This is a genomic window from Acidiphilium multivorum AIU301 (assembly GCF_000202835.1).
GTDB classification, from domain to species: Bacteria; Pseudomonadota; Alphaproteobacteria; order Acetobacterales; family Acetobacteraceae; genus Acidiphilium; species Acidiphilium multivorum.
Genome location: NC_015186.1, coordinates 3673139 through 3729193, shown reverse-complemented (window position 1 = coordinate 3729193; position 56055 = coordinate 3673139). Strand labels below are relative to the sequence as shown.

The 56055-nt window shown below is 65.6% G+C and carries 58 protein-coding genes (2 of these 58 only partly in view); 27 read left to right on the top strand and 31 right to left on the bottom strand.

What is annotated here, in order from left to right; all coding sequences use genetic code 11:
- A protein-coding gene (locus ACMV_RS17045; protein WP_013641192.1) for a dipeptidase crosses the window boundary here: on the bottom strand, positions 1 to 1002 show its 5' portion. The gene continues 48 nt to the left of window position 1, outside the view; only the first 1002 of its 1050 coding nucleotides appear in the window; its start codon is at positions 1000 to 1002; its stop codon lies off the left edge, out of view.
- 48 nt (positions 1003 to 1050) lie between these two features.
- Complete coding sequence (locus tag ACMV_RS17040) at positions 1051 to 1563, bottom strand: zinc-ribbon domain-containing protein (RefSeq protein WP_231844447.1); 513 nt, start codon at positions 1561 to 1563, stop codon at positions 1051 to 1053.
- An 85-nt stretch (positions 1564 to 1648) separates the two neighbouring features.
- Here ACMV_RS17040 and ftsE point away from each other — a divergent pair, with 85 nt between their 5' ends.
- From ftsE to ACMV_RS17010, 6 genes are all read left to right on the top strand, one after another.
- Positions 1649 to 2320, top strand: coding sequence for a cell division ATP-binding protein FtsE (ftsE, locus tag ACMV_RS17035; RefSeq protein ID WP_007422379.1), 672 nt, complete (start codon positions 1649 to 1651; stop codon positions 2318 to 2320).
- A 12-nt stretch (positions 2321 to 2332) separates the two neighbouring features.
- Positions 2333 to 3259, top strand: coding sequence for a cell division protein FtsX (locus ACMV_RS17030; RefSeq protein WP_012040528.1), 927 nt, complete (start codon positions 2333 to 2335; stop codon positions 3257 to 3259).
- Complete coding sequence (locus tag ACMV_RS17025) at positions 3256 to 3912, top strand: YdcF family protein (protein WP_013641190.1); 657 nt, start codon at positions 3256 to 3258, stop codon at positions 3910 to 3912. The genes ACMV_RS17030 and ACMV_RS17025 overlap by 4 nt, the downstream gene beginning before the upstream one ends.
- A complete protein-coding gene (locus tag ACMV_RS17020) occupies positions 3912 to 4610 on the top strand; it encodes a lysophospholipid acyltransferase family protein (protein ID WP_007422376.1) in 699 nt (232 codons plus the stop codon). Before ACMV_RS17025 ends, ACMV_RS17020 begins: the two co-directional genes overlap by 1 nt.
- A gap of 249 nt (positions 4611 to 4859) precedes the next feature.
- Positions 4860 to 5453 (top strand): DedA family protein, encoded by a 594-nt coding sequence (locus ACMV_RS17015; protein ID WP_007422375.1) that lies wholly within the window; start codon positions 4860 to 4862, stop codon positions 5451 to 5453.
- Positions 5450 to 6559, top strand: a complete 1110-nt coding sequence (locus tag ACMV_RS17010; protein WP_007422374.1) for an ATP-grasp domain-containing protein — start codon at positions 5450 to 5452, stop codon at positions 6557 to 6559. Before ACMV_RS17015 ends, ACMV_RS17010 begins: the two co-directional genes overlap by 4 nt.
- 13 nt (positions 6560 to 6572) lie before the next feature.
- Here ACMV_RS17010 and ACMV_RS17005 read toward each other — a convergent pair whose 3' ends face one another.
- The 5 genes from ACMV_RS17005 to ACMV_RS16985 are packed head-to-tail and all read right to left on the bottom strand — an operon-like array spanning position 6573 to position 12360.
- Positions 6573 to 8111, bottom strand: coding sequence for a class I SAM-dependent methyltransferase (locus ACMV_RS17005; RefSeq protein WP_007422373.1), 1539 nt, complete (start codon positions 8109 to 8111; stop codon positions 6573 to 6575).
- Positions 8108 to 9169: a type VI secretion system baseplate subunit TssG gene (tssG, locus tag ACMV_RS17000; protein ID WP_007422372.1), complete on the bottom strand. Its 1062-nt coding sequence runs from the start codon at positions 9167 to 9169 to the stop codon at positions 8108 to 8110. Before tssG ends, ACMV_RS17005 begins: the two co-directional genes overlap by 4 nt.
- Positions 9170 to 9213: 44 nt before the next feature.
- Entirely contained in the window at positions 9214 to 11031 is a 1818-nt protein-coding gene (tssF, locus tag ACMV_RS16995) for a type VI secretion system baseplate subunit TssF (RefSeq protein WP_013641189.1), read from the bottom strand.
- Positions 11024 to 11545, bottom strand: a complete 522-nt coding sequence (gene tssE, locus ACMV_RS16990) for a type VI secretion system baseplate subunit TssE (RefSeq protein WP_007422370.1) — start codon at positions 11543 to 11545, stop codon at positions 11024 to 11026. The genes tssF and tssE overlap by 8 nt, the downstream gene beginning before the upstream one ends.
- A complete protein-coding gene (locus tag ACMV_RS16985; RefSeq protein ID WP_012040524.1) occupies positions 11545 to 12360 on the bottom strand; it encodes a type VI secretion system accessory protein TagJ in 816 nt (271 codons plus the stop codon). The genes tssE and ACMV_RS16985 overlap by 1 nt, the downstream gene beginning before the upstream one ends.
- Before the next feature lie 255 nt (positions 12361 to 12615).
- Here ACMV_RS16985 and tssB point away from each other — a divergent pair, with 255 nt between their 5' ends.
- Genes tssB through tssC (ACMV_RS16970) form a run of 3 tightly spaced genes read left to right on the top strand, consistent with a single transcriptional unit; the run spans position 12616 to position 16205 of the window.
- The gene (tssB, locus tag ACMV_RS16980) at positions 12616 to 13194 is read left to right on the top strand and encodes a type VI secretion system contractile sheath small subunit (RefSeq protein ID WP_419465249.1); all 579 of its coding nucleotides are present in this window, start codon (positions 12616 to 12618) and stop codon (positions 13192 to 13194) included.
- A gap of 3 nt (positions 13195 to 13197) precedes the next feature.
- The gene (tssC, locus tag ACMV_RS16975; RefSeq protein ID WP_007422367.1) at positions 13198 to 14691 is read left to right on the top strand and encodes a type VI secretion system contractile sheath large subunit; all 1494 of its coding nucleotides are present in this window, start codon (positions 13198 to 13200) and stop codon (positions 14689 to 14691) included.
- Between the two features lie 20 nt (positions 14692 to 14711).
- Complete coding sequence (gene tssC / locus ACMV_RS16970; RefSeq protein WP_013641188.1) at positions 14712 to 16205, top strand: type VI secretion system contractile sheath large subunit; 1494 nt, start codon at positions 14712 to 14714, stop codon at positions 16203 to 16205.
- Positions 16206 to 16226: 21 nt separating this feature from the next.
- Here tssC (ACMV_RS16970) and tssA read toward each other — a convergent pair whose 3' ends face one another.
- Complete coding sequence (tssA, locus tag ACMV_RS16965; protein WP_013641187.1) at positions 16227 to 17345, bottom strand: type VI secretion system protein TssA; 1119 nt, start codon at positions 17343 to 17345, stop codon at positions 16227 to 16229.
- 153 nt (positions 17346 to 17498) lie between these two features.
- Between tssA and tssH the strand changes: the two genes are divergently transcribed.
- From tssH to ACMV_RS16950, 3 genes are all read left to right on the top strand, one after another.
- Positions 17499 to 20147 carry a type VI secretion system ATPase TssH gene (tssH, locus tag ACMV_RS16960; protein WP_013641186.1) on the top strand — a complete coding sequence of 883 codons (2649 nt, stop codon included), beginning with the start codon at positions 17499 to 17501 and terminating at the stop codon, positions 20145 to 20147.
- A gap of 29 nt (positions 20148 to 20176) precedes the next feature.
- A complete protein-coding gene (locus ACMV_RS16955) occupies positions 20177 to 20662 on the top strand; it encodes an Hcp family type VI secretion system effector (protein ID WP_007422517.1) in 486 nt (161 codons plus the stop codon).
- Between the two features lie 797 nt (positions 20663 to 21459).
- Positions 21460 to 22401: a LysR family transcriptional regulator gene (locus ACMV_RS16950; RefSeq protein ID WP_013641185.1), complete on the top strand. Its 942-nt coding sequence runs from the start codon at positions 21460 to 21462 to the stop codon at positions 22399 to 22401.
- A 38-nt stretch (positions 22402 to 22439) separates the two neighbouring features.
- On the opposite strand, the gene ACMV_RS20070 is transcribed toward ACMV_RS16950, so the two are convergent.
- Both ACMV_RS20070 and ACMV_RS16945 read right to left on the bottom strand, forming a co-directional pair.
- The gene (locus tag ACMV_RS20070) at positions 22440 to 22733 is read right to left on the bottom strand and encodes a hypothetical protein (RefSeq protein ID WP_231844446.1); all 294 of its coding nucleotides are present in this window, start codon (positions 22731 to 22733) and stop codon (positions 22440 to 22442) included.
- A gap of 60 nt (positions 22734 to 22793) precedes the next feature.
- Positions 22794 to 23381 carry a regulatory protein RecX gene (locus ACMV_RS16945; protein ID WP_007422514.1) on the bottom strand — a complete coding sequence of 196 codons (588 nt, stop codon included), beginning with the start codon at positions 23379 to 23381 and terminating at the stop codon, positions 22794 to 22796.
- A 96-nt stretch (positions 23382 to 23477) separates the two neighbouring features.
- On the opposite strand from ACMV_RS16945, the gene ACMV_RS16940 reads away from it, so the two are divergent.
- Together ACMV_RS16940 and ACMV_RS16935 are read left to right on the top strand one after the other, a co-directional pair.
- Complete coding sequence (locus ACMV_RS16940) at positions 23478 to 24461, top strand: malate dehydrogenase (protein WP_007422513.1); 984 nt, start codon at positions 23478 to 23480, stop codon at positions 24459 to 24461.
- A 21-nt stretch (positions 24462 to 24482) separates the two neighbouring features.
- A complete protein-coding gene (locus tag ACMV_RS16935; RefSeq protein WP_007422512.1) occupies positions 24483 to 25010 on the top strand; it encodes a GrpB family protein in 528 nt (175 codons plus the stop codon).
- Positions 25011 to 25518: 508 nt separating this feature from the next.
- Here ACMV_RS16935 and ACMV_RS16930 read toward each other — a convergent pair.
- The 3 genes from ACMV_RS16930 to ACMV_RS16920 are packed head-to-tail and all read right to left on the bottom strand — an operon-like array spanning position 25519 to position 28344.
- Positions 25519 to 26280 carry an NAD kinase gene (locus ACMV_RS16930; protein ID WP_013641183.1) on the bottom strand — a complete coding sequence of 254 codons (762 nt, stop codon included), beginning with the start codon at positions 26278 to 26280 and terminating at the stop codon, positions 25519 to 25521.
- Positions 26277 to 27131, bottom strand: coding sequence for a carbon-nitrogen hydrolase family protein (locus tag ACMV_RS16925; protein WP_013641182.1), 855 nt, complete (start codon positions 27129 to 27131; stop codon positions 26277 to 26279). Before ACMV_RS16925 ends, ACMV_RS16930 begins: the two co-directional genes overlap by 4 nt.
- 37 nt (positions 27132 to 27168) lie before the next feature.
- Positions 27169 to 28344, bottom strand: coding sequence for an aminotransferase (locus tag ACMV_RS16920; protein ID WP_007422509.1), 1176 nt, complete (start codon positions 28342 to 28344; stop codon positions 27169 to 27171).
- A 281-nt stretch (positions 28345 to 28625) separates the two neighbouring features.
- Between ACMV_RS16920 and ACMV_RS16915 the strand changes: the two genes are divergently transcribed.
- The 8 genes from ACMV_RS16915 to ACMV_RS21855 all read left to right on the top strand — a co-directional run bounded on the left by ACMV_RS16915 (position 28626) and on the right by ACMV_RS21855 (position 35985).
- Positions 28626 to 28964 carry a P-II family nitrogen regulator gene (locus tag ACMV_RS16915; protein ID WP_012040513.1) on the top strand — a complete coding sequence of 113 codons (339 nt, stop codon included), beginning with the start codon at positions 28626 to 28628 and terminating at the stop codon, positions 28962 to 28964.
- Between the two features lie 82 nt (positions 28965 to 29046).
- Entirely contained in the window at positions 29047 to 30480 is a 1434-nt protein-coding gene (gene glnA / locus ACMV_RS16910) for a type I glutamate--ammonia ligase (protein WP_007422507.1), read from the top strand.
- Positions 30481 to 30639: 159 nt separating this feature from the next.
- On the top strand, positions 30640 to 31572 hold the full coding sequence (locus tag ACMV_RS16905; RefSeq protein ID WP_013641180.1) for an adenylate/guanylate cyclase domain-containing protein: 933 nt from the start codon (positions 30640 to 30642) through the stop codon (positions 31570 to 31572).
- A 34-nt stretch (positions 31573 to 31606) separates the two neighbouring features.
- Positions 31607 to 32785: an acetate/propionate family kinase gene (locus ACMV_RS16900; RefSeq protein WP_013641179.1), complete on the top strand. Its 1179-nt coding sequence runs from the start codon at positions 31607 to 31609 to the stop codon at positions 32783 to 32785.
- A 149-nt stretch (positions 32786 to 32934) separates the two neighbouring features.
- A complete protein-coding gene (locus ACMV_RS16895; RefSeq protein WP_013641178.1) occupies positions 32935 to 34911 on the top strand; it encodes a phospholipase C in 1977 nt (658 codons plus the stop codon).
- A 145-nt stretch (positions 34912 to 35056) separates the two neighbouring features.
- On the top strand, positions 35057 to 35446 hold the full coding sequence (locus ACMV_RS16890) for a DUF302 domain-containing protein (RefSeq protein ID WP_013641177.1): 390 nt from the start codon (positions 35057 to 35059) through the stop codon (positions 35444 to 35446).
- Between the two features lie 54 nt (positions 35447 to 35500).
- Positions 35501 to 35872 carry a TSUP family transporter gene (locus ACMV_RS16885; RefSeq protein WP_013641176.1) on the top strand — a complete coding sequence of 124 codons (372 nt, stop codon included), beginning with the start codon at positions 35501 to 35503 and terminating at the stop codon, positions 35870 to 35872.
- Positions 35863 to 35985 (top strand): hypothetical protein, encoded by a 123-nt coding sequence (locus tag ACMV_RS21855; RefSeq protein ID WP_256379466.1) that lies wholly within the window; start codon positions 35863 to 35865, stop codon positions 35983 to 35985. The genes ACMV_RS16885 and ACMV_RS21855 overlap by 10 nt, the downstream gene beginning before the upstream one ends.
- A gap of 28 nt (positions 35986 to 36013) precedes the next feature.
- Here ACMV_RS21855 and ACMV_RS16880 read toward each other — a convergent pair whose 3' ends face one another.
- From ACMV_RS16880 to soxC, 11 genes are all read right to left on the bottom strand, one after another.
- Entirely contained in the window at positions 36014 to 37513 is a 1500-nt protein-coding gene (locus tag ACMV_RS16880; protein ID WP_013641175.1) for a tetratricopeptide repeat protein, read from the bottom strand.
- 51 nt (positions 37514 to 37564) lie between these two features.
- A complete protein-coding gene (locus ACMV_RS16875; RefSeq protein ID WP_041665163.1) occupies positions 37565 to 38350 on the bottom strand; it encodes a sulfite exporter TauE/SafE family protein in 786 nt (261 codons plus the stop codon).
- A gap of 99 nt (positions 38351 to 38449) precedes the next feature.
- Positions 38450 to 38887, bottom strand: coding sequence for a DsrE family protein (locus ACMV_RS16870; RefSeq protein WP_007422499.1), 438 nt, complete (start codon positions 38885 to 38887; stop codon positions 38450 to 38452).
- Positions 38884 to 40620 carry a thiosulfohydrolase SoxB gene (soxB, locus tag ACMV_RS16865; RefSeq protein ID WP_013641173.1) on the bottom strand — a complete coding sequence of 579 codons (1737 nt, stop codon included), beginning with the start codon at positions 40618 to 40620 and terminating at the stop codon, positions 38884 to 38886. Before soxB ends, ACMV_RS16870 begins: the two co-directional genes overlap by 4 nt.
- A gap of 24 nt (positions 40621 to 40644) precedes the next feature.
- Positions 40645 to 40947 (bottom strand): hypothetical protein, encoded by a 303-nt coding sequence (locus tag ACMV_RS16860; protein ID WP_013641172.1) that lies wholly within the window; start codon positions 40945 to 40947, stop codon positions 40645 to 40647.
- A complete protein-coding gene (gene soxA / locus ACMV_RS16855) occupies positions 40944 to 41777 on the bottom strand; it encodes a sulfur oxidation c-type cytochrome SoxA (protein WP_035185207.1) in 834 nt (277 codons plus the stop codon). Before soxA ends, ACMV_RS16860 begins: the two co-directional genes overlap by 4 nt.
- A 60-nt stretch (positions 41778 to 41837) precedes the next feature.
- Entirely contained in the window at positions 41838 to 42149 is a 312-nt protein-coding gene (gene soxZ / locus ACMV_RS16850; protein WP_035185371.1) for a thiosulfate oxidation carrier complex protein SoxZ, read from the bottom strand.
- A gap of 11 nt (positions 42150 to 42160) precedes the next feature.
- A complete protein-coding gene (soxY, locus tag ACMV_RS16845) occupies positions 42161 to 42652 on the bottom strand; it encodes a thiosulfate oxidation carrier protein SoxY (RefSeq protein WP_231844445.1) in 492 nt (163 codons plus the stop codon).
- A gap of 50 nt (positions 42653 to 42702) precedes the next feature.
- Positions 42703 to 43047 (bottom strand): sulfur oxidation c-type cytochrome SoxX, encoded by a 345-nt coding sequence (gene soxX, locus ACMV_RS16840; RefSeq protein ID WP_007422494.1) that lies wholly within the window; start codon positions 43045 to 43047, stop codon positions 42703 to 42705.
- Positions 43048 to 43057: 10 nt separating this feature from the next.
- Positions 43058 to 43837, bottom strand: a complete 780-nt coding sequence (locus ACMV_RS16835; RefSeq protein WP_007422493.1) for a c-type cytochrome — start codon at positions 43835 to 43837, stop codon at positions 43058 to 43060.
- Positions 43821 to 44912 carry a sulfite dehydrogenase gene (gene soxC, locus ACMV_RS16830; protein WP_013641170.1) on the bottom strand — a complete coding sequence of 364 codons (1092 nt, stop codon included), beginning with the start codon at positions 44910 to 44912 and terminating at the stop codon, positions 43821 to 43823. Before soxC ends, ACMV_RS16835 begins: the two co-directional genes overlap by 17 nt.
- Here soxC and ACMV_RS16825 point away from each other — a divergent pair.
- From ACMV_RS16825 to ACMV_RS16815, 3 genes are all read left to right on the top strand, one after another.
- Positions 44911 to 46299: an IS4 family transposase gene (locus ACMV_RS16825; RefSeq protein ID WP_013639304.1), complete on the top strand. Its 1389-nt coding sequence runs from the start codon at positions 44911 to 44913 to the stop codon at positions 46297 to 46299. The genes soxC and ACMV_RS16825 overlap by 2 nt on opposite strands.
- Before the next feature lie 340 nt (positions 46300 to 46639).
- Positions 46640 to 47233, top strand: a complete 594-nt coding sequence (locus ACMV_RS16820; protein ID WP_007422490.1) for a methyltransferase family protein — start codon at positions 46640 to 46642, stop codon at positions 47231 to 47233.
- Positions 47234 to 47292: 59 nt separating this feature from the next.
- Positions 47293 to 48072, top strand: coding sequence for a class II aldolase/adducin family protein (locus ACMV_RS16815; RefSeq protein WP_012040500.1), 780 nt, complete (start codon positions 47293 to 47295; stop codon positions 48070 to 48072).
- Here the strand turns inward: ACMV_RS16815 and ACMV_RS16810 are convergent.
- On the bottom strand, positions 48060 to 48539 hold the full coding sequence (locus tag ACMV_RS16810) for a TetR-like C-terminal domain-containing protein (protein WP_231844444.1): 480 nt from the start codon (positions 48537 to 48539) through the stop codon (positions 48060 to 48062). The genes ACMV_RS16815 and ACMV_RS16810 overlap by 13 nt on opposite strands.
- A 287-nt stretch (positions 48540 to 48826) precedes the next feature.
- On the opposite strand from ACMV_RS16810, the gene ACMV_RS20065 reads away from it, so the two are divergent.
- A complete protein-coding gene (locus tag ACMV_RS20065) occupies positions 48827 to 49351 on the top strand; it encodes a hypothetical protein (protein WP_013641168.1) in 525 nt (174 codons plus the stop codon).
- A 700-nt stretch (positions 49352 to 50051) separates the two neighbouring features.
- On the top strand, positions 50052 to 50537 hold the full coding sequence (locus tag ACMV_RS16805; RefSeq protein ID WP_012040498.1) for a DUF4188 domain-containing protein: 486 nt from the start codon (positions 50052 to 50054) through the stop codon (positions 50535 to 50537).
- Here the strand turns inward: ACMV_RS16805 and ACMV_RS16800 are convergent.
- The 6 genes from ACMV_RS16800 to ACMV_RS16775 form a co-directional block, all read right to left on the bottom strand.
- Positions 50512 to 50721 (bottom strand): hypothetical protein, encoded by a 210-nt coding sequence (locus ACMV_RS16800; RefSeq protein ID WP_012040497.1) that lies wholly within the window; start codon positions 50719 to 50721, stop codon positions 50512 to 50514. The genes ACMV_RS16805 and ACMV_RS16800 overlap by 26 nt on opposite strands.
- Positions 50722 to 50780: 59 nt before the next feature.
- Positions 50781 to 52127: a purine-cytosine permease family protein gene (locus ACMV_RS16795; protein WP_007422486.1), complete on the bottom strand. Its 1347-nt coding sequence runs from the start codon at positions 52125 to 52127 to the stop codon at positions 50781 to 50783.
- Between the two features lie 122 nt (positions 52128 to 52249).
- Complete coding sequence (locus ACMV_RS16790) at positions 52250 to 52753, bottom strand: A24 family peptidase (RefSeq protein ID WP_013641167.1); 504 nt, start codon at positions 52751 to 52753, stop codon at positions 52250 to 52252.
- Between the two features lie 72 nt (positions 52754 to 52825).
- On the bottom strand, positions 52826 to 53176 hold the full coding sequence (locus ACMV_RS16785; protein WP_007424276.1) for a carboxymuconolactone decarboxylase family protein: 351 nt from the start codon (positions 53174 to 53176) through the stop codon (positions 52826 to 52828).
- 14 nt (positions 53177 to 53190) lie between these two features.
- Positions 53191 to 54606 carry a bifunctional enoyl-CoA hydratase/phosphate acetyltransferase gene (locus ACMV_RS16780; protein ID WP_012040494.1) on the bottom strand — a complete coding sequence of 472 codons (1416 nt, stop codon included), beginning with the start codon at positions 54604 to 54606 and terminating at the stop codon, positions 53191 to 53193.
- Between the two features lie 12 nt (positions 54607 to 54618).
- Positions 54619 to 56055, bottom strand: the 3' portion of a protein-coding gene (locus ACMV_RS16775) for a PHA/PHB synthase family protein (RefSeq protein WP_007424274.1). Its footprint extends 384 nt past the window's final position; 1437 of the gene's 1821 nt are visible here — the last part of the coding sequence; the start codon falls outside the window, past its right edge; its stop codon occupies positions 54619 to 54621.

The following is a 56055-nucleotide window of genomic DNA, read 5'->3' as shown; positions in this document are numbered from 1 at the left end:
GCCCTGCTGCCGCACCTGCTCCGCCTGGCGCAACAGGCGGAGAAAATTGCCGCCCCAGATCTTCTCCAGCGCCGCGCGGTCGTAGCCGCGCCGCACCAGCTCCGCGGTCAGCGCCGGGGTTTCCGCCGCGTTCATGTAGCCGGCGACGCCGCCGCCGCCATCGAAATCGGTGCCGATGCCGACATGCTCGACCCCGATCCGGCGGACCACGTAATCGACATGGTCGGCGATCGCCTCCACCCCGATCTCCGGGGGTTTCGCGCCACGCTTGAGAAACGCCGACACCATGGTGATCTGGATCAGCCCGCCGGTCGCGGCCAGCATGTCGAGCTGCTCGTCGTCGAGATTGCGCGGGTGGTCGCAGAGCGCCCGCGCGCAGGAATGAGTGGCGATCACCGGCGTGCGCGAGAGCCGCGCCGCCTGCATCATTGTCGATTTCGCGGCATGGCTGACATCGACGAGAATGCCGAGCTCGTTCATCCGCGCCACCGCCGCCCGCCCAAGCTCGGAAAGCCCGCCATGCAGCACCGCCGCATCGCCGAATTCGGCGCGCGGGATCGCGGCATCGGCGAGGTCGTTGTGGCCGTTATGGGTCATCGTCATGTAGCGCACGCCGCGCGCGGCAAAGTCATCGAGGGTTGCGAGATCGCCGCCCAGCGCCGCTCCGTTCTCCACCACCGGCACCACGGCGAAACAGTCGTCGCGATGCGCCGCCGCAATCGCATCGGCAGTGGTGGCGAGCACGGCGCCGGGTGCGTTGCCCATCGCGGCGATCGCATCGAGCATCGCCAGCGCCCGCCCCTTCGCCGCGCCATGGCCGGCGGCATCGCGCCGCCCCTGCGGCACATAGGCGGCGAAGCACACCGCCCCGACCCCGCCGCGCCGCACCTTCGGCAGATCGACGCAGCGTGGCCCGTCGCTCAGGAAATCCGGCCCCTCCGGCCAGGGAATGTCGACATGGGTATCGATGACGAGAAGATCGGCGAGGTCCTGATGTATCATGCCCTAACCTCGCCGCACCCGGCGCGCGCGGTCAAGTCCCGGCGCCGCTCAGCCGAGGCCGAACAGCCCGTAGAGCCACAGGCTGGGCGGCCAGGCGCGGCCGATCGGGCCATGCAGCGCGAACAGCAGGAGAATAAGCACCGCCAGCACCCCGGCCGAAACCATCCACTGCACCCGCAGCGACGGCCAGGGCTCAGCCGGCGCCCGGGCCGCAGAGACCAGCGCCGAATCGGGGACCGCGAGCAGGGCCGGCAGGGACATCGCCCGCGACGCCTCCGTTTCGCCTCCCTCCGGTTCGCCTCCTTCAGGGTCGGACGCCTCCGGTCCGGGCGTCGCTTCGGCCGTGGGGCCGACAGCGTCACCCACCGGCGCCGCGTCCGCCTCCGTCGCATCAGGGGCGGCGGGCGCGCCGGCCTCGTCAACCGCCGCTTCCGGCGACAGGTCCCAGACATGCCCGCACGTCGCGCACCGCACGGCGGCGGGTAGCCGCGCCGCCATCTCGGCCGGCAGCTCGTAGACAGCCTCGCATTTCGGACAGGCGGCGCGCATGACGATTTTCATGGCAGTTTCGCTCCGGCCGCGCAACCGTCCGGGCGATCGTTGCGCGCCGGTTGATCGCGGCCCGGAGGCGGGGCATTGAAGGACCATGATCCGCTTCACCCATGTCGGGCTGCGCTATGGCAAGTCGGCGGGCACCGCGTCCGTCGCGCTCGAGAACATCGATTTCGAGATCCCGGAAGGCGGGTTCCGCTGGCTCACCGGCCCGTCGGGCGCCGGTAAGACCAGCCTTCTCAAGCTGACCTATCTGGCCCTGCACCCGAGCGAGGGGCGGATCGACCTGTTCGGCACCCCCACCGCCCGGCTCGACCGGCGGGGCACCGCGCTGCTGCGCCGGCGGATCGGCGTGGTGTATCAGGATTTCCGCCTGCTCCAGCACCTCACCGCGTTCGACAACGTGGCGCTGCCGCTGCGCCTCGCCCGGCGCAAGGAGGCGCAGGTCCGCGCCGATGTCACCGAACTGCTCCGCTGGGTCGGCCTGTCCGGCCGGCTCGATCACCGGCCGGACGAGATGTCCGGCGGCGAACAGCAGCGGGTCGCGATCGCCCGCGCGGTGATCGCCAAGCCCTCCCTGCTCGTTGCCGACGAACCCACCGGCAATCTCGACGACGACCAGGCCGAGCGGCTGATGCATCTCATCCGCTCGCTGAACCGGCTCGGCACCACGGTGATCGTCGCCACCCACAATCTCGGCCTGGTCGCCCGCCACCCGGCGCCGATGATCGAGCTGCAGGACGGAAGAATGACATGGCACGGCTAGGCACACCCCGGCATGGCTAGGCGGCGCCATGCCTCGCGCGCCGACAGGATCGGCCTGCGCGCCGCGATGGCGGACCGGCTGCTGCCCTTCGTGGTGGCGGCCATGTCCTTCCTCGCGGCGCTGGCGCTGGCCGGCAGCATCGCCGCCGGCACGCTGGCCACGCGCTGGCTCAGCGGCGCGCAGGGACTGATGACCATCGAGGTTTCCAACCCATCGGCGCCGGCCGCAGCCGCAGGCGCTTCACGCGTGGATGCCGTGCTCCAGATGGTCAGGGCCATGCCGGGCCTCGCCGATGCACGCCGGCTGTCAGACACGGAATTGGCGGGCCTGCTGAAGCCATGGCTTGGGGCGGCCGCCGACGACGGCAGCCTGCCCATCGCGCTGCCAGCGATAATCGTGGTGCATGCCACAACCGGCGCTGCCGACCCCGCATCCATCGCGACGGTGCTGGACCGAGCCGCACCGGGCACTTTGGTCGATTCCGGATCGCGCTGGGCCGATCGTCTTGCGGAACTCACGGCCAGCATCCGCGCCTCCGCCGCGGCGATCCTCGTGATCGTGGCGCTGGTCGCCGCCTCGGTTGTCGCCGTCGCGGTGCGTGCCGGCCTTGCCCAGCGGCGCGAGGCCATCGAGATCATCCACGGCCTCGGAGCGCTCGATTCCGACATCGCCAACCAGTTCGCCGGCCGTGCCATGCGCCTCGCAGCGGTGGGCGGGCTGATCGGCGGACTCGCCGCGCCGCCCGTGCTGGCCTGGCTCGGCCATCTCGCCGCGGGTCTGATCATTGCGGCGCCGCCTTCGGCCGGTGGGTCCGGCGGGCTGGCGGGGCTGCCGCCGCTGCTGGTCGCAACGCCGGTGATCTTCACACTTGCCGCCGCGCTGATCGGCTGGATCGCCGCGCAAGTGACCGTACGCGGCTGGCTCAGGCGGCTGACATGAGTGCTTCGGACGACATGGGCCTTGGCCGCCGCCGCCGCCCTACCCGCCGGCGCCTCGGGCTCTGGCGGTGGCCGTTGCGTGCCGTGCTCGCGCTGGTCGTCCTCTGGCTGGTCGGTTTCGCCTGGTTCCTCGGCGATATTGCCGAGGAACGCCCGATCAACCCCATGCCACATGCGGGGGGAATCGTCGTGCTTACCGGCGGGGCGGATCGGGTAAAGGCTGGCCTGGAATTGCTGATGGCAGGCGCCGCGCCGCGGCTGCTGATCTCGGGCGCCGGCAACGGGACCTATCTCGGCGATTTCACGGCTCGCGACGGCATCGACGCGAACGCCAAGGCCACCGATATCACCGTTGGCCACGCCGCCGCCACCACGCGGGGCAATGCGCGGGAAACCGCCGCCTGGGCCAGCCGGCACCATATCGGCTCGCTCGTCGTGGTGACCGCAGACTACCACATGCCCCGCGCGCTGCTCGAACTGCACCGCGCCTTGCCAGGTGTGACACTGATCCCCGAGCCGGTTCGCCCGCCGGCGATGACCAATCCGGGGCAACCCCACATGCTTAAGATCCTCGTGACCGAATTCTGCAAATACATCGTCGTGCGGCTCCGTCTCGGCGGAATCGCGGCGCACAGCATCAAGGCCCACGGCTGATGTTTCTGGCCGGCTCGCTGCTGTTCCATGCTTTCATCATCCTGTCCGGAATTACCGCCGGACTCTGGGCGCACATCCTGTTGCGCGTTGCTCCCGAGAAAGTGCTTCCCTTCGGCCAGGCCTGGGCGCGGCTGGCCCTTGGCGCGCTGCGCGTGCTTTGCGGCATCAGGATCGCCTATGAAGGGCTAGAGAACATTCCGGACGGACCGGTCATCCTCGCCGCGCAGCACCAGTCTGCGCTCGACACGATGATCTGGTTCACGCGCCTGCCCAAGCCCGCCTACGTCATGAAGCAGGAACTGTCCCGCTTGCCGGTTCTCGGGCCGCTGCTCATCCCCTCGGGCCAAATCCCGCTTGACCGTGCCGGCGGCGCGAAGGCCTTGCGCGAACTCACCGAACGCGTGCGCGCCGCCGCCGCGGCCGGACGCCAGATCATCATCTTCCCCGAAGGCACCCGTGTCGCGCCAGGGACAAGGGGACATCTGCAGCCCGGCATCGTCGCGATTGCCCGCGCAACCGGCCTGCCGGTGATACCCATATCGACCGACTCGGGACTGTGCTGGGGCCGGAACGCCATCCGCAAGCACCCGGGAACGGTGCATGTGCGGGTTCATCCGCCTCTGCCACCGGGGCTTGATCGAGCGACGATGCTCGGCGCCCTCGAAAATGTGTACTATCCTTCGACACCCTGTGGATAAATCTGTGCGCAATTATCGGATGAGTCTGAGGAACGTTGTGAGTATATTTTCATAAGTTATTGTTTAAAAATGAAAATCTCCTTATGTTCTCTCGGACTCGACCATGCCCTCATCAGTGGGGATAATTGCCGGCGAAAAGCCGCCGGTTTCGGCCATGAAGGCTGAATGCCTTGCCTCGCCCGGAAGGGGCCCAACCGCCGCGAAAGCCGGAATTGGTAAAATCTTCCGTTTCCCTTATGTGAATGTCTCATGTGGTTAACCGACTTCAGCACCTTGCTCGGCTCGGCGGCAGGCAGTCCTCCGCTCGAGATCACGACGATCATCCTCGGCACCTTTATTCTTGAGGATGCCGCGACCCTGCTTGCCGCGATGCAGGTCGCCGCGGGCGCCGTATCGCTGCCGATCGCTCTGGGCTCGCTCTACGCCGGCATCGTGCTCGGCGATATCGGGCTCTACTGGCTGGGCCGCCTGTCGGGACGGCATCCCTGGGCGCATCGCCTCGTGCCGCAGCGCCGACGCGACATCGGGCGGGACTGGGTAAGCGTCCGGATCATTCCCGTCGTGCTGGTCAGCCGTTTCGTTCCGGGGCTCCGGCTGCCGACCTACACCACCTGCGGCTTCCTGCGCGCTCCCTTCCTTGCCTTCGTTGCGGCGGCGATCCTCGCGACGCTGGCCTGGACGAGTCTGCTTTTCTTCATCAGCCTGAAGCTCGGCGTGCTGATGCTGCGCTATCTCGGCCCCTGGCGCTGGGCCGGATTGGCGGTTTTCGTTCTGATCCTGATCATGATAGGCAGGATCGCTGCACGGTGGCATGCTGGCCGGATCGGAAAGGACGCCTCATGAGCGATGTCTCCCCCGCATCGAGTCTCTCGGCGGGCCCTGCGGGGCGAAGCGGCGCCAAGCCCGTATCGTTCTTCGAGTATTGGCCGGGCTTCGTGTTTTATGCCCCGGTTGCGTTGTTCTGGGCGTTTCAGACGATCCGTCATCGCAGCGTGACCCTTCCCGCACTGACCAACCCGCGAATCGAAGCCGGCGGAATTTGCGGCGAGTCGAAGAATGATATCCTCGATCTCGCCGGCCCCGAGGCCCGGCGCTGGATTGCTCCCCATGTCGGCATCACGACCCCCGCGCATCCGGGCGGCGACCTCGCCATGGCCGAGGCCGCGATGAACGAGGCGGGCCTCGCCTATCCCGTGGTCGTGAAGCCGGACATGAGCTGCAACGGTGCCGGTGTGCGCCTCGTCGAGGATGGCGCCGCCCTCGCCCGCTATCTCACCGAATTCCCGCGCGCGACCCGCCTGCAGATCCAGGCGCTGGTCCCGCATGAAGGAGAGGCCGGCATCTTCTACATCCGCGAGCCCGGCGCCGCCCGCGGCCGCATCACCTCGATCACGCTGAAATACGCCCCCGTGGTCACCGGCGATGGCCGCGCCCGCATCCGCGACCTGATCGAGGCCGACCCGCGGCTGAACGCCGTTTCGTCATTGTTGCTCGCCAAACTCGGCACCGAAGCAGCGCGCGTGCCAGCGGCTGGCGAACGCGTCCGGCTCGTCTTCGTCGGCAATCACTGCCGCGGCTCTACCTTCAAGGACGGCCGGCATCTCATCACCCAGGAACTCACCGACCGGATCGACGCGATCGCGCGCGACATCCCGGATTTCCATTTCGGCCGCTTCGACCTGCGCTACGCCTCGGCCAGCGGGCTGCGCCGCGGCGAGGGCTTCACCATCATCGAGATCAACGGCGCCGGGTCCGAAGCCACCCATATCTGGGACCCGGAAACCTCGATCGTCGAGGCCTATCGGACGCAGTTCTTCCATTATGGCGCGGCGTTCCGCATCGGCGCCGCGATGCGTGCCCGTGGCGTGCCACGTTACGGGGTACGTCGGCTGTTCCAGGCCTGGCGCCGCCAGAAGGCGCTGATGGCGCTCTACCCAGCCAACGACTGACCGCAGCGCGACTTCAGCAGGGCAGGCCGAGCGCCGCCAGCGTCGCCCGGCTGTTACGCAGGAACCCCTCCACCCCGTCGGCCATCGCCTGCCGCAAGTCCTGCTCCTGATTAGGCAGCGCCGCCTCCAACCAACCTTCGATGGTCGCGCGATCCGGCGTCGGAAGCGCTTGCCCCACCGTGGCGTCGCTCAACCAGTCGTGCTGCCGCAGCACCGCGAAGGCCCCCACCGCCGGCAGATTGAACGCACCGCCCAGCGCGGGCACCGCCAGCCCGATATTCCGGTTCCACGGGCCAGCCCCGATCTGCTCGGCAAACATCGCTGCGTTCAGCGCAACCGCCTGGCGGGTCATCGGCAGGCCAGGTGACGCAACCATCACCGCCTGGCCGGTGCCGACCAGCATGGCGACGAGTTCGGCCGGGTTATCGGCCGCAGGCGAGCGACCGGGTGGCCGGGCCACGTCGAGCAGTTCGCCGACCCGCGCGACGCCTTGCGCCAGCCTGGCAAACACAGGTTCATAGAACGACGCGTTCATTGTCGCCTCGCCCGACGCGGTCTGAAATTTCAGCGAGCGATGCGTACTTGGCACCGAAAGCCCAAGCGCGAGATCCTTCAGGGCCTGATCGCGCGCGCCCGTTGCAAGACGCCTTTCGCCGCGAACATAGATGTCGTGCCGCAACGGCCGGCCGAGCGTGAGGTCCTTGACCAGCTCGGTCATCGCAGGATCTTCGAACTCCCGCGCCAAATCGAGCGCCACCGGCGGCAAGACGAGCTCGACAAAATTATCCAGCAGATGGGGCGATCCCACGTAGCTGAACTTCGCCTCCGCGAACGCCTCGACGACATCCGCATGGAAGCAGGGGCGCCAGTTCGCATTCATGAATTCGTGCGCGAGATAGGCGCCTGGCTTGTCGGCTAGCGCGCGCAATATGGCCTGGGCCTTTTCGTCGGCGCGTTCCCCGTCCTGCCCCACCAGCCGGCGGACAATCTCGAAACCGCGCTCCGCCTGCCGGTCCGCCCGAAAGGCAAGGCGACGCCCCGCCTCGCGCATGAGCCGCTGCAACCCGATCATCCCGCCCCAGCCCGGCTGGACATTGTAGCTGACATGGCAAAACCCGCCCGGCACAAGCCGTTCGGCCAGCAGACGGACGATCCCCGCGCGCACCTGATCGTCTACCCAGGTCCAGACACCATGCAGGCTTGCCGCATCCACCGGGGCTAGGTCGGCGCCATCGAACCTCGCCAGATCGGCCTCGATGAAACGGCAATTGCCGATGCCGGCACGGGCGGCCAGATCGCGCGCCGCAGCGACATGGCCCGGATTGAAGTCAATCCCGGTCACCGTCCATCCAGGATTGGTCGCGGCAAGGACGAGTGCCGTAAAGCCCCGTCCCGACCCGATATCGAGGAAATGAAAGGACTCATCCGGAGCTGCCATGCGCGCGGCGCGGCCGGTCAGCAACGCCACGAGGGCCATGAGCCGCGGCGACTGCTCCACATAATAGCTGGGGGCATAGGCGATGTCGGTCACATATCCGCTGCCCCAACTCATGCGGCTCTCCGCGCCAAAGCGGGGTCGAGCGCCGGCAAGGCCTCGATCGATCCGGCCGCGAACATCGCCTGATCGGCCTTTCGGCCCCCGCTCATCGCTGCGGCGGGTGCGGGCAGCCACCCGGTCCAGGACAGGCGTGGCGCATCGGGGCCGCCAAGCCGTAATGACGGAACGTCAGCAGGATCCAGTACAAGATTCACGGCAAAATCCACCTCCATGCCGACATACGCCCGCACCAGCGACACAAGCTCGCGCAGCAGCGGCCGGTCGGGCAGCAGCGCCGCGAAGGCAGCGCGCGACAGCGGGCCAATGCGGATAACGAAACGTGCCTGCTGGTCATAGGCCCTGGCGCCGGCGGCGCAGTCCATACCCAGGCGGTTGAACTGGCCGGGAAGCCTGCCACGCGGCATCCGGCTCTGCTCATCAGGCCCGATCCTGAGCCATGCGCCGGCAAATTCGATGATCTCGACCGGCCGTTCCAGCCAATCGCTCAGCATCGCCTCAAGCCGGCTGGCCGAACGCGGCCAGGTTGCGAAAAAACCTGCATAATGCAGGATCGAACCCCGACCCGCCGTCAGCCGGCCGACCAGGTCCGGCGAACCATAGCCGGTCAGCGCAAGCAGCGCGCGCTCGGCCGGATCGGCCGACCCATGGTCCGCTGCCCCGGTGTGCCGCGCGACCTCGGCGGCAAGATGCGGGCGATACTTTGTTCCGGCGACCGCGAAAGCCGAGATGATGCGCTGCGAGAGAAGGTCGAAGAAGGCTGCCGTCGCCGGTGAGCGGGCGCGGTTCGCGCCGGCGACGAGTTCGGTATACCAGCGGGGCAAGGGGCTCGATGCGCCCAGCAGGCCGATGAGCCGTGTCGCAATCCGGCCTCGCGGCTCGTCGGGAGCGGGCGCCTCGGCCTCATCGATTTCGGCGGCCGGATGGCCGAGGGACAGTGGGGTGGTGAAGCGTATCGCGTCGCCAGGATCGCTTCGCCCCGAGGCCAGCCAAAGCAGCCGGACCGCAGCGCCGAAACGAAAGTGCCAGGGCTCGGCAGTCAGCCGGTCGAGCACGCCGATTGGCGTCCGCCGGCGCCGGTGGCTGTCCGCCGGTCGGTTCACAGCAGCGTCCGGTAGCCGGCGCGGGGCGGAAAGCGCTTCACCGGATCGATCCGCCCGCGCAAGCGCAGGGTGGTGCGGACGAAGGAATTGATCGTGCCATGCAGCGCGAGGAACCGCTCAAGAACGGCTCCGAGCAGGAACAGCCCATTGTCGTGATACGCTTTCGACTCGAATTCGAGCGCGATATCAAGCCCGCGGCAGAAACTGCCTGCCCGGCCACCCGGCACCCGGGCCGTGCCAGGCCGCGCCGTTACCGCGACCAGCGCTTCGATCGCACCGCGCGTCTCGGCGGTGCCTGCCCGGTCGTAGAGGCGCAGCACGTCACGCAACGCAGCCGCTCCTTCGGCGCCGCCGACGACCGAAAGATGGCCGAGCGACAGGTGCGAAATCAGCCGCCACGCGCCGCGTTCGGCGAGGTCCGGCCGAAGCGTCGCGCCAGGCGGCGTCAGACAGGCGATGCCCGCGATGCCGTCATGTGGCGACAATGCCGTCAGCACGGGATGGCCGCCGCCGAACGGCAGGGCCGCCGGCAGGTCGCGGTTCAGGCACATCGCCTCGACCGAAAGCACCTTGTCGCCCGGCGCATGCGCATCGAAATCGGCGCCGAACGGCGCGATAAACGTCTCGGTACCGCCCACCGCGACCGGTGCCGGCCGCCGCGCCTCCAGATACTGACCACCCACCTCGCTGTCCTCGACCCGCCCGACGCGATAGAATGGCAACCACGGCGCGGTGTTGCCGGCAGCATCGGTTTGGGTCACCGCGGTGATTCCCCACACCTCGAAGGCACCAACCCCCCTGGCATCCGGAATCACCCGATATTCCGTCTCGGTCTGGTCGAGCCGGATCGGTTCGCAGCGCTGTGGAAAGATATTGACCATCGGCGTGCAACCGAGCGCGAGATGTTCGGTGCCCAACGCTCGTTCCAGTTCGGTCATCGAGCGATCAAAATAGATGAAGATTTCGAGTCTGTTCCGATCAAGCACGAGTGTGCGCCGATCGAGACCATCGATGTCGAAAAAGCGGAACTTGTCGGAGAAGGCGAAATATTCGGTTAGCAGCCGGAATCCGGCGAAGCCGCGCGCCGGCCAGGGCAACAGCGCCTCGTCATCGGCAAAGCCGACCGGGCGCACCGAAGCCGGATCGAGCAGCACCGGCGCCGGATCGCCCGGCGCCTCGGCAAGCGCGACGCCGATCACGTGCGCGGCGAGCATTTCATGCAGATGCGGCGCAATCGCCGGGCCGCCGCGGAGGAACAGGCGCAGCCGGTCCATCCCCAGCTTCGCGAAGGTCATGTCCGGCGCCATCGTCTCGACCACGATCCGCAGAACCGAGGCAGCGCCGGCGGCGAGCGGATTGGCGGGCGCCACGAAAGGCTGTCCCGAAAGGCGCGCCTGGGCAATCCGCACCGGCCATAGCGTCACCGGATAGGCGGTACGGAACCGGCAGGGATGGCCGCGAACCCGCTCGGTCTCGATCGCAAAGCCAGCGTCGATCTCCGCTCCGCCCTGCAGATCCGCCTTGGGAGTGAACTGGACGATCGCGCTCGATGGCACGGGCGCAAGGAAGCCCGGATACAGGGCGGAAAGCAGCGCATCGGTCAGTTCGGGGAACTCGTCGTCGAGCCGCTGATGCACCCTCGCTGAGAGATAGGCGACGCCGTCGAGCAGCCGCGCCACATGGGGGTCGTCGATCGCGTCGGGCGAAAGCCGCAAGCGGCCGGCGATCTTGGGGTGCGCATCCGCGAACTCGCCGGCCAGCTTGCGGATCGCCACCAGTTCGCGGTTGAAATACGGCAGCAGCCGGTCAGACACCGCCTTCCCCCTTCACCTCGATCTCGGCCGAGGTTGAGTCGACCACAGTGTTGAAACTGATCGGCTCAGGTGCCGGCTCGGCATGCAGCAGCCCCTCGATCCGCATGTAGAGCGTGGGGTCCAATGGGTTCTCGGCCTTGACGAGCGTCACCGAGACGCGGGCAAATCGCGGCTCGAACTGGCGGATCGTGCGTTCGACTTCCGCGCGGAACGCCTCGCGCGCGCCTGTGGCGCTCATGCTGCCGGCGGTATAGTCCGGCAGTCCGTAGCCTGCGATCGAGTTGCGCAGCTCTGCCAGCGCCGGCGGCAATGCACGCCAGCGGCGCTTCGCATTCAACAGCGCCTCAAGGTCGCGGCGTACCGACCGGCGCAGCATGTTGAGCGCTTCGCCGGCGGACAGCGGCCGATCCCGATCGCGATCGGGTTCATCGTCCAGCAATCGGTCGAGCAGCGACAGTTGTACCCGCGCGCCCGCGTCGCGCACCCGGTCGCTGAAGCCGATCGGGCCGCTCATCAGGAGAACACGATCTCGCCAAGCTCCATTACGGGCACGGCCGCCTCGCCGACCAGGAACTCACGCTGACCAACACCGGTCACAAGGCCGCCCTGTTCGATCCAGTCCGTCGCCCGTCCAAGCCGGAATTCGGGGGCGAGCGACGCATCGCCCGCCGCATAGGTCACCGGCATGTAGACGTCGCCATCGGGCCCGTCATGCACCGCAAGCGTCGCGCGCCGCCAGATCAGGTCGCGCGGCCGCTCCGGCGGATGAAAGGTCACCTCCGTCACGCGCGAAATCGGGATCCAGAAATATTTCCCGGTCGTGGTCAGAACTTCGAAAATCCCGCCGCAGATGTCGCTGGCATCGCGGAAATCCGCGAAGGCGCTCCCGTCGGCAGTTCCGGCCCGCGCGCCGCGTCCGGCCTCGGCTGTCTCCGCCGCGCGCCTCGCCGCCTCGGCATCGCCGTCACGCAACGCGACCAGGGCCGCCAGAAGTGCTGTTTCGACATCGCCCGGTCCGCCGAGGAACTCAGGCACTCGCCCGTCACGATACAATTGCCGGCGCGCCGTCTCGGCACGGAGAAGCTGGCGGAATTCGGCAACAACGATGCTTGCACTCGGGTCAAGCTGGCCCGCGGCATCGAGCAGGACATCGGCGCGCTCGATATTGCCGGCGAAGACAAGGAGTTCGGCGAGCAGCACCCGCGCCGACAGATCCGACGGGCTGGACTTCACCTTCGCCGTTGCAGCCGCGATCGCATCATCGAGGCGCCCGGCACGGAACAGCGCGCCCACGCCGGAATCGTCGCTCTTTGCTGCGCCATCCGCCATGGTCTTGTCCTCCTCGAATTTTCTGATGGTGAATGATGTTATTCAATCAGGGAATGCCACGCAATGGAAGCGTCCGGGCGACATCCCGCGCTTCGGCCTGTGATCACCGTCACGCTCGCGACACGAAAAACCCACTTTCGTGCGGTGTGAACCTCATGACCGGGCAAGTCCACTAGATGGCCAGCGCACACTCTGTTACATCCGTTTCCAGTTGACCATCGGTTAAGACCGGGCCTACCATTATAAAAAATACAGGTGCCGGCAGCGCCCCTTGGAACTCATGAGACTGATTCACGACTTTTTGTGATTATTTTGGGAGATCGGACGATGAGTGGCAGTATCCACGAGAAACTCAACCGCGTACGGAAGCCGCGCGTGCACATTACCTACGATGTCGAAACCGACGGCGCGCAGATCGCACGCGAACTGCCATTCGTGATGGGCGTGATGGGCGATTTCTCCGGCGACCCGACGCAGCCGCTGAAGCCGCTGTCGGAGCGGAAATTCGTCCAGATCGACCGCGACAACTTCAACGATGTCATGGCCCGCATGGCGCCCGGCCTGAAGCTGAAGGTGGACAACACCCTGGCCGATGACGGCACGCAGATGGCGGTTGACCTGAAATTCAACAGCATCGAGGATTTCGATCCCGAGCGTGTCGTCGAGCAGGTTCCTGCCCTCAAATCCTTGCTGGAGACGCGCAACAAGCTGCGCGACCTGATGAGCAAGGCCGATCGATCGGAAGAACTTGAGTCGCTGCTTGAACAGGTTCTTCAGAATGAAGCCGAACTGAAATCGCTCTCGGGCGAACTCGGCCTCGGCAAGGAGGGCTGACCGATGTCACAGAGCCAATCCGAAACGGCGGCAGCCGGCGCAACGCAAACCGGGGAAGCCGTCTCGCTGCTCGACCAGGTCGTCGGCGCAACCAAGCAGACCGAGCCCGATCATGCCCAGGAACTCGTCAAGACGCTCGTCCAGGAAGCCCTCTCCGGCACCGTCACCTTCGACAAGAACCTCACCCGCACGATCGACCGCGCCATCGCCGCGATCGACGCGCGGATGTCCCGCCAGCTCAACGCGATCATGCACGACGCGAAATTCCTCAAGCTCGAGGGCAGCTGGCGCGGCCTGCATCACCTGGTGATGAACTCCGAGACGGGCACGTCGCTCAAGCTCAAGGTCATCAACATGTCGAAGCGGGATCTGAACAAGGATCTCACCAAGGCCGTCGAGTTCGACCAGAGCCAGCTCTTCAAGAAGATCTACGAGAACGAGTTCGGCACTCCCGGCGGCGAGCCCTATGGCGCGCTGATCGGCGACTACGAATGGTCGAACCATCCGGACGACATCGAGACTCTGCGCCTCGTCTCCAACGTCGCTGCGGCGGCCTTCGCGCCGTTCATCTCGGCGGCTGGTGCGGGCATGTTCGGCTTCCAGGACTGGACGGAACTCTCAAAGCCGCGCGACCTCGCCAAGATCTTCGACACCGCCGAATACGCGAAATGGCGCGGCTTCCGCGAAACCGAGGATGCGCGCTTCGTCTCGCTGGTGATGCCGCGCACCCTCGCCCGCGTGCCCTACGGCGCCAGCACCTCGCCGGTGGAGAGCTTCAACTACGAGGAAGCGCCGTTCGATGCGAGCGGCGCCGCCCGGCCGATGGACCATCACGACTATTGCTGGATGAACGCGGCCTACATGATGGGCGAGCGGCTGACCGCGAGCTTCGCCTCCTCGGGCTTCTGCGTCGCGATCCGCGGCGCCGAGGGCGGCGGCAAGGTCGAGAACCTGCCCTTCCACGTCTTCCAGTCCGATGACGGCGACACCGATGCGAAATGCCCGACCGAAATCGGCATCACCGACCGGCGCGAGTTCGAGCTTTCCAATCTCGGCTTCCTGCCGCTCTGCCACTACAAGAACACCGACTATGCCGTGTTCTTCGGCGCCCAGTCGGTGCAGAAGCCGAAGAAATACGACCGGCCGGACGCCACCGCTAACGCCGCGATCTCCGCTCGCCTGCCCTACATCATGGCCTCCTCCCGCTTCGCGCATTTCCTCAAGGTGATGGCGCGCGACAAGATCGGCTCCTTCATGGAGGCGAAGGACTGCGAGAATTGGCTGAACCGCTGGATCGGCAACTATGTCAACGCCAACCCCGATGCCGGCCAGGAAATGAAGGCCCGATATCCGCTGCGCGAGGCCAAGGTCGAGGTCAAGGAGATCCCGGGTAAGCCCGGCTCCTACAACGCGGTGGCCTATCTGCGTCCCTGGCTGCAGATGGAGGAACTGACGACCTCGATGCGGATGGTCGCTCGGATCCCGCAGAAGGCCTGAACCAGCAAACGAGTTCCGCAATGCTGCGAGAGGCGGTTCTCGCCGGTCACTTTTTTGGCGAGCGCCACGGTGGCGCAGCTTCGGAACTCGCCTCCTTCCTCGTGGCGAAGCCGGGCCAGGCGCTGCAAGCCTGGTTCGGTGAGGCGGCCACGCTCGATCTTCTCCGCAATCCCAAGGCGCTCGCCGCCCGGATCGATCGGGACATCGCCGCCATAGATGCCCTTCTCTCGGATCAACTCGACACGATCCTGCACAATCCGCGCCTGACCCGGCTCGAAGGCAGCTGGCGCGGGCTGTTCTGGCTGGCCTCGCATATCGAACCGGGCAGGACCATCAAGCTACGCGTGCTGCACGCATCCTGGAGCGAAATCTGCCGCGATCTCGAACGCGCGCCGGAATTCGACCAGAGCGAGACCTTCCGCCGCATCTACGAAGACGAATTCGGCACGCCCGGCGGTGAGCCCTATGGTCTTCTGGTGATGGACTACACGATCCGCCATCGCCCATCGGCCGACTCACCGAGCGACGACGTTTCGGCATTGGCGGCGCTTTCCGCTGTCGCGGCCGCGTCCTTCGCCCCGATGATTTTCAGCGCCTCACCGACACTCTTCGGCGTTGACCGGATGGAGGAACTTTCGGGCGTGGCCGATCCGGCGAGTCTGTTCACCGGACTGGAATATCGCCGTTTCCGCAATCTCGGCCTTCGCGACGACATGCGCTTCATCGGGCTCGCTCTGCCGCGCCTTCGTGCGCGCGCCCCATGGACTGACGCACCAGGCGCCCCCAGCCTCTTTCCCTATTGCGAGCGGATCGAGGACAGCGAAGACATGGTCTGGTTCGCGCCTGGCTACGCGGTGGCGTTCGTCGTTGCCCGTGCGATGGCAACCTATGAATGGCCGGCGGACATGCGCGGCTATCTCGAGGACTGGCCGGGTGGCGGCCTGTTCACCGCCGGTACCGCAGCTGTCTTCTCCGCCGACCCGTATGACGGGCTTGACCGGTTCGAACTGGAAATCGCCCTGACCGACCGGCAGGAACGCGGTCTGGTCGATGCCGGGCTCATGCCGCTAACGCCTCTTGGCTACGGTGGGGAAACGGTGATTGGTGCCGCCCGCAGCCTGCAGATGCCGCGCCGCTTCGGCGGGCCGAACACCGAGGCCGCCGATGCCAATGCCCGTCTATCCGCTCAGTTCAACACGATGATCTGCGTCTCCCGCTTCGCTCATTTCCTCAAGGTCATGGGTCGGGACATGACGGGCGCCTTTCGCACCGCAGCCGAAATCGAGCGCACGCTCGGCGACTGGCTGCGCCGCTTCACCAACAGCAACCGCGATGCCGGCCCGGAAACACGGGCACGGTACCCCCTGCTCGACGCATCGGTCCAGGTACGCGAACTGCCGGCAAAGCCAGGTTCGTTCGGATGCGTCATCCACCTCCAGCCGCAATACCAGTTGGACGACATTGCGGCCTCGTTCCGGTTGGTGACCGAGATATCGGCGCCGGGCAATCGCTGAACGGCGCCCGTACCGCCCCGGTCAGTCCGCCGGCGGCTTGATGCCGAGCGCCGTCAGCATCGCCTGGCGCACGCCGGCGTCGGCCAGAATATCCTCGATCAGTTCCGGCCAGGTGAGCCGCGCACGGCGGATCGCCTCATCGAGGGTCAGCGCAATCGGCGATTGCGGTTCGGTGCGGCGGAAGAATTCGGCGATCTCGCCAAGCTGGCGCAGCGCATCCTCACGCGTATAGGGCTTCTTCGCGGCCTGCGCCGGCGCCGGGCCGTCAACGGCGACGGCATCCTCGGCGGCTCCGGCCGCCTCCGCTCCGGCGGCTGCGTCAGCGTTCTCCGCCGCGCCGCCGGGCGCGGCCAGCGCGCCGGGCGCATATCGTTGTGAAATGGCGATGATCTGCTCGAGCACCTCCCGTACCCGCGAGGTCGGCGGTGCGTCATACCCAGCCACCTCATCGAAGGCCGCCCCCATCGCCTGCCAGGCCTCGAGTGCTGCCGCCGCGCCGCGCGCGAGCGCGGTGAAATGGCCCGTACCCGCCACCCGCGCCTGTGTCTCCAGCTGTGCGAAGGCCGGCACGCCAGCGGCGATCCGCGCCGCCTTGCGTTTCTCGTCGCCAAGCCCTGCCGTCTCCTCCGCCTGGAGATACAAGAAGACGGGCACCGGCGACCCGTCAGCGGCGTTGAACAGCGTCAGCTTGCGCAGCGGCTGGATCAGCGTGCCATCGCTTCCCGTCCCGTTCAGGCCGGCCACGGGCGCGACGCGCGTTTCCATGCCGTCCTCGTCGGGCAACGGGTAAAGCGCCTCCCAGAACCCATGGACAAGGCCCGCCATCAGCCGAGCCCCCTCGGCAAGACCGGCAAGCCCGTTCTCGCGCACCATCGCCTCGGTCATCCAGGCGGCAACCTCCAGGTCGTGCGACTTGCCGAGCGCGGTTTGCGCCAGTTGCAGCACGCTGCGCCAATGCTGTCCCGCGTCGGCCTCGAGCGTCGGATCCGAATCCGCCGCGCGCTCGGCGGCGCGCGCGTCCGAGCGCGCATCGCGCAAGCGATAGTAAATCGAGCCCGCGGTGTAGTCGGCACGCAAGTCCTGCCCGACCGGCGAATCCCCTTCAATCGGGGCAAGCAAGGCGTCGATGTCGAGAAACATGACCGCGGGGCTCCACTGTGACAAAGGTCATACAATCGATGACATGCACCCTTACCCAACTGGACACAACAGCAGATACACCATACGATTGGGAAATATTCGATTATATTCACAAACAACGGCCTGCCGTGCCGAACAATGCCGGGGAGCGTCATGGCTGCTATCGATCTCAAATCTCTGATCGCCCGCCTCGACGACCACTGCCGCCGCAGCCTCGAGGCCGCAGCCGGCCTAACGCTGTCGCGAAGCCATTACAACGTCGAAATCGAACATTGGCTGCTCAAGCTCGCCGATGGCACCGACACCGACATTCCGCTTATTCTTCGACATTACGAGATCGATATCGGTCGTTTCTTGATCGATCTCAACCGCGCGCTCGACCGGATGAAGACCGGCAACGCCCGCGCCCCGGCCCTGTCACCGGAAGTCGTCGAGCTCGCGAAACAGGCCTGGCTGCTGGCATCGGTCGAACACGGGCTGAGCCGCACGCGCTCGGGTCACCTGCTTTGGGCCCTGCTGGCCGACGAGACCCTAGCCCGCCACGCCCGCGAGGCCTCCAGCCATTTCGCAAAAATCCAGCCGGACGCACTGAAGCGCGACTTCAACGCCATCACCGCCAATTCCATCGAGGCGCAGACCGCGACCCGCGCGACCGATGGCGCGCCGGCCACGGGCGGCACCGATGACGGCACGCCCCGTCCCGGCGGCTCGGCGGCGCTGGACCAGTTCACCGAAGATCTGACCGCCCGCGCGCGCGCCGGCCGGATCGACCCGATCCTCGGCCGCGACTTCGAAATCCGCCAGGCGATCGACATCCTCACCCGCCGCCGGCAGAACAACCCGATCTTCACCGGCGAGGCAGGTGTGGGCAAGACCGCGGTGGTCGAGGGCATCGCGCTGAAGATCGCCCAGGGCGACGTGCCGGAGGCGCTGAAGAACGTCACGCTGCGCACGCTCGACATGGCGCTGCTCCAGGCCGGGGCGGGCATGAAGGGCGAGTTCGAGAACCGGCTGAAATCGGTGATCGACGAGGTGAAGGCCTCGCCGAAGCCGATCATCCTGTTCATCGACGAGGCGCACACGCTGATCGGCGCCGGCGGCCAGGCCGGCCAGAACGACGCGGCAAACCTGCTCAAGCCCGCCCTCGCCCGCGGCGAGCTGCGCACCATCGCGGCGACGACCTGGGCCGAATACAAGAAATATTTCGAGCGCGATGCCGCGCTGACCCGCCGCTTCCAGGTGGTCAAGGTCGAGGAGCCGTCCGAGGCGATGGCCACCGCGATGATCCGCGGCCTCGTCGGCACGCTCGAGAAGCACCACAAGGTCCGCATCCTCGACGAGGCGGTGAGCGAGGCCGTCAGGCTGTCGGCGCGTTATATTCCCTCACGCCAGCTGCCGGACAAGGCGATCTCGCTGATCGACACGGCCTGCGCCCGCGTTGGCATGAGCCAGGCGACCGAACCCGCCCCGATCGAGGATCGCCGCCGCCGGATCGACCTGATCGACACCGAAACCGGCATCCTCCGCCGTGAGATGGCCAGCGGCGGCGATCACGCCGCCCGCGAGGCCGAACTGATCGAGGAGCGTGCGCGGCTGGTCGCCGAACTCGCCGAGCTCGAGGCCCGCTTCGCGACCGAGAAGCAGCTCGCCGGCGACATCGCCGAGCTGCGCACCCGGCTGGAAGACGACGCGAACGCGGAGGACAAGGACGCGCTGCGCGCCAGCCTCGCCGAAAAGACCGCGGCGCTGAAGGCCTCGCAGGGCGAGAACCCGCTGATCTTCCCGGTGGTCGACGGCCAGGCCGTCGCCGAGATCGTCGAGAGCTGGACCGGCATTCCCGCCGGGCGCATGCAGTCCGACGAGATCAACACGGTGCTGAAGCTGAAGGAGGCGATGGAGCAGCGCATCGTCGGCCAGCCCCATGCGCTCGAGGCGGTCGCCCAGGCGATCCGCACCTCGCGCGCGAAACTCACCGACCCGCGCAAGCCGATCGGCGTCTTCATGATGGTCGGCACCTCCGGCACCGGCAAGACCGAAACGGCGCTTACCCTCGCCAACCTGCTCTATGGCGGCGAGCAGAACATGACCACCATCAACATGACCGAGTTCAAGGAAGAACATAAGGTCAGCCTGCTGATGGGCAGCCCGCCCGGCTATGTCGGCTATGGCGAGGGCGGCGTGCTGACCGAGGCGGTGCGCCGGCGCCCCTATTCGGTGGTGCTGCTCGACGAGATGGAAAAGGCCCATCCCGGCGTGCAGGACGTCTTCTTCCAGGTGTTCGACAAGGGCAACATGAAGGACGGCGAAGGCCGCGACATCGACTTCAAGAACACCATCATCATCATGACGTCGAATGCCGGCACCGACCTGATCGAGAAACTCTTCGCCGATCCCGAAACCGCGCCGGACGCCGCCGCCCTCGCCGAGGCGCTGCGGCCGGAGCTGCTGAAATATTTCAAGCCCGCCTTTCTCGGCCGCGTCACCATCGTCCCCTATTTCCCGCTCTCCGACGAGGTGATCCGCCAGATCGTGGTGCTCCAGCTCAACAAGATCGCGAAGCGCGTGCGCGAGGGCTACAAGGCCGAATTCACCTACGAGCCCGCGCTCGTCGAAACCATTGCCGCACGCTGCAAGGAATCGGCCTCGGGCGCGCGCAACGTGGAAAACATCCTCTCCCGCACGCTGCTGCCCGAACTCTCGGCCGAGGTTCTGGCCAGGCTTGCCGAAGGCGAGATGATTTCCCGCGTGACGGTGGGCACATCCGAAGACGGGATGTTCCGCTACACCATCAATCAGGCTTAACGACCAACCCAGCACCAGGAGCAGGACCAATGGCTATCTACATGAAATACGGCTCTATCAACGGCGACGTCACGACCCAGGGTTTCGAGAATTACATCGAACTGGGGTCTTTCCAGTGGGGTGTCGGCCGCGGCGTCTCGATGCAGTCGGGCAGCAAGCAGGGCCGCGAGGCAAGCCTGCCGAGCCTGTCAGAAATCACCATCACCAAGGAATACGACGTCGCGAGCGGCGACCTGCTGAAGGAAGCGCTGAGCGGCAACGTGCAAGAAGTCGATATCGTCTTCACCCGCACCGGCACGGGCGGCTCGGGCGCCCAGCAATTCATGAAGGTCAGCATGAAGGATGTCATCCTCTCCGGCCTCTCGATGTCCGCGGGTTCCGACGGCAAGCCGATGGAATCGCTGTCGCTGAACTACTCGCAGATCTCCTTCACCAACAATCCGATGAAGGATGACGGCACGGCCGGCCCGCAGAGCGTGGTGAACTTCAACCTCGGCACGATGGTCATGAGCTGAACCGCTTGCCGCTGCCCGGCCTGCAAACGCCGGGCAGCGGTTGTTGCCAAATGGAATCGGCCCTGTTCCGATTGCCTGACGGGCAGGTTTTTCGCCGCGCCGTCCTTCTTCCCGACTGTCACCGTGGCGATCATACCCGCCGCAAGAAATCTGCCCGGCGGAATGCGGTCCAACGCGATATGGACCGGAATGCGCAGCGAAAGTCGCACCCACGAATACATTGGATCGGCGAGCGGCAGCCCCCGTGCCCCGCGAATCGGTGACCGCGATTCCCGGACCGATCGCCTCGAGTACCCGTGTGGAACCTGGCCGGGTCCGGCCATAGTGCGACGCGCACCGGCACCCCGCGGCGGATGCTTCTGAGCCCGGTTTCCTCAAAAATAGGCGGCCACCCGTCTCCGCCGCATCAGGCACACTCATCGCCGCATTGCCGGCATGGGCATGATCTCAAATCTTGCCCTGCATGCTGGCGATCATGCCCGTGCCGGCCATGTGGCAGGCCGTTGACGAAGGCATTATCGAGCAACGGGATTACTGACCGCCAGGACCGTCCGGGCGGCCCAGCGGTGCGTGTCGGAATCGAGCGCGATGCCACATAGAGAGCCAGCAGGCCGCGAGCTCCATGCGTAATGCGAAGGCGGCATCGATTGGGCGATCGAGCGCCAGGGCGGCGAAACGCGGAAAACGAGGGGCTTCCATGACGTGATGTAAATATTCATGTCAGTCGCAAGTGGTTATTCCTGCGCCGGACTTTATCTCATACAAAAATAGTACTGATTCGAGCAGAGGCCCCGGCGATGGACCAGCTTTCCCTGATCAACACTTTCATCCGGGTTGCCGAGCGGGGGTCGTTTTCGGCCGTGGCCCGGGACTTCAACACGTCGCAACCGGTAATCTCCAGGCAGATCGCCGCTCTGGAGGACCAACTCGGTGTCCGGCTGATCCAGCGGACAACGCGCCGGCTGTCACTGACCGAGGACGGACAGACCTATCTCGAACATGCGAAGGCGGTCGTGGACGCCATGGACGCGGCGAATGCCAGTGTGGGCAGCGCGCGCAAGACCCCGACCGGGCAGGTCCGCCTCGGCGTGCCCACCGCCGTTGGCCTCTACCTCGCCGCCCGCCTACCCGAATTCTTCGCCCGGCACCCGGAAATCTCGCTCGACCTGAAGATGCGCGACGGGGCATTCGACCTGATCGAGGAAGGACTCGATCTGGTGATCTCCATCGCCGAAGCGACCCAAGCCAGCGTGATCACCCGGGTTCTCGGCACGGCAACCTCGGTTCTTGTCGCCTCGCCCGCCTATGTCGCCGCGCGCGGCGCACCGGAAACCCCGCGGGATCTGCTGAAGCACGAATGCATCGTCTACACCCGGCCGGGGGCTGACCGGGAATGGCGTTTCGCGCGCGATGGGGTCGAGGAAAGCGTGAATGTGCAGGGACGGTTCCATGTCGACTCGAGCGAGGCGGTGCGCCGCGCCGCGCGCGCCGGTCTTGGAATCGCACTGCTGCCGCGCCTGACCACGATCGACGATGTCGCCGCCGGCCGGCTCATTACCGTCCTCGATGCCTTCGTGCCGATGCAGGTGAAAATCCATGCTATTCTGCCGTCACGCCGCTATGTGCCGGCATGCACCCGCGCCATCCTCGATTTCCTGCGCGAGGAATTCGAGCACACACCGTTCCTGCAGTCCACATCCGGTCTCGCCGGGGTGCCTCAGGCACCTATTTTCGACTGATGGGTCGCGGCCTGCCCATCGGGCACGGATAGTCGCATTCAGTGGCCGACCACACCCTGCCGCCGGGCCGAATGCATGAGAACGGGCTCAACCGGCCCATAGGTCGTGGTCAGGGCCAGCGATGGCTGACCCGGCAACGCAGGCAACGTCCTTGCCAGACGAACCCCGCCGAACGCGGACCCGAAGCCGGCCAGCAGCGCAACCGCAAAGGATGCGACGGCAATCAGTTTCTGCACGATCAAACTCCGAATACTGGCAAACGACGAAGGCAGGCGGCTTGGTGCACGCCCATGCTGCAGTGCGATATGGCGCAGCCAGCCCAAATCAGCCATGCTGATTTTCACATTTCTTTCATAATTCGACCGGATGAATTGCGCCCCTCGGCGTAACCTTCAGCCGCGGCGCAGCGCCTCAACCAATGCTTCCGCGTGGGCTTGTTCAAGATCGAGCGCGCGTTCGGCAACGTCGCGGGAGAAGCCGCCGCGCGCGAGGGAAGCAAGAGCACGGTCCCTGCCGCCCGGCCCAAAGGGCGGCAGACGGCGGCGGCGCAGATAGGCACAGGCGGCGGCGAGATCGCTCGCCGGATCAGCCGGCAGCAGGCGTGCCGCCAGAGCGGCATCAACTCCCTTGCCGGCAAGATGGGCAAGCGTCGCCCGCCGCGATTTGCCCTGCCGAATCAGCCGTCGCGCGCGGGACTCGGCGAAGGCCGCGTCATCCACCGCTCCCGCACCGCGCATCGCCGCCACCACGCGAGGCACCGCTTCACGGGCCGCGCGCAACGCGGAATCGATAATCTCCGGCGCGAGTCCCGCCTCTCCCGCTACCCTCGCCCAGCGGTCGATCCGCCGGGAAAGCACCCGGGCAAGACCGGCCTCGGTCGCCGCGAACCGCGCAAGATGGGCCAGCGCAGTTTCACGCAATGCCGCCTCATCCGGCGGCTTCGGAAGTGATTTTTCGGCCTTGCGGGCGTGGCGCTGCATGGCCCCATCCTGCCATGCAGCACGGTCAGACCGGAAGCCTGCTTGACCAGGGGCACCAGCGGGAGATAGTGCGGCGCAACAGCAAGGAGTGAATCAATGGCCAAGTCCCCCGTCCGCATCGCTGTCACCGGCGCAGCAGGGCAGATCGCCTACGCGCTCGTCTTCCGCATCGCCAGCGGCGCGCTGCTCGGCCCCGATCAGCCGGTGATCCTCCACCTTCTCGACCTGCCGCAGATGCAGGGCGCGCTCGGCGGCGTCATGATGGAGCTGGAAGACTGCGCCTTCCCCCTGCTCGCCGGCATGGTCGCGACCGATGATCCGAAGGTCGCCTTCAAGGATATCGACATCGGCTTCCTGGTCGGTGCCCGCCCGCGCGGCAAGGGCATGGAGCGCAAGGACCTGCTCGGCGCCAACGCCGAGATCTTCACGGTTCAGGGCCGCGCCCTCAACGAGGTTGCGAAGCGCTCCGCCCGCGTGCTGGTCGTCGGCAATCCGGCCAACACCAATGCCTATATCGCGATGAAATCCGCGCCTGACCTTTCGCCGGACTGCTTCTCGGCGATGATCCGGCTCGACCACAACCGCGCCGCCTCGATGCTCGCGGCCAAGGCGGGCGTCAATGTCGGTGATGTCGGCAAGCTGATCGTATGGGGCAACCATTCCCCAACCATGTATCCGGACTACCGCTTTGCTGAAGCCGGCGGCCGCAAGCTCGCCGAAGCCATCAACGACGAGGCCTGGAACCGCGACGTCTTCATTCCCACCGTCGGCAAGCGCGGCGCCGCGGTGATTGAAGCCCGCGGCGCGTCCTCGGCCGCGTCCGCCGCGAATGCCGCCATCGACCAGGTGCGCGACTGGGTGGTCGGTTCGGATGGCCGCTGGGTCTCGATGGCGATTCCCTCCGACGGCAGCTATGGCATCCCCGAAGGCATCATGTTCGGCGTGCCCGTGACCACCCAGGGAGGTGTCGTTACCCGGGTGCCGAACCTCGCGATCGACGCGTTCGCACAGTCCAGGCTCGACATCACGCTGAACGAACTCAAGGAAGAACGCGAGGCGATCGCGCACCTCCTGGCCTGAACCACCGCCGGGCCTCGGCGCATGGATCATGTCGAAATGGCCGAATACGATCCGGCCTGGCCCGGCATGTTCGAGACCGAGGCCCGACTGCTGAAAAGGGTGCTGCCTCCCGGATTCATCGTGCGCATGGAGCATATCGGCAGCACCGCGGTGCCCGGTATCGCCGCGAAACCAGTCATCGACATCCTCGCCGGCGTTCGGGATGTCGAAGAGGCGAGGACCATCGCGTCTCCCCTGCTCGCACCCCACGGTTACACGATCTGGACCGGCAATCCCTTCACCGACCGGATCATGTTCATCAAGGGTCTGCCGCCCGCCGCCGTTCGGCGAACACACCACCTGCACATGGCTCTCCTCGATGGCGCCATGTGGGATACCCTCGTCTTCCGTGACCTGCTGCGCGCGGATGCCGCCGAGCGCGTCGCCTACGAAACTCTGAAGCGCGATCTTGCGATCCGCTTCCGCGACGACCGGAACGGCTACACCGCCGCGAAGTCCGAACACATCCAGGCCGCCATGCAGCGGGCACGAATCAACGTCAGCCGTTGAGCGCCGGCGCGACGGCCGTGCCGCCGCGTGAGGCGGTCATTCATGAGTCGTCGTAACGGACCGCCTTATTGTCGTGGTCGTCGCCGCGCCGGGCGGCGCCATCGGCGATGGCGGTGCTGTCGTGGTCTGTTCGGTGGTCGTGGTCGTGGACCGAACCGGAGGTGGACCGCCGCAGCCGGCCAGCGTTACCCCTGCGGCGGCAAGACCTGCAATGGCCACAAGCCGGCAGCCTGGATTACGCATGAACAGAATCCTCTTTCCGTAAAGCGGCATGGAATTCTCCTTTCGGCAATACAACAATAACTTGCCTGCCGAGATGAGGTATGACTGACCGCCTTTTAGTTCTACTTAAAATTTGATTACGATAAAGCCTATCAATTTGACACCATTGTCCAATTACTGCCTTGATTTCGCCATAGCCGACACCGATCATGGCGAATGCTGCACGAGGGGTGCCCCAATTCGCGTGAACTCGGCACGCTGGTTCCCTCGGCCCGGGACCCGACGATCAGACGGTGAATTGTTCGCGGATGATCCGTTCCGACAGGGCCCGATCCGGATCGGAGAGGATCCTTGCGCAGACAGAGCGATCCTCGCTCGCCGCCACTGATATGACCCGCCGCACCTCGGTGAAGTCGGCCACGGCGGCCACCGGCCGCTTTTCCGATTCGAGAATCTCGAACAGGATCTCGCTGTTCGACGGCAGCAGCGCCCCTCGCCACCGGCGCGGCCGGAAGGCCGAAATCGGTGTGAGCGGCAGCAGATTGGCGGTGAGCGGCACGATCGGCCCGTGGGCGGAAAGATTATAGGCGGTCGAACCCGCCGGGGTAGAGACCAGCACGCCATCGCAGATCAGTTCCGCGAGGCGCACCCTGCCATCGATCGAGATCCGGATCTTCGCCGCCTGGCGCAACTGGCGCAGCAGGCTCACCTCGTTGAAGGCGAGCGCTTCCTCGACGGCGCCGGTCGAGGTCACGGCATGCATCCGCAACGGATGGATGTCGTTGCTCTGCGCGCGCGCAATGCGCGCCGGCAGGTCGGCCTCGGCGAAATCGTTCATCAGGAAGCCGACCGAGCCGCAATTCATGCCATAGACCGGCAGTTCGCGGTCGATCATCCGGTGAATGGTCTCGAGCATCAGCCCGTCCCCGCCAAGCGCGACGACCACTTCGGCCGCCTCAGGGCCGGAATCGCCGTATAACGCGACCAGCCGCTCCCGCGCGTCCTGGGCCTGTTCGGTCGAGGCTGCGGTGAAATGAATATGGGTCAAGCGAGCTTGCGGTGTTCGAGAACCGGCATGTCGCGCCGCACTTTCGCACCCCGGGCGGGATCGATCCGCGCGGTGGCGAAACCGGGTCCGTCGGAAACGCGGGCGACGATGCTGCCCCAAGGATCGGCGATCAGCGAATTGCCATAGGTGAACCGTGTCTCGCCGCGGCCGTCGCGATGGGGGCCGACGCAGGCCGCCGCCGCGATCCAGCACTGGGTCTCGATGGCGCGGGCACGGAGCAGAACGTCCCAGTGATCCTTGCCGGTCTGCAAGGTGAAAGCCGCCGGCACCATGATCAGATCCGCCCCAGCACGGCGCAGGGCGAGATAAAGTTCAGGAAAGCGCATATCGTAACAGATCGACAGGCCGACGGTGAGCCCGCCGATGCGGCATGTGACCACCGCATCACCAGCGCCATAGGTCGCGCTCTCGCGATAGCCCTGCCCGTCCGGCGTCGTGATGTCGAACAGGTGAATCTTGCGGTAACGCGCGATTTCCCGCCCGTCCGGGTCGAATACAAGGGTCGTGTTGTAAAGCCGGTCGCCACCCTGCTCGCCAATCGAACCGCCATGGACATGAATGCGGTGACGCCTGGCGGTCTCGCGCAGGAATTCATAGGCGTCGCCGCCCGTCTCGCCCGATCCCGCCGCGGGAAGCACCTCGGCGGCCTCTGTCTTGGCCGCCCGGTCGCCACCAAGGCAACTCCAGACCTCCGGCAACGACACGAGGTCAGGCCGGTCGGCGGCAACGGCCGCGTCGATCAGCCCTCGCGCCTGGGCGATATTGGCGCCCTTGTCGGCGCCCGGCGTCATCTGGATGACGGAGAGGCGAAGCGTATCGTCCTGCATCACCCTATCGTGCGCCAGGTGCCGAGCGCAGGCAAGCGCGCTATTCGGCCGCCCGTCGTGCCGCAAAATGGGCCGCGAGCCGTTCCACGGCCTCATCCAGCACCGCCTCGCGCTTGCAGAAGGCGAACCGCGCGTAATGCCGTGGCGCCTCGCCCGGATAGAACGCGGAAACCGGAATGGCAGCCACCTTCGCGTGTTCGGTGATGTGCCGGCAGAAATCGGCATCGTCGCCGTTGAAACCGAGCGGCGCGAAATCGGCCGTGACGAAATAGGAGCCGTGGCTCGGCAGCACGCCGAAGCCGATCCGCCGCAATCCTTCCGAAAGCCGGTCGCGCTTCGCCGCGAGATCGGACGCGAGCGAGGCGAAATAGGCATCGTCCTTGGCGAGCCCCACCGCCACCGCGCGCTGCAGGTTGGGCGGCGTGGTGAAGGTAAGGTTCTGGTGCGCCCGCGCGATCACCCCCGCCAGCCGCGCCGGCGCGGTGACATAGCCAATCTTCCAGCCCGTCAGGCTGAACGTCTTGCCGGCGCTGCCGATGCGCACGCAGCGCTCGCGCAGGCCGGGCAGGCTCATCAGCGGGATATGCTGCAGTCCGTCGAAAACGAGATGCTCGTAAACTTCATCGCAAACCGCATAGCAGTCATGCTTGACGAGAAGATCGGCGATGAAGCCGAGCTCTTCGCGGGTGAATACCTTGCCCGTCGGGTTCATCGGCGAATTGAGCAGCAGCAGCTTTGTCTTCGGCCCGAACGCGGCCGCCAGTTCGGCCCGCGGCAGCGCCCAGTCCGGCGGGTTGAGCCGCACGAGCCTGGCCGTCGCCCCCACCAGTTGCACCACCGGCAGATAGGTATCGTAGAGCGGTTCGATCAGCACGACCTCATCACCGGGATCGAGCAGAGCGAGCAGGCTTGCGGTAATCGCTTCGGTCGCGCCGGAGGTCACCACCACCTCGCGCGCCGGATCGGCCTCGATTCCATAGAAACGCCTGTTCGCCGCCGCCACCGCTTCGCGCAGTTCGGCCACGCCGGTCAGCGGCGGATACTGGTTGCGCCCGTCACGCAGCGCCGCGGCAGCGGCCTCGATCACGTCTGCCGGGCCATCAGTATCGGGAAATCCCTGGCCGAGATTGATCGCCCCATGCTCGACCGCGAGCGCGGACATGATGGTGAAGATGGTCGTGCCGATATTGTCGAGCAGCTGGTTGGGCAACTTCACGCGTCTCACTCCGTACGACTGGGCCTCCGCACTATCGCGACGCCGGGCGGAAGGGCAAGGGGTTTAGCGGACCGGGCTTGATTCGTGGGCAGTAATTGCTGTTTCCTTAGGCACGACTTCTGCCGCCCCGGTAGGCAATGCACGTGCAGCAATGGCCAAGCGATATTGGCACGGTGCATGCATCAAAATTTCGTGCCGGCCGGGATGGCCGGTGCGCGCATCTGCTCGCCGGGATAAACCGCAACAAGGAGGGTGCCCGTCTCGGATCGGGCGTGAACCGGATGAAGAAAATCGAAGCGATCATCAAGCCGTTCAAGCTGGACGAGGTCAAGGAAGCCTTGCACGAGGTCGGGCTTCAGGGCATCACGGTGATGGAGGCGAAGGGATTCGGGCGGCAGAAGGGCCACACCGAACTCTATCGCGGTGCCGAATATGTTGTGGATTTCCTGCCGAAGGTGAAGATCGAGGTGATCTGCGAGGATGCCGTTGCCGAACGCGCGATCGAGGCCATCACCAATGCCGCGCGCACGGGCCGCATCGGTGACGGCAAGATTTTCGTCTCGACGATCGAGGAAGTCATCCGCATCCGCACCGGCGAAAAGGGCGAAGCGGCGATCTGACTCTTTCAAACCTTCCTTCAAACCCAACGAGAGCGGAACCGCATGGGGCGGGCCCGCACAATGACCAGCAGTGAGGACGACAATGGCGAAGAAGCCCGCCGGTAGCGGCGATGCGATCAGCAAGGTGATGGCCATGATGAAGGAGAACGGGGTCGAGTATGTCGACCTGCGGTTCACCGACCCGCGCGGCAAGTGGCATCACACCGCCCAGCACATCTCGACGATGGGCGAGGACGCGTTCCGTGACGGCATCATGTTCGACGGTTCCTCGATCGCCGGCTGGAAGGTCATCAACGAGAGCGACATGATCCTGATGCCGGATCCTGAAACCGCGGTGATGGACCCGTTCGCGGCGAAGCCGAGCATGGTCATTTTCTGCGACATCCTGGAGCCTTCGACGGGCCTGCCCTACTCGCGCGACCCGCGCTCGACCGCCAAGAAGGTCGAAGCCTATGTCCGCGCTTCGGGCGTCGGTGACTCCATCCTGTTTGGCGCGGAAGCCGAGTTCTTCATCTTCGACTCCGTGCGCTTCGGCACCGGCGGCAATTTCGGCACCTACCAACTCGACAGCATCGAAGGCCCCGGCTCCTCGCTGAAAGACTACCCGGAAGGCAACATGGGCCACCGCCCGGTGGTGAAGGGCGGCTATTTCCCGGTTCCGCCTGTCGACTCCGAGAGCGACCTGCGCGCCGAAATGCTCTCGACGATGGGCGAGATGGGCCTGCCGATCGAGAAGCACCACCACGAGGTGGCGCAGAGCCAGCACGAGCTCGGCACCAAGTTCGGCACGCTGGTGCAGATGGCCGACCAGATGCAGATCTACAAATACTGCGTCCACAACGTCGCCCACAGCTACGGCAAGACGGCGACGTTCATGCCGAAGCCGATCTATGGCGACAATGGCTCCGGCATGCACACCCACCAGTCGATCTGGAAGAACGGCAAGCCCCTCTTCGCCGGCAATGGCTATGCGGATCTGTCCGAGCTCTGCCTTTACTACATCGGCGGCATCATCAAGCACGCCAAGGCGCTGAACGCCTTCACCAACCCGAGCACGAACAGCTACAAGCGGCTGATTCCGGGCTTCGAGGCGCCGGTGCTGCTGGCCTACTCGTCCCGGAACCGCTCGGCCTCCTGCCGCATTCCCTACACCACGAACCCGAAGGCCAAGCGCGTCGAAGTCCGCTTCCCCGACCCGACCGCGAACCCCTATCTGGCCTTCGCCGCGATGGCGATGGCCGGGCTCGACGGCATCAAGAACAAGATCCATCCGGGCGACCCGATGGACAAAAACCTCTACGACCTGCCCCCCGAAGAACTCCAGGGCATTCCCACCGTCTGCGGCTCGCTCCGCGAGGCGCTGGAATCCCTTGCCGCCGACCATGACTTCCTGCTCGCCGGCGACGTGTTCAGCAAGGAACAGATCGAGAGCTATATCGCGCTGAAGTGGGAAGAAGTGTACCGCTTCGAGCATACGCCGCACCCGGTCGAGTTCGAAATGTACTACTCGGCCTGATCCGGTCGGATACGAAAGATCATCGGAGACCGGTCCGGCGTGCCGGACCGGTCTCCCCCGATTGTGGTGCGGGTCGATTTGTTGCCTGCCCATCGCATTTCATCTAGGAATTCCAGTCGGAAATTGTGAAGGGGCGTTAGCGCCCGCCGGGGGTTCCCGTTGAGTTTCGAATTCGCGGAACGCAAGCTGGCCGCGATCATGGCGGTCGATATGGTCGGATTCTCGCGGCTGCTCGGCCAGGATGAGCCCGGCACGCTGCGACGCCTCGCCAAAGCGCGTGCCGAAGTGATCGATCCGGCAGTCCATACCCATCATGGTCGCGTGTTCAAGGCGACCGGGGATGGCGCTCTAGCCGAATTCCCGAGTGCGGTGCTGGGCCTGCGCTGCGCCATCGAGATCCAGACACGCCTGCACGAGCTCGACGGTGAAGACAACGCGCCCGCGCCTCTCCGGTTCCGCATCGCCGTGCATCAGGGCGAGGTTGTCATCGATGGCGATGATCTGCTGGGCGACGGCGTGAATGTTGCCGCCCGCCTTGAACGTCTTGCGGAACCTGGAGGAATTTGCATCTCCGCCCGCGTGCAGGAGGATGCCACCGGCAAGATCCCGCTGCGCCTGGTCGATCTTGGCCCGCATCGTCTGCGCAACATCGCCCGCAGCGTGAACGTGTTCCGCGTGGCGTTACCCTGGCAGGAACACGACGACCCGGAGTCGGAGCGCACTTTCGTTCGGATGGCTCCGTCGCGCCACTATCTGCTTATCCCGGCGGAAGGACGAGCGATCCGCGAAATCCCGATTGGCCCCGAACCGCTCACGATCGGCAGGACACCTCCCTGCCCGGTGGTTCTGCGCGACCGCGAGGTTTCGCGGCAGCACTGCCAACTGGAACTCCGCAATGACGAAGTCTGGCTGACCGATCTCGACTCGTCCAACGGCACGTTTCTCGATGGCAATCGCCTCTCCGGCCCGGCTCTGCTGGCGCATGGTGCGGTCATCCGCCTCGGCAACCAGGAGCTCATCTACCATAACGGCGGCGCCACGCCGCTCAGTTCTGCCCCGCAGGTGATCGGCGCGCCCGACCCCCCGCCCTGACGACCGGCCCGCATCCGAAGGGAGACCATCGAGAATGAGCAACGCCGTCCTGGTTCTCAACGCCGGTTCGTCGAGCCTCAAATTCGGCATTTTCGATACCGAAGACGGCCAGCCCCGGCGCGCGCACGGCATGATCGAGCGGATCGGCGAGGCGCCGCATTTCCGGGGCTTCGATGCCGAAGGCCGGCCCGTCACCGAACGGCGCTGGGAGACTGGCGCGGCCATGACGCACGAGGATCTGCTCGGCCCGCTGCTTGACTGGGCCGATGATCATCTCGACAGCGACCACCTCGTTGCTGTCGGGCACCGAATCGTCCACGGCGGCCAAAATTTCGCGGTGCCAGTCCGGCTCGACGAGGCGGTCATCGCCGCACTCGCGGCACTCACTCCGCTCGCCCCTCTGCACCAGCCGCACAACCTCGCCGCGGTGCGCGCCATCGCCCGCCTGCGCCCGAACCTGCCTCAGATCGGCTGTTTCGACACCGGGTTTCACCGCACCATGACCGACGTCGCAACCCGGCTGCCCCTGCCCGCGCGTTATCACGAAGCCGGTGTGCGGCGATATGGCTTCCACGGCATTTCCTATGAATACATCGCCCATGCCCTTGCGGCGGCCGACCCCGCACGGGCGGCCGGCAAGGTCATTGCCGCTCATCTCGGCAACGGTGCCAGTGCCTGCGCGATGCTGGCCGGCCGATCGGTGGAATCGAGCATGGGCTTCACCGCGCTCGACGGGCTGATGATGGGCACCCGCCCCGGCACGCTCGATCCGGGCGTGGTGCTCTACATGGTCGAACAGGAACAGCTCGACGCCAAGGCCATCAGCCGCTGTCTCTACAGCGAATCCGGCCTGCTCGGTGTTTCCGGCGAGGCATCGGACATGCGGACGCTGCTTGTCAGCGACCGCCCGGAGTCCCGCCTGGCGGTCGACCTGTTCTGCCATCGCGCGGCCCGCGAGATCGCCGCGCTGACCGTCGCCCTCGGCGGGCTTGAAACCCTGGTCTTCACCGCCGGCATCGGCGAACACGCCGCGCCGGTGCGGCGGATGATCTGCGCCCGCCTCGCCCATCTTGGCATCGTGCTCGATGACGCTTCGAATGAACGGCATGCCCCGGTAATTTCCGCCTCCGCGTCCACGATCGAGGTGCGGGTGATCCCGACCGACGAGGAGGCGATGATCGCCCGGCACACCGTCGCCCTCCTCTCGGGCTGACCGCCCGGATTGCGAATTGCCACCGAAACATCATCCACGCGGGCAATGCGCTGCTCTAAAGCCTTGCCCGGCGGCCGCGACCTGCCCGGTCCGGCTGACAGGCTCGCGTGTCCGCATGCGGTGGGTCACGGCAACAAGGGAGTTCCTGAATGAAACGCGCACTCATCATCGCCTGTTCGGCGCTCTCCGCCGTTAGTGTCGCGGCTCTCGCCGCAACCGGGCATGAGGTCGTCACCCAGCCCGATGCCCGCGGCATCGTCCGGAAGATGATGGACGCACCGCAGCCCATGCCGAGCGACGCGGAAATGACGGCCATGGTCCGTCGCAAGATCAAATACGTCTTCGTGCTCTATCAGGAAAACCGTTCCTTCGACTCGTATTTCGGCACCTTCCCCGGCGCCGACGGGCTTTATTCGCAGCCGGCCTCGAAAACCCCCGGCTTCGTGCAGACGCTGATCAACACCAACGGCAGCCGGACCACGATTTCGCCATTCCGCATCGGCCCGAAGCAATACGCCTGGGATACCGACGACATCGATCACTCCCACGCCCGCATCGTCGCCAAGATGCATGTCGTGAACGGCACCGCCCGCATGGACCGTTTCGCGATCACCGAGGAGAAAAAATATTCTCCGCATGGCGATCCTTCACTCGAAGCCAAACAGTTCGGCGAACTCTCCATGGCCTACGAGGACTGCGACACGGTGCCTTTTCTGTGGCGCTACGCCGATCGCTTCGTCCTGTTCGACCATGTCTTCCAGGACATTGCCGGCCCCTCGACGCCCGGCAATCTCTCGATCTTCGCCGCCCAGACGGGCCTGACCCAATGGGCGTTCCACCCGAATGAGGCGACCGGGACCTTCAAGGGAGGGCCGGAAACCACCAACGCCGCCGGCGGGCGGATCAGCGAGGCAGGCGCCGGTGTCCCGGTGGTCACGGACGACGATCCGTTCTGGGGCTCGCCGCTCGATCCCGACCCGAAGGTGCCGGTCAATCCTCACGACTTCACAAGCCCGCACGGCGCGCATGTGCAGATTAACCAGACCTATGCCTCACTGGCCCTGACCACCGCGGGCCACGCAATCCGGCGCGAAACCGCGCATGACGAAAATCCGCGGCTCGACCTCGCCGATGTGCGGCAGGACATCGCCTATCTCGCCGCGCACGGCCAGAAGCCGGTCGACTGGGGCTGGTACGAGGAAGGCTACGGCAAAGCTGTCAGCGCCGCGCACGAGGGCCCGACCGATGCCGACGGCGTGCACGCCGCCTACATCACCCACCACAACGGTCCGCAGTATTTCGGCTACGTCGCTAACAATCCGGCGGAACGTGATCACCTGCACGGCGCATCCGCCTTCTTCACGGCGCTGAAGACGGGCGGCCTGCCGGCCACGGGCGGCGTGTTCTATCTCAAGGGCGGCTATCTCAACGACATGGGCCTGACGCCGGACAACCCGAGTGCCAAGGCGCGCAGGAATTTCCGCGGTGACGACGATCATCCGGCCTACTCGGACTCGCAGATCAGCGAGGCCTTCGTCGCCAGGGCGGTGAATGCGATCGCCCGCAGCCGCTACTGGAAACACGCGGCAATCATCATCACCTGGGATGATTCGGAAGGCGATTACGACCATGTGCCGCCACCGATCGTGGTGAAGGGGCCAGACCACGAGCCCCTCACCTTCGGCCCGCGCGTGCCGCTGATCGTCATTTCGCCCTATGCGCGGGTGCACCAGATCTCCCATACCGTTGGCAGCCAGGCCTCGGTGGTAAAATTCGTCGACAAGGTATTCGGTCTCACCCCGCTCGCCCTTCTGCCGGACGAGATGAAGGGCCGCCGCCTGGGCCTGAAGGAATTCGGCGAGGCGAATGTCGGCCCGGCCGACGCGATCACACCGGACACGACGGACCTGATGACCGCCTTCGACCCCGCGCGCCTCGACGGCAAGGCCCGCCCGCTGCCGCCGAGCTACGCCATCATCCCTGATCACGACATCACCTCCCTGCCGCAATTCGGGGGCAAGGGCTGCCAGGCCGACGGCATCGTCCCGACCGATGTCGCAAAGGGCATCCACACGAAAATCCCGGCCGACTTCAACCCGCTGCCGAAGACCAATCCGTCCGCCTGAACGCCTTTGGCAGTCCCGGCGCGACCTCCCCGATCGGATGGCATCATTCGATCGGGCATCGGACGCGGCGGCCGGCGTGCTTGCAACATCCAGGGCCGCCGCCCCATATGTCCGGTGAGACACGTTCTGTCCGGGGAGATTGTCGATGAGCTACCACCTGTCGAAAATGGTCGGCCTGGGCTTCGATGCCGCGGTCGACGCCACCATCGCCGCCCTCCAGGCGGAAGGGTTCGGCGTGTTGACAGACATCGACGTGGCAGACACCATGCAGAAGAAACTCGGCGTCGCGTTCCGCCCCTACCGCATCCTCGGCGCCTGCAATCCCCGCATGGCGCACGAGGCGCTGAAGCTGGAAGACAAGGTCGGCACCATGCTGCCCTGCAATGTCATCGTCCAGCAGCACGATGACGGCTCGGTGGAAGTTTCGGCGATCGATCCGGTGACTTCGATGCAGGGGATCGACAACCCCGAACTCGCCCGCCTTGCCGGCACGGTGCGCGATATGCTGCGCAGCGTGGTGAACCGCATCGCCTGACTCCGACGCCTTTGCATCGAGGATCTCGATCTGCCCCACCCGGGGCTGGCTATCGTGACATTCTTCCTGGCTGGCATCATCAAGGGTGTGCTCGGCCTCGGCATGCCGGTGATCACGATGGGCGTGCCGGGCGTCATCCTGAGCCCGGCGGAAGCGGCCTCGCTGCTGCTCGTGCCTTCCTTCGCGACAGATCTCTGGCAGTTCCTCGACCATCGTGACGCCGGGAAGGCAATGGCACGATTCTGGCCGATGATGGCCGGTGTTCTCGTTGTCGCATCGGTTGGCAGCGATCTGCTCGCCGGACATGACGCCCGCCCCGAAGCCGCGGCTCTCGGCGCGAGTCTGGCCTGGCACAGCACGCTACCGGCGGCTCGCTGGCCATGTTGGCGCTCGCCCTCGCACCTGCGCTGGCGGGCTTGGCGCTAGGCGGACCGCTGCGCCGCAAGGCCCATCCGGACCAGTTTCGTCGCCTGTTCCTCTACGGACTGATCGTCCTCGGCGCCTTCATCGTCTGGCATGCGGCTTCCGGCGCCGCCTGAGCCCGCGCCGTCCGGACCGAGACCGGGATCAGCCTGAAGTGGCTTGCATGCGCTGCATCAGCATGTCGGCGAACGCATCGAGAATTCGATGCACCGCCGGATTGCGATACGCAAACACGGGTTCATGCTCCGGGTGCACGAGCATCGCAGCGTTGGCCTCGAAGACGAGTACCCGCCCGTCCGGCAGAATCGAAAAATCGATCCCGGCATAATCGAGGTCGAGCCGGCGCCCGATCGCGCCGATCGCCTCCAACGCGGCGTCGCCGATCGCCGCCACAGGATCGTCCAGGAACCGGGCCTCCTCGGCCCGCCGCACCGGATCGAGGTCCATCCCGGCGGTCCAGTAATGCACCATCCAGTGCGGCCCGATGGCGAGATGATAGGGATAGGCGACCCGATCCACGAAGATCATGCGGTATTTGCGATAATACCCGTCAGCGCTGCGATAATCGATGAATCGGCTCAGATACTTTTCGCCCTGCTCGCCCGCCGCGTCTTCGAGTTCGCCTGCCGTCCGCACGCAGCGCAGGCCCTTACCGCCATGGGTGCCCACGGGCCGGATCAGCGCCGGCAGACCGGTGCTCACGGCAACCTCGCCAGCCGCAATTCGCAACACCGGCGGCACCACGGTCCTCTCGATCCCGTTCAGCAGGGCAGCCAGCGCCGTCCGCCCGGTGCGTGCCACGGCTTCTGGCCGGTTCAGGACAGGTCGCCCGGCAGCGAGCGCCCGATGCACCGCCTCACCCAGTGGCGGCATCAGATCCGCTTCGCCGATCGCATTGAAGATCAGATCGTGCGGCGGCAGATCCGGTTCCGTGTCGTTGGCGTGATCGATGAACCACTCGGCCAGCGCGTAGCGCCCGTGTGGCAGGAGGTGTTCCGTCGGCAGGCTCGCCTCGGCGACGCAGGTAAGCACCAGCACCCTCGGCGCATCTGGTGGCCCCGGATGGAGAAAGACGGGATTGTGACGGAACGCGGTTTCGCGGTGCAGGGCAGCGGCGTCCGGCTCGCTGGCCGCCAGCAGCACGGCGAGCGTCCGGTGGGCATCGATCAGGCCGGGATCCCGGCACAGCGCGGCCCTCGCGGCGGCGATCGCCTCGATCGTCTGGCCAAGCCGCGCGCGTGTGGAGCCGAGATTGGCCAGCGCCCGGCCGCTCGGGTCGCCTGGCGCGGCACGGTCGAACCAGGCCGCCGCCTCTTCGAGGCGCCCCAGCTCGGCGAGGCAGTTGCCCAGCGCGACGAGTACTGGCGCTCCCGTCGCGCCATGAGCGATCGCTGTTGCGAAAGCCTCCGTCGCCGGCTCGAACCGCCCGAGCATGCGCAACGCCCGCGCGCGGGCCAGCAGCACGCCCGGATCGTCCGCATCGGCCGCCGCCTCGGCGACAGCAAGCGCCGCCTCGGGTTCACCCGCATCGAGCAACGCCGCCGCGCACGGGGCGGCAATGCCTCGCTGGCCGGGATCAGCAGCCAGCAGGTCGCGATAGAAGCCGATGAGATCAGGCCCACAATCTGCTAGGGCAGGGTTCATGATCCGATCCTGCCATCCCGGAATGAAGGCGGAGTTAATCTCCGGAACGGATCAGGCGAGGCCGAACGACGCCGCGTTCTTGTAGAGCATGTAGACCGCGACGACGAAGACGAGCCCCGCAAAAATCCGGTTCAGCGCGGCGCGCCGCCCGGCCAGATGGATCGCCAGCCGCGTGCCGATCAGCCCGCCAATCACGCCGCCCGCGATGAACTCCACCGCAACCGGCCAATTCACAAGGCCGGAAGCCGCGTAGTTCACCGCGGTGGTCAACCCGAAGCTGCCAACCGACAGCAACGACGAACCGATCGCGAAAATCATCGGCATCCCGGTCGAGAACAGCAGGCCGGGCACGATCAGGAACCCACCGCCGATGCCGAAAAAGCCCGACAACGCGCCAACCGTGAGCGCCGCGGCGGCGACAGCCAGCAGCGTTGCCGCGTTCAGCCGCTCGGCCTGGCCCGCCGTGCCATCCGCCACGCGGCGCGGCCGCAGCATCAGCAACCCCACCGTGATCATCAGGATTGCAAAGAGAAACAGCAGCTTCTTGCCGTCAAACGCCTTGCCAAGCGTGGAACCCGCCGCGGCCCCGACGATGCCGAGAACGGCGAAGATGGCCGCGCTCCGCCACCGCACATTCCCCTTGCGCGCATGACCGCCGAAATTCGCGAACGCATTGGCCGATACTGCGAGCGCGCTGGTCCCGATCGCGACATGGGGGGCGAGGCCGATGACGTAAAGCATAAGCGGCGTCGCCAGGATCGACCCGCCCCCGCCGATCAGCCCGAGGGTGAAACCGACCGTACCACCAGACAAAAGGGCGAGAACCGTCTCGATCATGCCAAACCTCCCCAGGCGGCTCCCGCCGTAGAACATTCAGATTCGCGAATATGTCTAGGCCAGGATATATTTTGATTCAAGAATACGATGCCGGACCAGTCACGGCCGGATGATGACGTATCTTTTGCCCGCAAGTTCCATCAGCCGGGGCACGCCAAAGGGCACGGGCTTCACCCTGGGGTTCAGCACCGGCGCATGACCGGTGTCGCGCTTCAGCGTCTCGATCGTGTTCATGCACACGTCGAACTCGACGTTCTGTGCAATCAGGCTGTCGACCCGCTGGCGCAGCGGCGAATCGGCGAAGGTAAGTTCCACGCCCGGCCCGAAGGCGACCACGACGATCGAGGCGGTATCGGGCCAGACCTTCAGCACCGTGTTGGCGTTGTTGAGAACCTCGCGCTGCTTTTCCATCGCCGAGTCGGAGAGTTGCAGCGCCAGCAGGTGGGTGGCGAAAGGATTGTCGGCGGCGGCGCGCCCCACCCCCATCGCCGCCGCCGCAATACCGAGCCCGCCGAACAGCCGCCGGCGCGAACTCATGAAGTCGCGTAACCCGGATTACCGGCGATCCCGAGTACCTTCACCCGGTTGGGCCGTGTCAGCTTCACCGTCTTCACCTGGCGCAGATGCCGGGCCACGACGTCCCAGACCGGCGTGCCGGTCTGCGGCAGCGACACCGAGGCCCAGCTCGCGATGGTATAGTTTTTCGCCGCCTCGACCTTGGTGCCGTCATCGAGCTCCATCCCGGAAATCCGGTGCCCGATCGATTTTGCCGGCGCGCAGGCATAGTTCATGCCGCCGACGCGGATCATGTCGCCGCCCTGCTGGTAATACGGATTGCGATTGAAGAGATTGTCGCAGACATCCTCCATCATCGCCTTGATCTGCGCGCCCGTCATGGTCTGCTTGTACACCATCGGATAGGTGATGGCAGTCTCCGCCAGCAGGTCGCCCATCGTCAATGCTGCGCCACCGAGAACCGTATTGCCCCAGCGGAAACCCGGCGAGAAGGCGATCTGCGCGCCGGTTTCGGCCCGCAGCGCATCCATGATCACCTGATCCACCGAGCCGTAGAAATTGTTGCGCCGGTACAGCAGCGTTTCGGTCTCGGCCAGCTTTTCGTCGAGCATCGCGCGATGCGGCGCCTCCTGCGCCTCCACCGCCGCTGCCACCGCCGCGTCCTGCTTCACCTGGTCAGCATAGATTGGCAGCAACCGGTAATGCACGTCCTTCACCTGGCCTTTCGCCAGTTCAAGGTCGAGCACCGCGATGAACTTGCCGGCCGTGCCGGCATTCGTCACCAGTGTGATCCCGCCGGGATTCTTCACCGGCACAGGATGCGGCACCGCATCGTGCGTATGGCCGCCGAGAATGACGTCGATCCCGCGCACCTGGGAAGCCAGTTTGAGATCGACCGGCATGCCGTTATGGGAGAGCAGCAGCACGGCATCGACCTTCTTCACCTCGCGCAGCTCGTCGACAACCTTCTGCATCCGGCCAGGATGGATGCCGAACCGCCAGTCCGGCGTGAACCGGCGTGGATGCGCGATCGGCACATAGGGAAAGGCCTGGCCGATCACGCCGACGCGGTAGCCGCCAAGTTCGCGGATGACATAGGGCTGGAACACGCGCCCGGTCTTCTGGTCGAAGGCGGGCGCGCCCATCATCTGCGATTCCGCCGAGAGAAACACGTTTTGCGCGATGAAGCGCCCGTGCAGCTCCTTGATGATCGCCTCGATCCCGTCCTGCCCGTAGGTGAACTCCCAATGCCCGGTCATCGCATCGATGCCGAGCAGGTTGCCGAGCGCCACCATGTTCTGCCCGCGGGTGAGATTGGCCATCCCCGTGCCCTGGCAGAGATCGCCACCATCGAGCAGCACCGACCGCCCCGGTCCGGCGCCGGCGCGGAGGCTGTCGATCACCGTCTTGAGGCTGGCGAACCCGCCGAGCCGCCCGTAGCGGTGCGCCAGCGCCTCGAAGTCGAGGAAGGTGAAGGCGTAGGCGTCCCGCGTGTCCGGCTTCATGTGGTAGAAATCGAGGAACGCGGTGCCCACCAGATGCGGCGGACGCCCCTCCGCGCTGCCTACGCCGATATTCTGCGTCGGCTCGCGAAAATGCACCGGCCTGGCACTCGCATGCGTGTCGGTCTGGTGGATGATGCGGACATCGCCGCTCATCTTCACATCGTAAGGATCGCTGGCCGACCAGGCGAGCCGCGGCAGCAGCGCCGTGCTGGCCGCCGCGGTGAGAAGCGCGCGTCGTGCAATCGTCATTTGTTCATTCCCCGCCTGGCCGACTCAGCGCGGCACTTCGTTCCGCCAGAGATGCTTCTGGCTGCGCGCCTGGGCGATCGAGGCCGCCGCCAGCGCCTCGGCCAGCTTCGCGGAGGCTTCGGCTTTCGCGTAATCCCCTGCCGCATCGGCGGCTTTGGCCGCCTTGAAAGCGGCGACCGTTGGCGTCCACTGGTCTTCGAGGGCCGCGGCCGTCTTCATCTTCGCCGCGGCAGCGGCGATCGCCCGCGCCGCGTCGTCCTTCCCGGCGGCATGCGCAATGCCGAGCCCCAGAACCGTTGCCGCCAGCACCCAAGCCATCCGCTTCATGACCGCGCCCCCGGGCCCGCGATCGGCAGGCCGTTGCTCATGTAGGTGAGGAAGTAGGCAAGGTCGCGATAGGCCGCCGAATCCGGCTTCGCCGGCACCGAACGCACCTTCTTGTTGCAACCGATGAACCGCCGCACCAGCGTGCCGACATTGCCCCATTTCGAACGGTAGACGGGGAAAGATGCCGTGATGCCGAGCGCCGGCGCCAGATACTGCCCCCGCAGCCGCTTGCCCGCCGCCTGCACATGGCAACTGGCACAGGAAAAATTCAGCTGCCCGCGGCGCGAGTAGAAATATTCCTTGCCCGCCTCATAGGCCGCGAGCGCCCTCTTGTCGTTGGGGATGACGACATGGATCGGCTTGCCGTCCGAGGTCGAGGTCATGTAGGCGACGATGTCGGCGAGTTCGCCCTTTGTCAGGCTCAGCGCCTTCAGCCCGTGCCGTGTGCGGCATTCGTTGACGGCGATGCCGATTGTGACGACCTTGCCGGTCTTTTCATCGAACTTCGGATAATCCTGCGCAATGCCGATCCCGCCATGCGGAAAACATGAGGCATAGCTCGCACCGTCGGGAAACTTCGTGTCGAACGCCTTCTTCCCGGCGTCCACCGCGAAGGAATAGGGCGGAAATTCGAGGATCTGCTTCCATTGCGCCCGGTCATTCGCGCTGAAATTATAAGGCCCGTTCACGTAATCCTTCAGCTCGAGCTTCGGGAAACGTGTCTGGAAATACCCCTGGAACGCCTTGAGATCGGCCGCCGGATCGGCTTTTGCCGGCCGCGCCAGCCCCAGCGCCGCGAAGGCCGCGATCATCAGCCACACGCGTTTCATCGTCTTGTCCTCCCCCCAAGCCATGCGCGCGCCGGCGCGGTTCACACCGGCGCGCATCGCTCACATGATGGCCGCCGACATGCTCGCGGTCTCGCCCTTGTTGTCGACCCACGAGACGCCGATCGGATCGCCCGAGGCGCCGCCCTTGAACGAGAACCGGATGAACGGGTTCTTCGAAACCGCGGGTCCCCAGAACCCTCGCAGCACGAGCTTGCCCTTGTGGGTGAACTCGACCACCTCGATGTAGTGCGGCGGGATGAGCTTGCCGTCCTTGCCTTTCACGAAGCCGGAATCCATCGGGTGCTTGATCAGCGCCTCGACCGTCGTGACCCCGCCCGAAGTGGTCGCGTGAACCAGAATCTGATGTGCCATCATTCGTCTCCTCAGCCGCAACCGCCCAGCGTGACCTTGACCCTTTTCGACGTGCTGTAGAGCTTGCCGCCCGACTTCACGACCGCGATGACCTCCGTGGTCTTGGCGAGTTTCAGCCGGCTCGAGATCGCCGGGCTGGTGCCCTCCGGAATTTCATAGGCGCAGGCAAGCGAATAGGGGTTGTGCCGGGCCAGCAGCGCCACGCCGGTAATCTTCGGCTCGTTCGCATCAACCGAAATCGGCACCACCGCGCCATTCTCGGCAATGTCCGGCGCGTCCATCTTCACTTGCGTGGTCGGCGTGAGGCTGGAACTGCCCCAGAGCGCCTTGAGCGCCGGATCGGGCGTCGTCGCCTTGAACGCCGCCTCCGGCCACAGCGACGCCTTCGGCGCGGCAACAGCGGCGGCACGGCCCGATCGCGGCAGCGCCAGCGCCGCGGCAGCGCCGGCGGCGCCGAGCAGCACGGTTCGCCGCGCGGGTCCGGTGGTTTCTGGTTCGGTCATCATCTTTGGTTCCCCCAATTTCCGAATTCCCGCCTTAACGCGGTCCGTTTTCATTTGGTGTAGAGAAAGTCGATCACTTCGTTGATCTGCGTCGGCGTCAGGATCAGGTTTTTCCCAAAGGCCGGCATGACGGTCTGCGGGTTGCGCGCCTGCTCGTCGAACACGATCGCATAGAACGTCTTGCGATCCGGGATCATCGCCTTCACGTTCTTCAGCGCGGGCCCCACATCGCCGGGTTCGACCGCGCCGGCAAAACTGTGACAGGCGACGCAGTTGCCGAGCGCCTTCGTGGTGGCGATTTTTTCACCCGCGGCAATCTGCTGCGGCGTTGCCGCCAGAACCCCGCCGGGCAGCGCCGCCACGGCAAGACCGAGCAGGATGCTGGTGCGTTTCATCTCCTCCTCCTCATTTGCTGCTGCCCTTCATGTTGTCCACCGGACCGGTGGTGCGCGGGGTCAGCCCCATCTTTGCCGCGCTCGAGGTGATCCTGACGGAGCCGGCCGGCACGCAATCCTTCATGCAGGCGGTATTATGCGTGACCGGGCGCGGATCTTTCCAGTTGAAAGAGTCGCGGTTGGGCATTTTGACGCGCGGCACGCTCTGCGCGTCGGCGACGAACTTTCCCTTCACGATCCCGTTCAGGTTCAGGATATAGGCGGTCAGCGCATAAACCTGATCGGGCTTGAGCGTATGCGGGGCGTAGAACGGCATCGCGCGGTTGATGTAGTCCCACAGCGTCGTCGCGTAGGGCCAGTAGCTGCCCACCGTCTTCTGCGGCTCCGACCCGGCGAGCGATCCCACGCCGCCGGCAAGCGCCGGGTAGCCGTGCGCGCCTTCGCCGAAGCCGCCATGACACATCGCGCAATCGGTCGAGAAGAGTTTTTCGCCGGCGGCTACCGTGCCGCTGCCGGGCGGCAGATTGGCCCCGTCGGGCGGCACGGCGATGGTCCAGCCGGCGATCTGCTGCTCCGTCGGCGCGGTGCCAATACCGTAATGACCCGGCGGCGTCGCCGGCTTGTAGCGGGCCAGCGCGCCATTGCCGGTGCCAAGGTCGCGCCACACCTTCAGCGTCGCCGCCGGCACGATCCCCTTGTAGGACGGAGCCGGCGCATCGCCTGCCCAGGCCACCGCAATTGCCGCCGCAACCCCGGCGGCAGCCAGCAGGATCCTACGAAAGTTGGACATTGTTCACCGTCCCGTCCGCCAGCACCTGCCATGTCTGGATCGAGTTGTTTTCATAAACCGGGTCATGGCCCCAGAACTTGTGCTTCTGCCGGATCGTGGGCTGGACATAGCCGGTCTCGTCGGTAACGCGGGACTGGATGAGCGCCGGCTTGCCGTCCCACCACCAGTTGTAGGTGAACCGGGTCAGGCACCGTGACAGCACCGGTCCATCGAGCGTGGCGCGATGGTAGTTCACCCCGCCGTCGAGCGAGATATCGACCTCCTTCACCCGCCCGTTGCCGCTCCAGGCAAGGCCGTGGATCTGGTAGAAGCCGGGGCCGCCGGTCAGCTTCTTCTCCGGACAGGGGAATGTGATGACGGACTTCGCGTTCATCACCCAGGTGAAACCGAGCGATTTTCCATCACCCAGCAACTCGCTGTATTCGCTGGTCTCCTCGCGGGTGATCCAGGGTTCGGTGCCGACCTGGAGCTGGCGCAGCCATTTCACGTTCACATTGCCCTGCCAGCCGGGCACGACGAGCCGCACCGGATAGCCCTGCTCGGGGCGGATCGCCTCGCCGTTCTGCCCCCAGGCGACGATGCAGTCATCGAGGCATTTCACCATCGGCAGCGAGCGGTCCATATGCGCGCCGTCCGACCCGGTGGCGAGCACCCAGCGGCTGTCGGGCAGCAGCCCGGCCTCGTCGAGCAGGGTCGACAGCCGGACCCCCGTCCATTCGGCGCAGCCGATCATGCCGTGGGTGAACTGCAGCGAATTGAGCTGCGCCGCCGGCCATTCGGTCGCGCCATTGGCGGGGCACTCGATGAAATGGATGCGGGAAACCGAGGGATAGCGCATCAGCTGGTCGAGCGTGAGCAGCAAGGGCCGCTTCACCCGGCCGGAAATCATCAGCCGGTAGTCCTTCGGATTGATGCTCGGCCGGCCGGAATGGTAGCGCTCGAAAAACAGCCCGTTCGGCGTGATGATGCCGTGATGGTCCTGCAACGGCGTGAAGCTCGCATCCGCATCGGTGGTCGGCGAGCTACGGCATTCACGGATTTTACTTGCGCAGGTAGCTTGCGCCTGATTCTCCATGATTTTGAGGCTGATGGAGAAGATGGTGGCGTTACGTGCTGGAGATTTGGGTTACTTCGGAGATGCGCGACGTGCGGCGATGGGCAGCACGCTGGTTGAACGGGTGGTGGAGACCGGGTCTCTGGTCATCCGCAAGCTTGGTGGCACACGAGCGCGGGAGATTGCGATCCATCGCTTCCTGTCAGCCCCGTCGGTCACGTGTGCGGAGATGGTGGAGACGCTGGCGGATCGCACGGCCGCTGCCTGCCGGGGGCGTCGGATTGTGGCCGCGCAGGACACGACGGAGATCAATTTTTCCGGCCGTGAGGCGCGTCGCCGTGGGCTTGGACCGGCCGGTGATGGGGTATCGGCGGGATTTTTCCTGCATCCGGTGATCGCCATCGACAGTGAGACGGAGGCGGTGCTCGGCCTGGTGGACGCGAAGATCTGGACCCGTTCGGATGAGTTCGATGCGACCCCTGCACGCGAGCGGGCGCTGGAAGACAAGGAGAGCATGCGGTGGCTGGACGGTGCTGCGCGCGCCGCCGGGCGTCTGAGCGGTGCCGCCTCGGTCGTGGTCGTGGCCGACCGCGAGAGTGACATCTATGCGGGCTTTGCCAGGCGTCCGGCATCGGTCGACCTGATCGTCCGTGCCGCCCAGGATCGTGTTCTGGATGACGGTCGCCGCCTGTTCACCGCCCCGGCAGCCTGGCCCGAACTGACCCGGACCTCGGTTCGTGTCGCCCCCTCGCGCACCGGCGTCGCCGCACGGATCGCAACCGTGGCGCTGCGGGCTGGAACAGTGACGATCCGCAGGCCGCGCCATGCCAGCGACACGGAAGGGCCAGAGCATCTGTCCCTGACCATGGTCGAGGCGCGCGAGGTTGACGGGAATGGCGAAAGCGTCCCGCTCTTGTGGCGCCTGCTGACCACGATCGAGACCATCGACGCAGACGGTGCCGCCGAAATCGTACGCCTCTACCGGCTGAGATGGAGAATCGAGGAAGTGTTCCGGTCTTTGAAAAGTGACGGTCTCAGGCTTGAAGAAACCCAGATGCAAGATGCCGGACGGCTGTTCAAGCTGGCCCTGATCGGCCTCGCCGCTGCGACCCGCACCGTACAACTCGTCGATGCCCGCGACGGCAGCAACCGGCCGGCAACCGATGTCATCGATCCCGGATTACTCCCGGCCGCCGATGCCATTGCCCCCACTCTCGAAGGCAAGACGCCGCGACAGAAAAACCCCCATCCACCCCGATCCCTCGCATGGCTCGCCTGGATCATCGCCCGCCTCGGCGGCTGGAATTGCTACTACAAGCCGCCAGGACCAAAGACCATGCGCGCAGGGTGGGCACGCTTCGCTTCTATGGCCACAGGCTTCTTCATCGCAGCTCAGTCAAATCCGTGAATCCCGTAGGGTCGGCGAGAGCCAGGGCACATACCGGCGGATGACGTTTTTCTCGAAGCGCGACGGCCGGCCATAGGGCCGCGAATCGACGCCCGCGCCGAGCGAATTCGACCATGGGTCGTCAGAGGGTGGAGCGCCGGTCGCGGCGCGCGCGCTGGTCGCAACGGCCGTGGCGCCAAATGCGGCGCCTAGCCTGAAAAGGCCTCTTCGATCAGTCTTGGACATATCCCCTCGCAGTAGCGATATTCTCTCCCGCGAGCTGCGGGAAGGACCAATTTTTCTTTAGGTTACATTTATATAGCAAATGGAATATGTCAAATAAAAAAATCGGATCGGAAAAATGGTTTCAGTTCTGCTCTACGCTCTGCTCTGGGTCAGCTTCGGCGCGGGGCACAGCGCCCTGGCGGCGCCGCTGGGCCGCGGATTGCTCCGACGGATCGCAGGCGCCGGCGACCGCCTCGCCTACAACGTGATCGCGATGGTCCATCTTGCCCTCGTGCTGGCGATCGGCCGGAGGCTGTTCGCGGACCAAACCTTTGCGCTGCCCGACTCGTTGCGCGCCCTCGGCTGGCTGGCGGCGGCGGCGGGAGCCGTCGTGCTCATCCTTGCTGGGCGGAATTACGAGCTCGCCCGCTTTCTCGGCCTCGCCCAGTTGCGCGCCGGCACACCCGACCAGGCCGCCACACCCGAGCCGCTGGCAACAGGCGGCATGAACGGCGTGGTGCGCCACCCGCTCTATCTCGGCCTGCTGCTGATCATCTGGGGCGTCGCGACCTCGCCGTTCCGCCTCGCCACCGCCGCCGCCGCAACGGCCTATCTCTTGGTCGGCATCCGCTTCGAGGAGCGGAATCTGCTTCGCATCTATGGCGATTCCTACCGTCGCTACCGCTCCCATGTGCCGATGCTGGTGCCGCGGCGTCTCTGGCCGCGCTGAATTCACTTGACGCAAACGGCAATAGCCCTGACCCTGTTGCGCCAAGGAGGACCGCGAGCATGAACGTCACCACGAAAATCACCCCGCCGACCGGCATTTCCGAGGAGGAATGGCAGGTACGCTGCGATCTGGCCGCGCTTTACCGCCTGGTCGCGCATTTCCGGATGACCGATTTCATCTACACCCACATCAGCGCGCGGGTGCCGGGCCCGGAGCATCATTTCCTGATCAACGATTACGGCGTGATGTTCCACGAGATGCGCGCCTCCGACCTCGTGAAGATCGACATCCACGGCAACCGGATCGACACGCCCGGCATTTCGGCCCGGCGGGTGAACCAGGCCGGCTTCACCATTCATTCCGCTATCCACATGGCGCGCCCGGACCTTGCCTGCGTGGTGCACACCCACACCGCCGCCGGCATCGCGGTCGCCGCCCAGGAACAGGGGCTGCTGCCGATCAGCCAGCACGCGATGAAGTTCTACGGCCGCCTGTCCTATCATGGCTACGAGGGAATCGCGCTCGATCTCGACGAGCGGGAGCGGATCGTCCACGATCTCGGCCAGAACAAGGCGATGATCCTGCGCAATCACGGGCTGCTGGTCGGCGGGCGCACCATCCCCGAAGCGTTCCACGAGATCTACTTCCTGGAACGCGCCTGCCAGGCGCAGGTTGCCGCCATGTCGGGCGGCGCGAAACTGGTCATCCCGCCGCGGGAGGTCTGCGAGCACACCGCCGCCCAGTTCAACATGGACGAGGCGAATCGCATGGCGCACTACGAAATGGCCTGGACGTCGGCCCTGCGTCTGATCGAGGGAGACGGCGACTACCGCAGCTGAGCCCCGCCGAGCGCGAACTGCGCCAGCACGGCGCGCACCAGCGCCTCGGGATCGGGCGGATCGATCCGCCCGTCGATCAGCAGGCTGGCCAGTCCATGCACCATCGACCAGGCGGACAACGCCGCGATCTCGGCGCGGTCCGTCGGCACGAGGCTCGTGATCCGCGCGCGAAGCACACCGAACGCGGCACCGGCGGAAAGACTGCCGCGCGCCACCGCAGCCCCGAACATCAGCCGGAACAGCGCCGGTTCCTCCCGCGCGAAACGCACATAGGCCACGCCCTGCGCGCGTAGCGCCTCCATACCGCGCGAACTCGCGTCAGCCGCTTCGACCGCGACGCGCAACCGTTCGAACCCCTCCGCCGCAATCGCGGCGAGCAGTGCTTCCTTGTCGGCAAAATGGCGATAGGGCGCCGTGGCCGACACGCCGGCCAGGCGGGCAACGCCCCGCAATGTGAGCCCATCCACTCCCGCTGCGCGCAACCGCCCGATCCCGGTCTCAACGAGCGTGCGGCGGAGGTCTCCATGATGATAGGGTGATGTTGACATCGTTAACACGGAAGTTCATCGGTTAGGGATCGACAGCAAGTCATTGTCATTCAATCGTTTTTCAGGATATTCTGGTGTAACGATATGACCGCCACGGAGCGTTACACACGATCAGTTTGATCGTAGCACATCCCGACCGCGACCCTAATCCTTGCGCAGCAGATTAGGTCATATAGGGTTGCGTATGTTGTGAACTAGAATTAATAATGCTCAAGGAACGATCAGGTTCGGTTGCGGATTTCGGTCGTTCTCAAGGTCTTTTTACACAAAATGGAAATCGCTTAATAATGAACCGTTCTGCTTTACTAGCATTTTCGGCAGCAACTCTTGCGCTTAGCGGTTGTGCCTCAATCGTTGACGGAACAAGTCAGACACTTTCCGTCAAAACAGTTGCCAATGGCCAGACTCTCCCGGGCGCGCAATGCGCACTAAAGAGTAACAAGGGCACTTGGTTTGTGAACACTCCGGGGACGGTTACGGTTCACAGAAGCTATGACGCATTGAATGTCAAATGCACACATGCGGGATATTCCCCCGGTGTTCTTGCTGTTAAATCGGCAACAAAGGGAATGGCATTTGGGAATATCTTATTTGGTGGCCTGATTGGTGCAGGCGTCGATATGTCCGACGGCGCTGCATACAATTACCCCAATCTGATCACCGTTCCGATGCAACCGACACCAGCCCCGACCTCAACTACGCAAGCGAATACGTCGCAGCCGACTAGCTAATACAGATTGATCGACAGGGACTTCCGGCACTTTGAGGAATCAGGTGTCGGCAGCCCCAAATCGTCTTTCGTCATCAAAACTCGGCAAAATTAGAATAATAACAACAAAAAATTGCGACTTTGCAAATGGTCCAGAAGTGATCCCTACCGGTTAGCGCTCTGCCAGCCCATTTCCCATTTCGGTTGCGCGTGTCGCGTGGTGAGATTATGGCGCGGCAAACAAGACTTGAAACGCAGCACAACGAAAGCCGGTTGATATGCTGAGTTGTCGTAGCGTTTTGCAGAGTGGCATCGCGTCGTTGCGGATGGCTGGCGGATGGTCGGGCCGGATGGTCCGCATAGCCTGAGCCGCGCTGGCGCTGCGATGCCGGCTCGACTATCGCGATTGCCGATAGTCGGTGTCTCGCTGCGGCCCATCCGCACCACTACGCAAAATCACGGATTACGCGTACCACATATCATGCCAAGGCGCGGCGCTGAGTCATGCGTTCCGGGAATCGTCGGGATTCCGTTTGGACGCGAGTCAGTCGATTCCGTGCTGCTTATGATTCGAGTCAACAAACGGTGGATATGTAACGGTCAGGCACATAGGACGGTTAGGCGGAAGCCATTAAATTACTTATTATTATGGCCATTTCAGGCACTATTGACCCAGCTAACATTTCGCCTGATGTTTACGTTGTAAACATGGAGATGGCACGATGAGTCGGACATCGCAACCGGTTACGGTCGACCTCACCGGATTTCCCGATCTGACAGTCGTCTATCTGGGCATGAAAGTAACGAAAATCCGGGGCGTTGCCACCCTTCTGGGCCTCGGCCGTCCGTTGCGGGCGCTCGGCCAGAACCGTCCGGACGGGCTGCTGCATCAGGACCTGTTTCTCTGGCGGATCGATCACGTCGGCATCCGTCAATACTGGCGCGATTTCGATGCCCTGGAATGTTTCACGCGCAGCGCGCCGCACAGCATCTGGTGGCGCGAGTTCTCCGCCGCTCCGCGCGGCACCGGCTTCTGGCATGAAACCTACCGCAAGGCGGGAGGCATGGAAGGGATCTATCTTCACATGCCCGAGCCGGGCGGCTTCGCCAGCTTCGCGCCGCACATTTCACGCGCCGGCCTCCACGCCACGGCGCGGCGGCGGAGCGACGCCTCGCTCCGTCCTACAGACCCACGATCTCCGTCCTGATTTCGCGGGTCGCCGGGTCGAACAGCGCTATACCCAGCCCCTCGTCACGCTGGGCCCGCACGGCAGCGAGATATATTGCCAGCGCCTTGCGGATCAGCCTGGCCTTGTCTTCCGTCGTGGTCGCAAACTCCTCGATCTGCCGGCCCAGCTCATCCGACAGGAGCAGATTGAAGCGGACTGACATCCTCGTCTTCTCACGGATCACATTCAACTTTGTTGATATGGATCACGTTATCGTGAGATTCAAGCGGCGACCTCTTCGGCGACAGTTTCGGCACTGGTCGTGAGCGCAAGGAAGACGCAGGCGGCGACCACCGCGGAAACCGCGAAGGAAATGTCACCGAACCCCGGATGGGTCGCCGCAAAGGAACCAACGAACAGAGGATACTGGTTGAAGAACGGCACACTGGCCGCGATCCCGACGATCCAGGCCACGAACCCCGCATTCCCCCTGCCGATCCGGCTACGCCGGCGCGTGTAGTGGGCGAGCATCGTCACGGCAATCCACGGCGCGGTCCAATAGCCGAGGAAGAAGAGGAAATCCTCGTAGTTCTTGATGAAGTTGGTCGCGGCGAGCACCGAGATCACCGTGCCGATCGCGCCGCTGAGCAGCGCGGCCTGATACTGTTTCAGCCGGAAGCCGAGGGCGAGCGAGGAGAGCGTGGCGGAGTAGATGTTGAGGATGTTCGCGCTGATCGTGCCGATCACGATGGCGATGATCAGCGGCGCATGGAACCAGTGCGGCATCCACGGCGTGAACAGGTCCGAAGGTTTCGAGAGCGCGACCGTCGCGCCGATCAGCGCGCCCAGCACTTCCATCCAGACACATGACAGGAAGGTCGCCGAGAACGCGTTGGCGAACACCGCGCGCCGGGTCGCCGCCCGGTCGCCGGTGTGGTGAAGGTAGCGGGTGTAGTCGGACGAATAGGGAATCCATCCAAGGACATAGGCGACGATGATCGAGGTGGTCAGAATGAAGGCGCCGGATGTGCCGCCCACGTTCTTGAGCAGCTTGGGATTGGCCGGCGGCAGGTGGCCGACATGGGTTGCCGCGAAGACGCTGAGAATGAGGAAGATCGCGACCAGCAGGAAGAAGAAGTATTTTTCCGCCGCATGGATAAGGTCATGCCCGATGGCGGCGATGGCGACCTGGATGACGCAAAGCGCGATGATGTTCGGGATCAGGCCGGTGCCGAGCATGTATTCCAGCGCGTAGCCGCCGATGATCGTGTTCACCCCGAACCACGAGAAGCCGCCGAAGAAGTTCAAGAACGACGGTAGCCGGTTGCCCAACTGGCCGAACCAGGCGGCGCCCTGGATCATCTGCGGCAGCCCGTATTCGACGCCGAAGGTCGAGAACAGGCCGAGGATGACGGCGCCGATCAGGTTTCCAAGCAGGATGGCGCCGATCGCGTCGGTGGCGGAAAGTCCGAAGGCACCGGTTGCCAGCGCGCCGGTGGTGATGGTCGCGAACTCGACGTTCGCGGCCATCCAGAGCCCGAACAGCGCCCGTGGACTGCCGCGCGTCTCCTCCGGCGTGACCTGTGATATGCCCTTTGTCTCGACCGTGAGAGTTCCTGCCTCGGCCATGCCCGCCTGCCCCCGTTGTTTCTGCCCGGCACCGGATGCAGCAAAAACCGTGCCGGTGTAAATAGCGAATATTGGCCGCCGCCTGCCCGAAATGCGGGCAATGCCTGCCTTCGATCTGGCCCCTACAGCCGCAGGGCGGGCAGCATCGTCCAGGCGGCGCCAGCGGCGATCGCGATGCCATAGGGCAGGCCGGAGCGGTGCGCCCGCCACCGCTCGACCGCCCAGAGGCGGCGGAGCAGAGAGGCGTCGTGCCCGGCCGGGCGCGGCGGCGGCGCGGCGACGCGGAGCGCGAGATAGGCCAGCGCCAGAATCCCGCCGGCCAGCACGGTCGCGAACAGGAAGCCGGCAAGCGCCAGCGGCCCGTATCCGAGGGCAAGCGCCACGATCAGTTTCACGTCGCCACCGCCGATCGACCGGCGCAGATAGACGGCGAACAGCACCGCGAACAACACCGCGGCCACGGCAAGGCTCACGCCGAGGGGCTGAAAACCGTCTCGAAGCCGGAGAAATATTCCGGCGAGGGCCATGGCGGCCGGAACGCCGTCGGGAATCCGGCGCAGCAGCAGGTCCTGCCAGCAGGCAAACGCCAGCGGCACCAGCATCGCGATCTGCACCACATGATCCATCCACCTGTCCGAGACTTGCGGCGGCGCCGCTGTTGATGCGGCGCAGATTGGCAGGCGATGACCAAGGATGGGTTAACGCGGCGGCCCGGAAAGCTGGTCGAATGCCTCGAGCGCCTCGGCGGCATACATCGCCGAGGGACCGGCGCCCATATAGACCGCCATGCCGAGCGTTTCGGCGATTTCGGCGCGCGTGGCGCCGGCACGCGCGGCATCGCGCGCATGATAGGCGATGCAGGGCTGGCAGCGCGTCGCCACCCCGATCGCCAGCGCGATCAGTTCCTTGGTCTTGCGGTCGAGCGCATCGCCCGCGCAGGCGGCTTTCGCCAGGGCCGAGAAGCCGGCCATCGCCTCCGGCGCCGCCTTGCGCAGGTCGGCGACACCGCCATTCATCGCGCCGATCAGCGCGCTCCAGTCCTCGATCATCGGTATCGGCTCCTTTAGTCGGACGTGCCAGCCAGCATCAGCGCCACGGCGCAGGAGGCCAGGCGGGTGCGGGCGTCATCGGCCCGGCTGGTCAGAACAATGGGGATGCGCGCGCCGACGACGACGCCGGCGGCATCGGCGCCGGCCAGGAAGGTGAGCTGCTTGGCGACCATGTTGCCGGCCTCGATATCCGGCACCAGCAGGATGTCCGCCCGGCCGGCGACCGGCGACTCGATTCCCTTCTCGGCCGCGGCGCGCGCGTTCACCGCATTGTCGAACGCGAGGGGGCCGTCGATGATGCCGCCGGTGATCTGGCCGCGCTGGCCCATCTTGCAGAGTGCAGCGGCGTCGAGGGTCGAGGGCATCGCCGGGTTCACCGTCTCCACCGCCGACAGCACGGCGAGGCGCGGCGACTCGATCCCGATGGCACGGGCAAGGTCGATCGCGTTCTGGGCGATGTCGCGCTTGGTCGCGAGATCAGGGGCAATGTTGATCGCCGCATCGGTCACCAGCAACGGGCGCGGATAGCTCGGCACGTCCATGACATAGACGTGCGACAGCCGCCGTCCGGTGCGCAGGCCGTTCTCGGCCAGCATCACCTCGTGCATCAGCTCGTCGGTGTGCAGCGCGCCCTTCATCAGCAGCTTCGCCGTGCCGTCGCGAACGAGCTGGACGCCGCGGGCGGCGGCCGCGTGGCTGTGCGGCACCGCTTCGATCCGCATGTCAGCAAGATCGAGCCCGGCCTTTTCGGCGGCGGCACGGATCTTCGCTTCCGGCCCGACCAGGATGGGCACGATCAGCCCGGCCGCGGCGGCATCGAGCGCGCCGCGCAGGCTGACCTCGTCGCAGGGATGCACCACGGCGGTTGCCAGCGGGCCGCGCGCCTTGGCCGTGCCCAGCAACGCGTTGAACCGCTCGTGCCGGCTGAGCCGCACTTCCGGCAGCGGCATCGCCGGCCGCCGCACCTTCTCGGTCGGCGCCGCGACCAGGGCGGTGCCGCGCAGAACCTCAGTGCCCGACTGGTTGACCGCCGTGCACGCGAGGGTGACCCGATGCCGCGCCGGCTCGAGCTCGGTGACCGTCACCGTCGCGGTGATCTCGTCGCCGGGCCCGACCGGGGCGCGGAACTGCAGACTCTGGTCGAGATAGATCGTACCCGGCCCGGGCAGCCTGGTGCCCAGCACCGCCGAGATCAGGCCCGCCGTCCACATGCCGTGCACGATGATGTGGTGGAACATGTCCCCACGGGCGTAGTCGGGGTCGAGATGTGCCGGATTGATGTCGCCTGAGATATAGGCGAACAGCGCAATGTCATCGGCCCGCAGAATGCGGCGCACGCTCGCGGTATCGCCGACCTTCAGCTCGTCGAAGGTGCGGTTCTCGATCATCGGCGCCGCGAGGGAGGCGGGCACCGGCGCGATATCGTTCATGGCGGCCTCCGGTCAGCGTTCGTGGATGTAGTGCCCGGGTGCTGCGCCGAGCACCGGGTAGCCGGCCTCCTCGCGGCCGAGCGGCGGCGGCGCGGCCGGCGGGCCGGAACGAGCGCCGAGAAAGGCGACCCATTCCGGCCACCAGGAACCGTCATGCTTCGGCGCCTCGTCCTGCCACGCCTCCGGCGCGAGATAGGGCTCGCCGGGGGAACGATCGAGAATCGCGTAGTGGCGGTGCGGGTGGCCCGGCTCGCTGACAATGCCGGCATTGTGCCCGCCGGAGGTCAGCACGAAGGTGATGGGACCGCGGTTGAGCAGGTGAAGCTTGTAGACCGAATGCCATGGCGCGATGTGGTCGCGCTCGGTGCCGACGACGAAGAACGGCACGTCGATGTCACCGATGGCGACCGGCCGGCCGCCGGCGGAAAGCCGGCCCTCGGCGAGGTCGTTGTGCAGGAAGAGATGGCGCAGATATTCGGCGTGCATCCGGTAGGGCATGCGCGTCGCGTCCATGTTCCATGACATCAGGTCGTTCGGATGTTCCTGTTCGCCGATGAAGTAGCGGCGGATCATGCGCGACCAGATCAGGTCGTTCGAGCGCAGCATCTGGAAGGCGCCGGCCATCTGCTTGGTGTCGAGATAGCCCTGCTGCCACATCAGGTCTTCCAGGAAGGCGAGTTGCGCCTCGGTGATGAAGAGCTGGAGTTCGCCGGCCTCGGTGAAATCGGTCTGCGCGGCGAAGAGCGTGACGGAGGCGAGGCGGCTGTCATGATCGCGGGCCATGGCGGCGGCGGCGATCGAGAGCAGCGTGCCGCCGAGGCAGTAGCCGGTGGCGTGGATCTTCCGCGCGCCGGTGATGGCGCTGACGGCGTCGAGCGCGGCCATCACGCCATCGGCGCGGTAGTCGTCGAGCGAAAGGTTGCGGTCTTCCTTGTCCGGATTGTGCCAGGAGATCATGAACACCGTGTAGCCCTGCCCGACCAGGTAGCGGACCAGCGAATTCTCCGGCGAGAGATCGAGGATGTAGTATTTCATGATCCAGGCCGGAACGATCAGCACCGGCTCCGGCCGCACCGTTTCCGTCACCGGGCTGTACTGAATCAGCTCGATCAGCCGGTTGCGGTAGACCACCCTGCCCGGCGTCACCGCCACGTCGCGCCCCGGCGCGAGCGGGAGCCGGTTCTCCTGGTTCAGCGCGATCTCGGTGTCCTTGAGCAGGTTGCGCAGGCCGGCCCTGACCGAATCCCCGCGGCTCTCGCGGGCCGCGTGCTCGACCTCGGGGTTGAGCATCGGCAGGTTGGCGGGGGCGACCGCATCCAGCGCCTGGCGGATCATGAAATCGACGATGCGTTCATGCGCGGCGTCGACCCCGGCGATGCCGGTCGCGGCATCGTGCCACCAGCGCTCCATCCGGAGGAAATACTCCTTGTAGAGCCGGTAGGGCATGTC

Coding starts and splice junctions, on each gene's coding strand:
- ACMV_RS16935 (WP_007422512.1), top strand. CDS start 24,483: ATGGATCATGTCGAAATGGCCGAATACGATCCGGCCTGGCCCGGCATG.
- ACMV_RS16805 (WP_012040498.1), top strand. CDS start 50,052: ATGAGTCGGACATCGCAACCGGTTACGGTCGACCTCACCGGATTTCCC.
- ACMV_RS16790 (WP_013641167.1), bottom strand. CDS start 52,753: ATGGATCATGTGGTGCAGATCGCGATGCTGGTGCCGCTGGCGTTTGCC.
- ACMV_RS16825 (WP_013639304.1), top strand. CDS start 44,911: ATGATTTTGAGGCTGATGGAGAAGATGGTGGCGTTACGTGCTGGAGAT.
- ACMV_RS16940 (WP_007422513.1), top strand. CDS start 23,478: ATGGCCAAGTCCCCCGTCCGCATCGCTGTCACCGGCGCAGCAGGGCAG.
- ACMV_RS16945 (WP_007422514.1), bottom strand. CDS start 23,381: ATGCAGCGCCACGCCCGCAAGGCCGAAAAATCACTTCCGAAGCCGCCG.
- ACMV_RS17030 (WP_012040528.1), top strand. CDS start 2,333: ATGGCTAGGCGGCGCCATGCCTCGCGCGCCGACAGGATCGGCCTGCGC.
- ACMV_RS16900 (WP_013641179.1), top strand. CDS start 31,607: ATGAGCAACGCCGTCCTGGTTCTCAACGCCGGTTCGTCGAGCCTCAAA.
- ACMV_RS16835 (WP_007422493.1), bottom strand. CDS start 43,837: ATGTCCAACTTTCGTAGGATCCTGCTGGCTGCCGCCGGGGTTGCGGCG.
- glnA (WP_007422507.1), top strand. CDS start 29,047: ATGGCGAAGAAGCCCGCCGGTAGCGGCGATGCGATCAGCAAGGTGATG.
- ACMV_RS16860 (WP_013641172.1), bottom strand. CDS start 40,947: ATGAAGCGGATGGCTTGGGTGCTGGCGGCAACGGTTCTGGGGCTCGGC.
- ACMV_RS16785 (WP_007424276.1), bottom strand. CDS start 53,176: ATGATCGAGGACTGGAGCGCGCTGATCGGCGCGATGAATGGCGGTGTC.
- tssC (WP_013641188.1), top strand. CDS start 14,712: ATGCTGCGAGAGGCGGTTCTCGCCGGTCACTTTTTTGGCGAGCGCCAC.
- ACMV_RS16800 (WP_012040497.1), bottom strand. CDS start 50,721: ATGTCAGTCCGCTTCAATCTGCTCCTGTCGGATGAGCTGGGCCGGCAG.
- soxA (WP_035185207.1), bottom strand. CDS start 41,777: ATGAAACGCGTGTGGCTGATGATCGCGGCCTTCGCGGCGCTGGGGCTG.
- tssA (WP_013641187.1), bottom strand. CDS start 17,345: ATGTTTCTCGACATCGACGCCTTGCTTGCCCCGATTGAAGGGGATTCG.
- ACMV_RS16815 (WP_012040500.1), top strand. CDS start 47,293: ATGAACGTCACCACGAAAATCACCCCGCCGACCGGCATTTCCGAGGAG.
- ACMV_RS17020 (WP_007422376.1), top strand. CDS start 3,912: ATGTTTCTGGCCGGCTCGCTGCTGTTCCATGCTTTCATCATCCTGTCC.
- ACMV_RS20070 (WP_231844446.1), bottom strand. CDS start 22,733: ATGGCTGATTTGGGCTGGCTGCGCCATATCGCACTGCAGCATGGGCGT.
- ACMV_RS17040 (WP_231844447.1), bottom strand. CDS start 1,563: ATGAAAATCGTCATGCGCGCCGCCTGTCCGAAATGCGAGGCTGTCTAC.
- soxX (WP_007422494.1), bottom strand. CDS start 43,047: ATGAAACGCACCAGCATCCTGCTCGGTCTTGCCGTGGCGGCGCTGCCC.
- ftsE (WP_007422379.1), top strand. CDS start 1,649: ATGATCCGCTTCACCCATGTCGGGCTGCGCTATGGCAAGTCGGCGGGC.
- tssC (WP_007422367.1), top strand. CDS start 13,198: ATGTCACAGAGCCAATCCGAAACGGCGGCAGCCGGCGCAACGCAAACC.
- ACMV_RS16895 (WP_013641178.1), top strand. CDS start 32,935: ATGAAACGCGCACTCATCATCGCCTGTTCGGCGCTCTCCGCCGTTAGT.
- ACMV_RS17025 (WP_013641190.1), top strand. CDS start 3,256: ATGAGTGCTTCGGACGACATGGGCCTTGGCCGCCGCCGCCGCCCTACC.
- ACMV_RS17005 (WP_007422373.1), bottom strand. CDS start 8,111: ATGAGTTGGGGCAGCGGATATGTGACCGACATCGCCTATGCCCCCAGC.
- ACMV_RS17015 (WP_007422375.1), top strand. CDS start 4,860: ATGTGGTTAACCGACTTCAGCACCTTGCTCGGCTCGGCGGCAGGCAGT.
- tssH (WP_013641186.1), top strand. CDS start 17,499: ATGGCTGCTATCGATCTCAAATCTCTGATCGCCCGCCTCGACGACCAC.
- ACMV_RS16890 (WP_013641177.1), top strand. CDS start 35,057: ATGAGCTACCACCTGTCGAAAATGGTCGGCCTGGGCTTCGATGCCGCG.
- ACMV_RS16795 (WP_007422486.1), bottom strand. CDS start 52,127: ATGGCCGAGGCAGGAACTCTCACGGTCGAGACAAAGGGCATATCACAG.
- ACMV_RS16985 (WP_012040524.1), bottom strand. CDS start 12,360: ATGGCGGATGGCGCAGCAAAGAGCGACGATTCCGGCGTGGGCGCGCTG.
- soxB (WP_013641173.1), bottom strand. CDS start 40,620: ATGACGATTGCACGACGCGCGCTTCTCACCGCGGCGGCCAGCACGGCG.
- ACMV_RS16870 (WP_007422499.1), bottom strand. CDS start 38,887: ATGAGTTCGCGCCGGCGGCTGTTCGGCGGGCTCGGTATTGCGGCGGCG.
- ACMV_RS16820 (WP_007422490.1), top strand. CDS start 46,640: ATGGTTTCAGTTCTGCTCTACGCTCTGCTCTGGGTCAGCTTCGGCGCG.
- soxC (WP_013641170.1), bottom strand. CDS start 44,912: ATGGAGAATCAGGCGCAAGCTACCTGCGCAAGTAAAATCCGTGAATGC.
- ACMV_RS20065 (WP_013641168.1), top strand. CDS start 48,827: ATGCTCAAGGAACGATCAGGTTCGGTTGCGGATTTCGGTCGTTCTCAA.
- ACMV_RS16915 (WP_012040513.1), top strand. CDS start 28,626: ATGAAGAAAATCGAAGCGATCATCAAGCCGTTCAAGCTGGACGAGGTC.
- ACMV_RS16780 (WP_012040494.1), bottom strand. CDS start 54,606: ATGAACGATATCGCGCCGGTGCCCGCCTCCCTCGCGGCGCCGATGATC.
- ACMV_RS16875 (WP_041665163.1), bottom strand. CDS start 38,350: ATGATCGAGACGGTTCTCGCCCTTTTGTCTGGTGGTACGGTCGGTTTC.
- ACMV_RS16950 (WP_013641185.1), top strand. CDS start 21,460: ATGGACCAGCTTTCCCTGATCAACACTTTCATCCGGGTTGCCGAGCGG.
- ACMV_RS16955 (WP_007422517.1), top strand. CDS start 20,177: ATGGCTATCTACATGAAATACGGCTCTATCAACGGCGACGTCACGACC.
- ACMV_RS17010 (WP_007422374.1), top strand. CDS start 5,450: ATGAGCGATGTCTCCCCCGCATCGAGTCTCTCGGCGGGCCCTGCGGGG.
- soxY (WP_231844445.1), bottom strand. CDS start 42,652: ATGACCGAACCAGAAACCACCGGACCCGCGCGGCGAACCGTGCTGCTC.
- tssE (WP_007422370.1), bottom strand. CDS start 11,545: ATGAGCGGCCCGATCGGCTTCAGCGACCGGGTGCGCGACGCGGGCGCG.
- ACMV_RS16880 (WP_013641175.1), bottom strand. CDS start 37,513: ATGAACCCTGCCCTAGCAGATTGTGGGCCTGATCTCATCGGCTTCTAT.
- soxZ (WP_035185371.1), bottom strand. CDS start 42,149: ATGGCACATCAGATTCTGGTTCACGCGACCACTTCGGGCGGGGTCACG.